General features: G+C 73.0%; 48 protein-coding genes (2 of these 48 only partly in view). 28 read left to right on the plus strand and 20 right to left on the minus strand.

The features are described 5' to 3' along the window. The 3 genes from modA to ACZCAH_RS01670 all read right to left on the minus strand — a co-directional run. Positions 1 to 86: the 5' portion of a molybdate ABC transporter substrate-binding protein gene (modA, locus tag ACZCAH_RS01660; protein ID WP_464339413.1), read on the minus strand. 706 nt of this gene lie to the left of the window's left edge; the window shows 86 of its 792 coding nt (coding positions 1-86); it begins with the start codon at positions 84 to 86; the stop codon falls past the left edge of the window. Then, positions 83 to 520 carry a TOBE domain-containing protein gene (locus ACZCAH_RS01665; protein ID WP_464339414.1) on the minus strand — a complete coding sequence of 146 codons (438 nt, stop codon included), beginning with the start codon at positions 518 to 520 and terminating at the stop codon, positions 83 to 85. The genes modA and ACZCAH_RS01665 overlap by 4 nt, the downstream gene beginning before the upstream one ends. A gap of 117 nt (positions 521 to 637) precedes the next feature. After that, positions 638 to 1,690 carry a YeiH family protein gene (locus ACZCAH_RS01670; protein WP_464339415.1) on the minus strand — a complete coding sequence of 351 codons (1,053 nt, stop codon included), beginning with the start codon at positions 1,688 to 1,690 and terminating at the stop codon, positions 638 to 640. A 71-nt stretch (positions 1,691 to 1,761) separates the two neighbouring features. On the opposite strand from ACZCAH_RS01670, the gene ACZCAH_RS01675 reads away from it, so the two are divergent. Genes ACZCAH_RS01675 through ACZCAH_RS01695 form a run of 5 tightly spaced genes read left to right on the plus strand, consistent with a single transcriptional unit; the run spans position 1,762 to position 5,286 of the window. After that, positions 1,762 to 2,679 carry a LysR family transcriptional regulator gene (locus tag ACZCAH_RS01675; protein ID WP_464339416.1) on the plus strand — a complete coding sequence of 306 codons (918 nt, stop codon included), beginning with the start codon at positions 1,762 to 1,764 and terminating at the stop codon, positions 2,677 to 2,679. A 1-nt stretch (position 2,680) separates the two neighbouring features. Beyond that, positions 2,681 to 3,046 carry a cupin domain-containing protein gene (locus tag ACZCAH_RS01680; RefSeq protein WP_464339417.1) on the plus strand — a complete coding sequence of 122 codons (366 nt, stop codon included), beginning with the start codon at positions 2,681 to 2,683 and terminating at the stop codon, positions 3,044 to 3,046. A gap of 4 nt (positions 3,047 to 3,050) precedes the next feature. After that, positions 3,051 to 3,968, plus strand: coding sequence for an NYN domain-containing protein (locus ACZCAH_RS01685; RefSeq protein ID WP_464339418.1), 918 nt, complete (start codon positions 3,051 to 3,053; stop codon positions 3,966 to 3,968). Between the two features lie 4 nt (positions 3,969 to 3,972). Further along, positions 3,973 to 4,851 (plus strand): uroporphyrinogen-III synthase, encoded by an 879-nt coding sequence (locus tag ACZCAH_RS01690; RefSeq protein ID WP_464339419.1) that lies wholly within the window; start codon positions 3,973 to 3,975, stop codon positions 4,849 to 4,851. A 60-nt stretch (positions 4,852 to 4,911) separates the two neighbouring features. After that, positions 4,912 to 5,286 carry a DoxX family protein gene (locus tag ACZCAH_RS01695; RefSeq protein ID WP_464339420.1) on the plus strand — a complete coding sequence of 125 codons (375 nt, stop codon included), beginning with the start codon at positions 4,912 to 4,914 and terminating at the stop codon, positions 5,284 to 5,286. 22 nt (positions 5,287 to 5,308) lie between these two features. Here the strand turns inward: ACZCAH_RS01695 and ACZCAH_RS01700 are convergent, their stop codons facing one another. Then, complete coding sequence (locus ACZCAH_RS01700; protein WP_464339421.1) at positions 5,309 to 6,466, minus strand: benzoate/H(+) symporter BenE family transporter; 1,158 nt, start codon at positions 6,464 to 6,466, stop codon at positions 5,309 to 5,311. Between the two features lie 83 nt (positions 6,467 to 6,549). Between ACZCAH_RS01700 and ACZCAH_RS01705 the strand changes: the two genes are divergently transcribed. Then, positions 6,550 to 7,536, plus strand: coding sequence for a prenyltransferase/squalene oxidase repeat-containing protein (locus ACZCAH_RS01705; RefSeq protein WP_464339422.1), 987 nt, complete (start codon positions 6,550 to 6,552; stop codon positions 7,534 to 7,536). Here the strand turns inward: ACZCAH_RS01705 and ACZCAH_RS01710 are convergent. Continuing rightward, positions 7,511 to 8,452, minus strand: a complete 942-nt coding sequence (locus ACZCAH_RS01710) for an SMP-30/gluconolactonase/LRE family protein (protein ID WP_464339423.1) — start codon at positions 8,450 to 8,452, stop codon at positions 7,511 to 7,513. The two genes, ACZCAH_RS01705 and ACZCAH_RS01710, sit on opposite strands and share 26 nt — an antisense overlap. Before the next feature lie 124 nt (positions 8,453 to 8,576). Here ACZCAH_RS01710 and ACZCAH_RS01715 point away from each other — a divergent pair, with 124 nt between their 5' ends. Together ACZCAH_RS01715 and ACZCAH_RS01720 are read left to right on the plus strand one after the other, a co-directional pair. Continuing rightward, on the plus strand, positions 8,577 to 8,948 hold the full coding sequence (locus ACZCAH_RS01715) for a YciI family protein (RefSeq protein ID WP_464339424.1): 372 nt from the start codon (positions 8,577 to 8,579) through the stop codon (positions 8,946 to 8,948). Beyond that, positions 8,945 to 10,207 (plus strand): RNA polymerase sigma factor, encoded by a 1,263-nt coding sequence (locus ACZCAH_RS01720; protein WP_464339425.1) that lies wholly within the window; start codon positions 8,945 to 8,947, stop codon positions 10,205 to 10,207. Before ACZCAH_RS01715 ends, ACZCAH_RS01720 begins: the two co-directional genes overlap by 4 nt. A 4-nt stretch (positions 10,208 to 10,211) precedes the next feature. On the opposite strand, the gene recQ is transcribed toward ACZCAH_RS01720, so the two are convergent. Both recQ and ACZCAH_RS01730 read right to left on the minus strand, forming a co-directional pair. Beyond that, complete coding sequence (recQ, locus tag ACZCAH_RS01725; protein WP_464339426.1) at positions 10,212 to 12,044, minus strand: DNA helicase RecQ; 1,833 nt, start codon at positions 12,042 to 12,044, stop codon at positions 10,212 to 10,214. 45 nt (positions 12,045 to 12,089) lie between these two features. Continuing rightward, entirely contained in the window at positions 12,090 to 12,479 is a 390-nt protein-coding gene (locus tag ACZCAH_RS01730; RefSeq protein WP_464339427.1) for a hypothetical protein, read from the minus strand. Positions 12,480 to 12,664: 185 nt separating this feature from the next. On the opposite strand from ACZCAH_RS01730, the gene ACZCAH_RS01735 reads away from it, so the two are divergent. From ACZCAH_RS01735 to nirD, 3 genes are read left to right on the plus strand one after another with little or no spacing between them, the layout of a single operon-like run. Further along, on the plus strand, positions 12,665 to 13,537 hold the full coding sequence (locus ACZCAH_RS01735) for a formate/nitrite transporter family protein (RefSeq protein WP_464339799.1): 873 nt from the start codon (positions 12,665 to 12,667) through the stop codon (positions 13,535 to 13,537). Further along, complete coding sequence (nirB, locus tag ACZCAH_RS01740) at positions 13,534 to 16,092, plus strand: nitrite reductase large subunit NirB (protein ID WP_464339428.1); 2,559 nt, start codon at positions 13,534 to 13,536, stop codon at positions 16,090 to 16,092. The genes ACZCAH_RS01735 and nirB overlap by 4 nt, the downstream gene beginning before the upstream one ends. Then, on the plus strand, positions 16,092 to 16,514 hold the full coding sequence (gene nirD / locus ACZCAH_RS01745) for a nitrite reductase small subunit NirD (RefSeq protein ID WP_464339429.1): 423 nt from the start codon (positions 16,092 to 16,094) through the stop codon (positions 16,512 to 16,514). Before nirB ends, nirD begins: the two co-directional genes overlap by 1 nt. Before the next feature lie 18 nt (positions 16,515 to 16,532). Here nirD and ACZCAH_RS01750 read toward each other — a convergent pair whose 3' ends face one another. Then, positions 16,533 to 18,440, minus strand: a complete 1,908-nt coding sequence (locus tag ACZCAH_RS01750) for a glycoside hydrolase family 127 protein (protein WP_464339430.1) — start codon at positions 18,438 to 18,440, stop codon at positions 16,533 to 16,535. Positions 18,441 to 18,553: 113 nt separating this feature from the next. On the opposite strand from ACZCAH_RS01750, the gene ACZCAH_RS01755 reads away from it, so the two are divergent. Continuing rightward, positions 18,554 to 19,555 (plus strand): LacI family DNA-binding transcriptional regulator, encoded by a 1,002-nt coding sequence (locus ACZCAH_RS01755; protein WP_464339431.1) that lies wholly within the window; start codon positions 18,554 to 18,556, stop codon positions 19,553 to 19,555. A gap of 55 nt (positions 19,556 to 19,610) precedes the next feature. On the opposite strand, the gene ACZCAH_RS01760 is transcribed toward ACZCAH_RS01755, so the two are convergent. After that, positions 19,611 to 20,924: an ROK family transcriptional regulator gene (locus ACZCAH_RS01760; protein ID WP_464339432.1), complete on the minus strand. Its 1,314-nt coding sequence runs from the start codon at positions 20,922 to 20,924 to the stop codon at positions 19,611 to 19,613. Positions 20,925 to 21,099: 175 nt separating this feature from the next. On the opposite strand from ACZCAH_RS01760, the gene ACZCAH_RS01765 reads away from it, so the two are divergent. From ACZCAH_RS01765 to ACZCAH_RS01780, 4 genes are read left to right on the plus strand one after another with little or no spacing between them, the layout of a single operon-like run. Then, a complete protein-coding gene (locus tag ACZCAH_RS01765; RefSeq protein WP_464339433.1) occupies positions 21,100 to 22,059 on the plus strand; it encodes a Gfo/Idh/MocA family protein in 960 nt (319 codons plus the stop codon). A gap of 32 nt (positions 22,060 to 22,091) precedes the next feature. Then, positions 22,092 to 23,099, plus strand: coding sequence for a Gfo/Idh/MocA family protein (locus tag ACZCAH_RS01770; protein ID WP_464339434.1), 1,008 nt, complete (start codon positions 22,092 to 22,094; stop codon positions 23,097 to 23,099). A gap of 32 nt (positions 23,100 to 23,131) precedes the next feature. Continuing rightward, entirely contained in the window at positions 23,132 to 24,034 is a 903-nt protein-coding gene (locus ACZCAH_RS01775; RefSeq protein ID WP_464339435.1) for an endo alpha-1,4 polygalactosaminidase, read from the plus strand. A 28-nt stretch (positions 24,035 to 24,062) separates the two neighbouring features. Continuing rightward, entirely contained in the window at positions 24,063 to 25,238 is a 1,176-nt protein-coding gene (locus tag ACZCAH_RS01780) for an AI-2E family transporter (RefSeq protein WP_464339436.1), read from the plus strand. 4 nt (positions 25,239 to 25,242) lie between these two features. Here the strand turns inward: ACZCAH_RS01780 and ACZCAH_RS01785 are convergent, their stop codons facing one another. Further along, positions 25,243 to 26,895, minus strand: a complete 1,653-nt coding sequence (locus tag ACZCAH_RS01785) for an ATP-binding domain-containing protein (protein WP_464339437.1) — start codon at positions 26,893 to 26,895, stop codon at positions 25,243 to 25,245. A gap of 113 nt (positions 26,896 to 27,008) precedes the next feature. Between ACZCAH_RS01785 and ACZCAH_RS01790 the strand changes: the two genes are divergently transcribed. Further along, positions 27,009 to 27,674, plus strand: coding sequence for a hypothetical protein (locus ACZCAH_RS01790; protein ID WP_464339438.1), 666 nt, complete (start codon positions 27,009 to 27,011; stop codon positions 27,672 to 27,674). 50 nt (positions 27,675 to 27,724) lie between these two features. Here ACZCAH_RS01790 and ACZCAH_RS01795 read toward each other — a convergent pair whose 3' ends face one another. Then, entirely contained in the window at positions 27,725 to 29,269 is a 1,545-nt protein-coding gene (locus ACZCAH_RS01795; RefSeq protein WP_464339439.1) for a UDP-N-acetylglucosamine 1-carboxyvinyltransferase, read from the minus strand. A gap of 100 nt (positions 29,270 to 29,369) precedes the next feature. On the opposite strand from ACZCAH_RS01795, the gene ACZCAH_RS01800 reads away from it, so the two are divergent. Next, the gene (locus tag ACZCAH_RS01800) at positions 29,370 to 29,987 is read left to right on the plus strand and encodes a DUF1345 domain-containing protein (RefSeq protein ID WP_464339440.1); all 618 of its coding nucleotides are present in this window, start codon (positions 29,370 to 29,372) and stop codon (positions 29,985 to 29,987) included. A gap of 43 nt (positions 29,988 to 30,030) precedes the next feature. On the opposite strand, the gene ACZCAH_RS01805 is transcribed toward ACZCAH_RS01800, so the two are convergent. Next, on the minus strand, positions 30,031 to 30,552 hold the full coding sequence (locus ACZCAH_RS01805) for an HNH endonuclease (RefSeq protein WP_464339441.1): 522 nt from the start codon (positions 30,550 to 30,552) through the stop codon (positions 30,031 to 30,033). A 326-nt stretch (positions 30,553 to 30,878) separates the two neighbouring features. On the opposite strand from ACZCAH_RS01805, the gene ACZCAH_RS01810 reads away from it, so the two are divergent. Further along, positions 30,879 to 32,582, plus strand: coding sequence for a cation:proton antiporter (locus ACZCAH_RS01810; RefSeq protein WP_464339442.1), 1,704 nt, complete (start codon positions 30,879 to 30,881; stop codon positions 32,580 to 32,582). 37 nt (positions 32,583 to 32,619) lie between these two features. After that, positions 32,620 to 33,951 (plus strand): hypothetical protein, encoded by a 1,332-nt coding sequence (locus ACZCAH_RS01815; protein WP_464339443.1) that lies wholly within the window; start codon positions 32,620 to 32,622, stop codon positions 33,949 to 33,951. A gap of 210 nt (positions 33,952 to 34,161) precedes the next feature. On the opposite strand, the gene ACZCAH_RS01820 is transcribed toward ACZCAH_RS01815, so the two are convergent. Together ACZCAH_RS01820 and ACZCAH_RS01825 are read right to left on the minus strand one after the other, a co-directional pair. Beyond that, on the minus strand, positions 34,162 to 35,697 hold the full coding sequence (locus ACZCAH_RS01820; protein WP_464339444.1) for a peptide MFS transporter: 1,536 nt from the start codon (positions 35,695 to 35,697) through the stop codon (positions 34,162 to 34,164). A gap of 105 nt (positions 35,698 to 35,802) precedes the next feature. After that, on the minus strand, positions 35,803 to 37,308 hold the full coding sequence (locus ACZCAH_RS01825; protein ID WP_464339445.1) for a phytoene desaturase family protein: 1,506 nt from the start codon (positions 37,306 to 37,308) through the stop codon (positions 35,803 to 35,805). A gap of 69 nt (positions 37,309 to 37,377) precedes the next feature. Here ACZCAH_RS01825 and ACZCAH_RS01830 point away from each other — a divergent pair, with 69 nt between their 5' ends. The 4 genes from ACZCAH_RS01830 (at position 37,378) to ACZCAH_RS01845 (ending at position 41,609) form a co-directional block, all read left to right on the plus strand. Continuing rightward, a complete protein-coding gene (locus ACZCAH_RS01830) occupies positions 37,378 to 38,226 on the plus strand; it encodes a siderophore-interacting protein (protein ID WP_464339446.1) in 849 nt (282 codons plus the stop codon). Positions 38,227 to 38,330: 104 nt separating this feature from the next. Then, positions 38,331 to 39,647, plus strand: coding sequence for an O-acetylhomoserine aminocarboxypropyltransferase/cysteine synthase family protein (locus ACZCAH_RS01835; protein ID WP_464339447.1), 1,317 nt, complete (start codon positions 38,331 to 38,333; stop codon positions 39,645 to 39,647). A gap of 131 nt (positions 39,648 to 39,778) precedes the next feature. Further along, positions 39,779 to 40,849 carry an FAD-dependent oxidoreductase gene (locus ACZCAH_RS01840; protein ID WP_464339448.1) on the plus strand — a complete coding sequence of 357 codons (1,071 nt, stop codon included), beginning with the start codon at positions 39,779 to 39,781 and terminating at the stop codon, positions 40,847 to 40,849. Between the two features lie 10 nt (positions 40,850 to 40,859). Then, positions 40,860 to 41,609, plus strand: a complete 750-nt coding sequence (locus ACZCAH_RS01845) for a PIG-L deacetylase family protein (protein WP_464339449.1) — start codon at positions 40,860 to 40,862, stop codon at positions 41,607 to 41,609. A gap of 389 nt (positions 41,610 to 41,998) precedes the next feature. Here the strand turns inward: ACZCAH_RS01845 and metG are convergent, their stop codons facing one another. Further along, positions 41,999 to 43,798 carry a methionine--tRNA ligase gene (metG, locus tag ACZCAH_RS01850; RefSeq protein ID WP_464339450.1) on the minus strand — a complete coding sequence of 600 codons (1,800 nt, stop codon included), beginning with the start codon at positions 43,796 to 43,798 and terminating at the stop codon, positions 41,999 to 42,001. Positions 43,799 to 43,809: 11 nt separating this feature from the next. Further along, positions 43,810 to 44,490 carry an HAD-IA family hydrolase gene (locus ACZCAH_RS01855; protein WP_464339451.1) on the minus strand — a complete coding sequence of 227 codons (681 nt, stop codon included), beginning with the start codon at positions 44,488 to 44,490 and terminating at the stop codon, positions 43,810 to 43,812. Positions 44,491 to 44,608: 118 nt separating this feature from the next. On the opposite strand from ACZCAH_RS01855, the gene ACZCAH_RS01860 reads away from it, so the two are divergent. Further along, positions 44,609 to 45,490, plus strand: coding sequence for a DUF817 domain-containing protein (locus tag ACZCAH_RS01860; protein WP_464339452.1), 882 nt, complete (start codon positions 44,609 to 44,611; stop codon positions 45,488 to 45,490). On the opposite strand, the gene ACZCAH_RS01865 is transcribed toward ACZCAH_RS01860, so the two are convergent. Next, positions 45,484 to 46,275 carry a DUF899 family protein gene (locus ACZCAH_RS01865; protein WP_464339453.1) on the minus strand — a complete coding sequence of 264 codons (792 nt, stop codon included), beginning with the start codon at positions 46,273 to 46,275 and terminating at the stop codon, positions 45,484 to 45,486. The genes ACZCAH_RS01860 and ACZCAH_RS01865 overlap by 7 nt on opposite strands. Before the next feature lie 192 nt (positions 46,276 to 46,467). Between ACZCAH_RS01865 and ACZCAH_RS01870 the strand changes: the two genes are divergently transcribed. Beyond that, positions 46,468 to 47,850, plus strand: coding sequence for a UTP--glucose-1-phosphate uridylyltransferase (locus ACZCAH_RS01870; protein WP_464339454.1), 1,383 nt, complete (start codon positions 46,468 to 46,470; stop codon positions 47,848 to 47,850). Positions 47,851 to 48,127: 277 nt separating this feature from the next. Further along, the gene (locus ACZCAH_RS01875) at positions 48,128 to 49,168 is read left to right on the plus strand and encodes a hypothetical protein (RefSeq protein WP_464339455.1); all 1,041 of its coding nucleotides are present in this window, start codon (positions 48,128 to 48,130) and stop codon (positions 49,166 to 49,168) included. A gap of 85 nt (positions 49,169 to 49,253) precedes the next feature. Here the strand turns inward: ACZCAH_RS01875 and ACZCAH_RS01880 are convergent, their stop codons facing one another. Next, complete coding sequence (locus ACZCAH_RS01880; protein WP_464339456.1) at positions 49,254 to 50,522, minus strand: glycoside hydrolase family 76 protein; 1,269 nt, start codon at positions 50,520 to 50,522, stop codon at positions 49,254 to 49,256. 151 nt (positions 50,523 to 50,673) lie between these two features. Beyond that, the gene (locus tag ACZCAH_RS01885; protein ID WP_464339457.1) at positions 50,674 to 54,126 is read right to left on the minus strand and encodes a bifunctional proline dehydrogenase/L-glutamate gamma-semialdehyde dehydrogenase; all 3,453 of its coding nucleotides are present in this window, start codon (positions 54,124 to 54,126) and stop codon (positions 50,674 to 50,676) included. A 198-nt stretch (positions 54,127 to 54,324) separates the two neighbouring features. Between ACZCAH_RS01885 and ACZCAH_RS01890 the strand changes: the two genes are divergently transcribed. After that, positions 54,325 to 54,738 (plus strand): hypothetical protein, encoded by a 414-nt coding sequence (locus ACZCAH_RS01890; RefSeq protein ID WP_464339458.1) that lies wholly within the window; start codon positions 54,325 to 54,327, stop codon positions 54,736 to 54,738. 88 nt (positions 54,739 to 54,826) lie between these two features. Here ACZCAH_RS01890 and ACZCAH_RS01895 read toward each other — a convergent pair whose 3' ends face one another. Then, positions 54,827 to 55,234, minus strand: partial view of a thymidine kinase gene (locus ACZCAH_RS01895; RefSeq protein ID WP_464339459.1) — the 3' portion only. Its footprint extends 210 nt past the window's final position; 408 of the gene's 618 nt are visible here — the last part of the coding sequence; its start codon lies off the right edge, out of view; the stop codon is at positions 54,827 to 54,829.

Raw genomic sequence — 55,234 nt, forward strand, 5'->3', positions numbered from 1 at the left:
GAGCTGTCCGTCGCGCCGCTCGTACAGCCGGTCGCGAGCAGGAGCAGGGCGGCAGCGGCCGCGATCAGGCGGACGGGGGATCTCATGCGATCCCTTCCTCGACGGCGGGGGCCGGGCGAACCGGCACGGGGTCGGTCTCGATGACGACCTGGGTGGCCTTGACGACGGCGCTCGCGACCCGGCCGGGCTCGAGTCCCAGCTCCCGGGCGGCCTCGCTGCTCATCAGCGAGACCACCCGGAAGGGTCCGCACTGCAGCTCCACCTGGGCCATCACGGTGTCCAGGACGACGCGGGTGACGAGGCCGGTGAAGCGGTTGCGCGCCGAGGACGCGGTCTGCCCGTGCAGCTCGGGGGTCACGGCCATCTCCCGGGCGAGCCGCGCGACCTCCGTGCCCTCGAGCACCCGGCGCCCGGCGGCGTCGCTGCCCGCCGCGATCGTGCCCTTCTCGATCCAACGGCGCAGCGTGTCCTCGCTGATTCCGAGGAAGGTGGCCGCCTCGCGTACCCGCAATTGCGTCATGAAGGGCAGTATAGGCCCGCAGGTGCGGCGAACCACGGGCCGACGGTCCTCGAGGCGCGGTGGGATTCCCCGCGGCGCGAACGGTGCGGACCGTGAGCGGTGCGGTGATCCGGCGGATCAGCCGGCCAGCAGCACGCCCGCGAGGCCGATACCGGCGACCAGCAGCGTCGAGAGGGCGGCGAGGGCGACGGGCCGGCCGCCCACCTGCAGCAGCCGCCGCCATCGCACCCCGGTCCCAAGGGCGAACATCGCCGCGGCCAGCAGCAGGGTCTGCAGGAACGAGCCGGCCTCGAGTGCGACCGACGGCAGCGGGACGATCGAGCGCAGCGCCACCATCGCCAGGAAGCCGAGCACGAACAGCGGAACCAGCGGAGGCCGCGTCCCGTCGGCCCGCCCCGCACGGCGCTGCTGGAGGCTGAGCACCGCCATCACCGGGGCGAGCATCACCACCCGGGCGAGCTTGACCACGACCGCCACGGCGAGCGCGCCGCCGCCGAGGGCGCCGCCCGCGGCGACCACCTGGGCCACCTCGTGGATCGAGGCCCCGGCCCAGCGACCCGCCGTGCCGGGTGCCAGATGCAGGAGCGCGGCGAGGGCCGGCACCGCCGCGATCATCACCGTCCCGCACAGCACCACGAGCGCGATCGCGGTGATCGTGCGCTCCTCGTGCTCGTCCTCGGGATCGGTCACCCCGGCGGCCGCGGCCACGGCGGCGGCCCCGCAGATCGAGAAGCCGCAGGCGATCAGCAGCGTCAGCCCGCGCTCCACGCCGAGCAGCCGGCCGAGCCCCACCGTGCCGAGGATCCCCACGGTTACGACAGCGAGGACCACCAGCAGCATCGGGGCGCCGAGGGCGAGGAGGTCGCCGAGGGCGACCTGCAGCCCGAGCAGCACGATCCCGACCCGCAGCAGGTGCTTCGCGGCGAAGGAGAGACCGGGCGCGAGGGTCTCCGGGAGGGAGGTGGCGTTGGCCAGCACGATGCCGACGACGATCGCGACCACCAGCGCGCTCACCCCGGGCAGCAGCGGGGCGAGCAGCATCGACCCTCCCGCGACGCCCAGGGCGAGCAGCAGACCGGGGGTGATCCTCCGCAGATCCCCCGCGGCACGGGACGGGCGTTGCTCCCGGGTGTCGGCGGCCGGGGCGGCGGGGGAGAGGGTCTCGGGCATGTGTCCCACTGTGTCGGCGGGAGAACGCCCCCGGTAGAGAGCAGTTCGCGAGCGGGGCATATGATTCTGATATGCCTGAGGTGCCCTCCCGACTTCCGAACCTCGCCTCCCTGCAGCTCTTCCTCGCCGTGGTCGACGAGGGCGGCCTTGGGGCGGGTGCTCGGCGCCTCGGCCTCCACCAGCCCAATGCCAGCCGGGTCATCGCCCAGCTCGAGGCCGAGGCCGGCACCGCGCTCCTCGAGCGCGACCCCCGCGGCTCCCGCCCCACCTCCGCCGGACTGCTCTACGCCGCCCACGCCCGGGAACTGATCGCGGCGGCGGACGAGTTCTCGGCCTGGCTGCGGCACAGCCGCGACGAGGAGTCCCGGGAGCTGCAGGTGGGCGTCAGCATGACCATCGCCGAGCACCTCCTGCCCGCCTGGCTCGCCGAGCTGCGGCGCCGCAGCCCTCGGGTGCGGGTCGACCTCGAGGTGCTGAACTCCACCGGGGTCCTCGCCGGCATCCATGACGGCCACCTGCAGATCGGATTCGTCGAGACCCCGCACGTGCCCCGCACCGTGCACGCGCTCATGCTGCGCGAGGACGAGCTGGTGGTGGTCGTCGCGCCCGATCACCCCTGGGCCGCCCGCGAGGAGCCGCTGGCGCTCGCGGAGCTGGCCGCCACACCGCTGGTGGTGCGCGAGGGCGGCTCCGGCACCCGCGACGCCTTCGAGGAGCTGGTCCCCGCCGCTGCCCGCACCGACCCCGTCCAGGAGCTCGGCAGCAACGCCGCGGTGCGCATCGCCGTCGCCTCCGGCGCCGGACCCGCTGTGCTCTCGATGCTCGCCGTCCGCGACGCCCTCGGCTCCGGGCAGCTCCACCGCGTGCCCGTCGGCGGTGCCCGCCTGCGCCGCCCCCTGACCGCCGTGTGGAAGGGACCGCGCCGCCTCAGCGGCCCGGCCGCCGACCTCCTCGACGTCGCCACCTCGCCGCCTGCCCAGAAGAGCTGACATGCCGATCCTCACCCGCACCTCCCAGCAGCCCGAGCTGCCCCGCCGCGGCGCCGTCTGGTCCCTCGACGGCCACGAGCGGGAGCTCGACGCCAATCTCATCCGCCTGCCCGCCGGGGACGAGATCCCCGTCCACCTCGGCGCGGAGGTCGACACCTTGATCCACGTCGTCCGGGGCTCCGGCGTGCTCGTCACCGAGGACGGCGAGGAGCCGCTCGCCCCCGGCGACCTCGCGCTGCTGTCGCGCCGCACCCGCCGCGGGTTCCGGGCCGGGGCCGACGGCCTTGAGTACCTCACCGTGCACCGCCGCCGGCAGGCGCTGCGCATCGGTCGGCGCGAGGACCTGCCCGCACCTGGGGCAGACTGACCCCATGGCAGAGATCCACGACCCCCGCATCGCCGTCTACCTCGACTTCGACAACATCGTCATGTCCTGGTACGACCGGGTCCACGGACGCAACGCGTACAGCCGCGACCGACAGAGGATCGCCGAGGACCCCACCGCCCCCGAGATCGCCGAGCGGCTCGCCGCCGCGACCGTCGATGTCGGCGCGATCATCGACTTCGCCGCCTCCTACGGCACCGTCATGCTCACCCGCGCCTACGCCGACTGGTCCTCCCCGGTCAACGCCGAGTACCGCGACCAGCTGGTCTCCCGCGCCGTCGACCTGGTCCAGCTCTTCCCCGCCGCCGCCTACGCGAAGAACGGCGCCGACATCCGCCTCGCCGTCGACACCGTCGAGGACATGTTCCGCACCCCCGACCTCACCCACGTGGTCATCGTCGCGGGCGACTCCGACTACGTCCCCCTCGCCCAGCGCTGCCGACGCCTCGGCCGCTACGTGGTCGCCATGGGCGTGGCCGGCTCGACCGCGAAGTCCCTCGCCGCCGCCTGCGACGAGTTCGAGTCCTACGACAACCTGCCCGGGGTCCAGCTCACCGGCACCGAGCGCTCCGGCCCCTCCCGTCGGCGTCGCCGCGCGACGCCCGAGCCCGCCGCGAGCCCCCGGACCAGCGAGGACGCCACGGCCCCGGCGGAGGAGCCGGCCGAGGACGATCCCCATGCCGTCGCCGCCGCCCTCCTCGAGCGCGCCCTCGAGCTCGGCGACCGCGGTGACGGGGAGTGGCTGCACTCCTCCGCCGTGAAGACCCACATGCGCCGCATGGACCCGAGCTTCAGCGAGAAGGCCCTCGGCCACCGCAGCTTCTCCGACTTCCTCAAGGCCAACGCCGACATCGCCGTGCTCGAGGAGACGGGGCACGAGCGCCTCGTCCGCGCGAAGGACTGATCCGATGGCCGACCAGCACACCCACCTCGCCGCCGACGGCCCCGCGCCGCTGCTCTCGACCGCCCTCTCCGGCCGCCGCATCGTCGTGGCCGTGGACCGCAAGGCCGAGGAGCTCTCCACGGCGCTGCGCCGCCACGGCGCCGAGATCGAGCACGCCCCGCCCATGTCGACCATCCCGCACATCGACGATGCGGCGCTGCTCGAGCGCAGCCGTGAGCTGATGGCCGCGCCGCCGCAGATCCTCGTCGCCCTTACCGGGATCGGCTTCCGCGGGTGGATGGAGGCGGCCGACGCGGCCGGCATCGGCGAGGGGCTGCGCACCGCGCTCGCCGGCGCCCGCATCGTCGCCCGCGGCCCGAAGGCGCGCGGCGCCGTGCAGCAGGCGGGCCTGCCCGTCTCCTGGACCGCGGAGGGCGAGGTCGCCGCCGAGGTCGCAGGCCACCTGCTCGCGGACGATCTCGCGGGGGCGCGGATCGCCGTCCAGCACCACGGCTCGGGGTCCGACGGGCTCGACGCCCTGTTCACGGAGGCGGGCGCCGAGGTGGTGAGCCTGACCGTCTATCGCTGGGGGCCGACGAAGGACGCCGCGGCGCTGCGCGCATCGGTCGAGCACGCCGGCTCCGGAACGGCCGACGCGGTCGTCTTCACCTCCGCCCCCGGTGCGCAGGCCTGGCTCGAGGACGCCGAGGCCGCCGGGATGCTGCCCGCGATCCGGGAGCGGGCCCGGGCGGGGGAGCTGCTGCTCGCCGCCGTCGGCCCCGTCACCGCCGCCCCGCTCGAGGAGCGCGAGCTGCCGAGCCTGCAGCCCGAGCGGATGCGCCTGGGGTCCCTGGTGCGCGCCGTCGTCGCGCACTACGGCGGCTCCACCAGCGAGTCCGCGTGACAGAACCTCCCTCGGGGAGGAGAATCGACCACCCGCCCGGGTGACCGAGGAGTGTGCGCCATGAACGTGTTCCTGTGGATCCTGGCCATCGTGCTGGCCGCCGCCTTCCTGGGCAGCGGCCTGATGAAGATCCTCACGCCCCGCGAGCAGCAGATCCGCCGCACCCCCTATGTCGGGGACTTCCCGCAGAGCTGGATCCGCGGGATCGGGGCGCTCGAGGTGCTCGGCGCCGTCGGTCTGATCCTCCCCGCCGTGACCGGGGTGGCGCCGCTGCTGGTCTCCGCCGCGGCGGCCGGTCTCGCGATCACCATGGTCTTCGCCGCCATGGTGCACGTGCGCCGCGGGGACGGCATCGCCGCGGCGCTGCCCGCGATCGTGCTCGCGATCGCCTCCGTGGTGCTCGCCTGGTCGCGCTTCGGGCCGTACCCGCTCTGACCCCGCGCGGCGACGGTGCAGCTCAGCGTCGGTGCAGCAGGGCGCGCAGCAGCAGCCCGGCGAGCAGCGCCCAGAAGGCGGCGCTGATCCCCGCGACCGCCACACCCGAGGCGGCGATCAGCACGGTGACGCCCGCGGGGATCTGCTCGGCGGGCTCGGCCAGCGCCGCCCGCAGCGAGGAGACGAAGGTCGAGATCAGGGCGAGCCCCGCGACCGCGGCGATCACGCCCTCGGGGGCGAGACCGATCAGCTGCGTGAACGCCGCCGCGCCGAGGCCCAGCACCACGAGCACCACCCCGTAGGTCCCGCTCGCCACCCAGCGCCGGGAGCGGTCCTCCCCGGCCTCCGGCCCCGCGGCGAGGGCCGCCGTGATCGCCGCGAGGTTCACGCCGTGCCCGCCGAGCGGCGCGCCGACGAGGGTGCCTGCCCCGGTGACCAGCATCGAGCGCCGCCACGGCACCTCATAGCCCAGCCCCCGCATCACCGCGACCCCCGGCACGTTCTGCGAGGCCATCGTGACCAGGTACAGCGGCAGGGCGATCCCCACGAGCGCCCCGGGGTCGAGCTGCGGCACCGTCAGCTCCACCCGGGGCACGAGCGCCGAGACCGGCACGCCGCCGCCCGTGCGGAGCACGGACACGACGATGACCGTCGCCGCGGCCCCGAAGGCGAGGGGAGAGGCCCAGCGCGCCGCGAGGCGCAGCGCGAGCGCCCACACGACGACCACGGGGCCGACGGCGAGCGGGTTCGCGGCGAGGCCCAGCACTGGTCCGAGGCACAGCTGCAGCAGCACCCCGGCGAGCATCGCCTGCGCGATCGACGTCGGGATCCGGCTCATCAGATGGGAGAGCGCGGGCACCAGGCCCGTCAGCAGCACCAGCACACCCACGACGCAGAAGGCCCCCACCGCGGCGGGCCAGCCGCCGTCGGCCGCCCCCGTCGTCGCGAGCAGCGCCGCGCCCGGGGTCGACCAGGCGATGGTCAGCGGCAGGCGCGACCACACCGACAGCAGGATCGAGCACAGCCCCATCAGCACGCTCACCGCGAGGAGCCCGCTCGCGGCCTGCACGGGGCTCGCGCCCACCGCCTGCAGGCCCGCGAGCACCACCACGAAGGAGCTGGTGAAGGCGACCAGACCGGCGACCACGCCGGCGGAGACGGGGCGGGCGAGGTCGGTCATGGTGCGGAGGGTATGTCCCCGGTCGTGCGGAGTTCTCGGCCGCCCGCCGCTCGGACGCGCCGGATCGGTGGCAGGATCACCCCATGAGCGACGCCGCCCCCGCAGGTCCCGCCCCCGTCCCCGACGTGATCGCCTGGCTGCTGGACTCCGATCCGACCGTGCGCTGGCAGGTCGAGCGCGACCTGCTGGACCGCCCGGCGAGCGAGTGGGAGGCGACCCGGGCCCGTATCGCCACCGAGGGCTTCGGTGCGGAGCTGCTATCCCACCAGGGCGAGGACGGGCAGTGGGCGGGCGGTGCCTTCTTCCCCGCCGGCTTCTTCGACGATCCCGAGACCAAGGACCTGCCCGGGCAGCCGTGGACCGCGACCACCTGGTCGATGACCACGCTGCGCGAGTGGGGGATGGACCCCGCCCCGCTGATCGCCCGCGACACCGTCGGCCTGCTCGCGCGCAACTCGCGCTGGGAGTACGAGGACCTGCCCTACTGGGGCGGGGAGGTCGACTGCTGCATCAACGCCATGACGCTGGCCAACGGGCTCTGGCTCGGCGCAGACGTCGAGCACCTCGCGACCTGGTTCATCGAGCACCGGATGGCCGACGGCGGCTGGAACTGCGAATGGGTCGAGGGCAGCACCCGCTCCTCGGTCCACTCGACCCTCAACGCGCTGCGCGCCCTGCTTTTGCACGAGCAGCGGACGGGCGGCACCGAGGAGACCCGGGCGGCCCGCGCGGCGGGGGAGGAGTACCTGCTCGAGCGCGAGCTGACCCATCGGCTCTCGACGGGCGAGCAGTGGGGGCCGTGGGTGGACCACTTCCTGTACCCGCCGCGGCACGTCTACAGCGCGCTGCGGGCGCTGGACCACTTCCGCCGCGCGGACCGCCGCGACCCGCGGATGGCGACGGCGATCGCGATGGTGGAGCGGGCGCAGCAGGCTGACGGCACCTGGCGGCAGCAGCACGCCCTGCCGGGCCACATCTGGTTCGAGGTCGACAATCCCGTCGGGCAGCCCTCGAAGTGGGTGACGCTCGAGGCGCTGCGCGTGCTCAGATGGTGGCGCGACGCCGGCTGACCGCATCCCGCGTGGTGGTGCGGATCCGGTAGAGGCTCGTCGAGGCCGTCACGTAGAGGGTCCGGCCGTCGTCCCCGCCGAAGCACAGGTTCGCCGTCAGCTCGGGCACCGGGATCTCCGCGAGACGCTCTCCCGAGGGCGAGAAGACCTGCACCCCGGAGCCGGAGGAGCTCCAGATCCGCCCCTCGACGTCGACGCGGATCCCGTCCGGCAGCCCCGGCTCGATCTCCACCAGCACCCGGCCGTTCTTCGCCTGCCGCCCGTCGACCACGTCGTACACGTGGATCGCATGGCCGCGCGGACGGCCTGCGGAGAGCTCCTCGTCGGCGGGGGAGAGGGAGGAGTCGGCGACGTAGAGCAGCGACTCGTCGGGGGAGAGGGCCAGCCCGTTGGGCGCCTCCACGTCGATCACCACGGGGCGCACCTCGCCCGAGGCGGGGTCGACCCGGAACACGTAGCGGTCCCCGTACTCCTCCTCGCCCGCGTGCCCCTCGGCCGGCTTGCGGATCCCGTAGGACGGGTCGGTGAACCAGACCGCCCCGTCGGCGGCGACGATGACGTCATTGGGGGAGTTGAGCCGCACCGCACCGAAACGATCGACCAGGGTCTGCGGGGCGTGCGCGGCACCCGGCGCGACGGCGGTGTCGCGCTGCACCGCGCGGCGGCCGTGGGAGCACTCGATCACGGTACCGTCGAGGTCCAGGGTGCGACCGTTGGTGAACTCGACGTCCTCGGCGAAGACGCTCAGCTCCCCGGTCTCCTCCGCGTACTCGAGGATCCGGTTCCCGGGGATGTCGCTGAAGCGCACCGCCCGCCGCGCCGCGATCCACAGCGGTCCCTCCGCCCAGGCGGCACCGGTGGCGACGCGCTCGAGAACGGCGCCGGGCTCGAGCAGGGACGGGTCGGGGATCGTCATGGAACCGATCCTAGGTGCTGCACGTCACGACGGAGCGGTGACTAGCCTGTCGATTCCCGGCACCTCGCGCGACGACACCCTGAGGACGGCGAGAGGCGCCGCCCCGCATCGAGGAGATGATCCCATGGCCCGCTATACCGTGTTCCTCTACCACCCCGCCGATCAGCGGGAGACCGACCCGGAGGTGCTCGCCGCCCAGATGGCCGAGCACGACACCCACGGCAAGGAGCTGGTCGAGGAGGGCGTGATGATCTTCGGCAGCCCGCTCGCCGATCACGACGCGACCACCTCCCTGCGCGCCGGCTCCGTCGTCGACGGCCCCTTCGTCGAGGTCAACGAGGTGGTGGTCGGCTTCTACGTGATCGAGGTGCCGGATCTCGACGCCGCGCTCGCCGTGGCGCGCCGCAACCCGATCCTGCACCAGGGCGGCGGGGTCGAGGTGCGGCCGATGGCCGCCGAGGACGAGCCCGGCACCCACGGCGACGTGGTGCGGTGAGGGATCCGTCCCTCGCCGCGGCGCTGGCCGCCGCGCACCGGACCCACTGGGGCCCGGTGCTCGCGGCCACCGCCGCCGTCACCCGCGACCTCGATCTCGCCGAGGACGCGGTGCAGGAGGCCTTCGCCCAGGCCGTCACCGCCTGGGCGGAGCAGGGTGTGCCCGATGCGCCGGGCGGCTGGTTGACCGTCGCCGCACGCCGCCGCGCCCAGGACGCGATGCGCCGGGCCGACACCGGGCGGCGCGCTCTCCCGCAGCTGAGCTGGGAGGCGGAGCACCCCGAGGAGGGCACGCCCGAGGCCGACCCGGAGAGCACCGGCCGCCGCGTCGATGGGCAGATCGCCGACGAGGCCGACCCGGTGGTCCGCGACGAGCAGCTGCGCCTGATCTTCCTCGCCGCGCATCCGGCGCTCGCCCCCGAGTCGCGGATCGCGCTGACGCTGCGGCTGGTCGCCGGGCTCCCCACGGGGCGGATCGCGGCCGCCTTCCACGTGCCGACGCCGACGATGGCCGCCCGTCTCACCCGGGCGAAGAAGCGCATCGCCCTCAGCCGCATCCCCTGCCGCGTGCCCGGGGCCGCCGAGCTGCCCGCCCGCACGGTCGACGTGCTCGATACGGCCTCGGTGCTGCTCTCCCGCCCCGACGACGCGGTCCACGACGCCGCCCAGCACCTGCTCGAGGTGCTCGCCGAGCTGCTGCCAGGGAGCACCGAGCCGGCGGGCCTGCTCGCGCAGGCCCTGCTGCTGCGCGCCCGCGACATGACCCGGCACGACGAGCGCGGCCGCCCTGTCGCCCTCGCCGACCAGGACCGCTCCCGCTGGGACCGGGCGTTGATCGCGCGGGCCGATGCCCTGGTCCTGGACGCCCTCGCCGCCGGCGGGCGCGGCCCGTACCTGCTGCAGGGCGCGATCGCCGCGGCCGTCGCCGTCCCCGCGCGGCACGAGGACGTCGACTGGGAGGAGGTCGTCGCGCTCTACGACGCGCTGCTTGCACACTGGCCGACGGCGATCGTGCGCCTCGGCCGGGCCGTCGCCGTCGCCGAGGCGCGCGGCGCCGGGGTGGGGCTCGAGGAGGTGGACCCGCTCGTCGGCGAGCTCGGCGATCACCGCCGCATCCACGTGATCCGCGGGGAGCTGCTGCGCCGGCTGGGGCGTCACGAGGAGGCCGCCGGCGCCTATCGGGAGGCGCTCGCCCTCCCCGGCGAGGCGGCGGAGGAGGATCTGCTGCAGGACCTGATGGCCGGCCTGGCCGACAGCTGAGCGCTCAGCCGGCGAGCGCCTCGAGCACACCCTCGCCGTACTCGGCGAGCTTCTTCGCCCCGACCCCGCTGACCGTGCCGAGCTGGTCGACGCTCGTCGGCGCGGTCTCGATGATCCCCACCAGGGTCGCGTCGGAGAACACCATGTACGGCGGGATCTGCCGCTCCCGCGCCACCTCGGTGCGCCACGTGCGCAGCGACTCGAAGCGCTCCCGCGCGGCGGGCTCGAGCGCGTCGGCCGCCCGGGAGCCGCCCCCGGTGCGGGCGCTCCGGGACCTGCCGGCCTTCGCCGGGGTCCGGTCGACGGCGAGCTCGACCGTCCGCTCGCCGCGCAGCACCGGGCCCGCCTCCGGACCGGGCACGAGAACGCCGTACTCGCCGACGGACTCGACGATCCGCGCGGAGAGGAGCTGGCGCAGGGCCGAGCGCCACTGCCGCTCGCTCAGCTCGGTGCCGATGCCCCAGACGCTCAGCTGGTCGTGCCGCGACTGCCGGGAACGGTCCGACTCGCGGCCCAGCAGCACGTCGATCACCTGTCCCGAGCCGAAGCGCTGATCGCGTTCCCGGTCCAGGCGGATCAAAGCCGAGAGCAGCTTCTGCGCGGCGACCGTGCCGTCCCAGGTCTCCGGCGGGCTGAGGCAGGTGTCGCAGTTCCCGCACCGCTCCTCGGTCTGCTCCTGCCCGAAGTAGCGCAGCAGGCGGGCGCGGCGGCAGGTGACCGTCTCGCACAGCGCGAGCATCGCGTCGAGATGGGCGCGGGCGTTGCGCTTGAACTGCTCGCTGCCCTCGCCGTCGTCGATGAAACGGCGCTGGCTGACCACGTCGCCCAGCCCGTACGCCATCCACGCGGTCGACGGTTGCCCGTCGCGACCGGCCCGGCCCGTCTCCTGGTAGTAGCCCTCGACGGATTTCGGCAGATCCAGATGCGCGACGAAGCGGACGTCGGGCTTGTCGATCCCCATGCCGAAGGCGATGGTCGCGACCATCACCAGTCCCTCCTCGCGCAGGAACCGCTCCTGGTGCTCGTGCCGGACCGCCGCGTCGAGGCCCGCGTGGTAGGGCAGGGCGGGCACGCCCTGGGCGACGAGCCACTCGGCGGTCTGCTCGACGGAGCGCCGCGAGAGGCAGTAGACGATGCCGGCCTCCCCGGGATGCTCGGAGCGGATCAGCCGCAACAGCTGCTCGCGGGCTCGGTCCTTCGGCTCGATCCGGTACTGGATGTTCGGACGGTCGAAGCTCGCCACGAAGTGCCGGGCGTCCTGCATCGCCAGACGCTCGGTGATCTCGCGGTGCGTCGCCTCGGTGGCGGTGGCCGTCAGCGCGATCCGCGGCACACCGGGGAAGGCCTCGGCGAGGACCGACAGCCCCAGGTAGTCGGGGCGGAAGTCATGCCCCCACTGGGACACGCAGTGCGCCTCGTCGATCGCGAACAGGGCCAGGCGCGCCCGGCGCAGCAGTTCCCGGGTGCGGGGGAGCACCAGCCGCTCCGGCGCCATGTACAGCAGGTCCAGCTCTCCGGCCAGCAGCTGCTGCTCGACCGCCTGCGCCTCATGCGGCTCGAGCGTCGAGTTGAGGAAGGCGGCCCGCAGACCGACCGCCTCGAGCGCCGCGACCTGGTCCGCCATCAGCGCGATCAGCGGGGAGATGACGATGCCCGTGCCCTCGCGCAGCAGCGAGGGGATCTGGTAGCACAGCGACTTGCCTCCGCCGGTGGGCATCAGCACCACGGCGTCCCCGCCCGAGGCGACCTGCTCGATGATCGCCGCCTGCTCGCCGCGGAAGGCGTCGTAGCCGAAGACCGTGGAGAGGATCGAGAGCGCGTCGGGGCCGGCAGTCATGCCCGCCAGCCTAAGCGGCGATCGGGGGAGTCCAGTCCGTCGCGGTCAGTCGCAGTCGTCGCAGACGCCGGTCGCGGGCAGGGCGAGGAAGCAGCTGGGGCAGACGGCGAGCGGACGGTCCGCCTCCGCGGCCGCGTCGCCGCGCCGCTGGAAGCAGGAGAGCTCGAGGCCCGTCGTCCACGCGGCCTCGCCGAGCTCCGCGGGAGCGTGGTCCTTGGCGAAGGTGATGTACCCCGGGTACAGGTGCATCACCGAGCTGCCGGCCGCATCCAGCGCGGTGACCGAGCCGTTGGAGGGGGTGCGGTAGAACTGCTCCGCCCCGGTGCGATCGAGATGCTCTCCGATCAGGCGGACGTCGCCGACCGACCAGCGGGAATTCCAGGAGAGGGCTTCGTCACGGGTCATCCTCTGCCGCCCAGCGGCGAGATCGTCCATGAGGTCAGGGTAGGCCAGGACCCCCGGGAGGAGAAGGGCGATCGGCGAGGCGGGGTTGGGTATCGGGACGTTGGGTCACGGGAAGGTCACGGGGCTCCCGGAGGCTTTTCGTCGAGGTGACAGTCGCGCACTCTGTGGTCCCCGACACCCCACTCCCAGGAGCCGCCATGAATGCAGAGCCCATGATGACCGCGGTCACCCCGACACAGCTGGTCGACCGACTCACCGCAGCCGGCGCCGCCAAGGTCGGGTACTCGACCGGCACCACCCTGCTGCGGGCCGTGATGGGCGGGGCGATCCTGGCGCTCGCCGCCGCCTTCGCCGTCACCGTGTCCACCCAGACCGGTCAGCCGCTGCTCGGCGCGCTGCTCTTCCCGGTCGGCTTCATCATGCTCTACCTCATGGGCTTCGACCTGCTCACCGGGGTGTTCACCCTCGTACCCCTGGCGTGGATCGCCCGTCGCCCCGGGGTCACGCTCTCGTCGATGCTGCGCAACTGGGGACTGGTGTTCCTCGGCAACCTGATCGGTGCGGTGGCCGTCGCGGTGCTCATGGCCATCTACTTCACCTACGGCTTCTCGAGCGAGCCCAGCGCCGTCGGCCAGGCGATCGGCGAGATCGGCCACGGCCGCACCGTCGGCTACGCGGACCACGGCGCCGCCGGGATGCTCACCCTGTTCGTCCGCGGGGTGCTGTGCAACTGGATGGTCTCCACCGGCGTCGTCGCCGCCTTCCTGACCGACAACCTGCTGGGCAAGATCGTCGCGATGTGGATGCCCGTCATGCTCTTCTTCTACATGGGCTTCGAGCACTCGATCGTGAACATGTTCCTGTTCCCCTCGGGCCTGCTGCTCGGCGCGGACTTCACCCTCATGGACTACCTGATCTGGAACGAGATCCCGACCGTGGTCGGCAACCTCGTCGGCGGCCTGACCTTCGTGGGACTGCCGCTGTACTTCGCCCACCGCGCCCGCACGAACAGCTCGGCACCCACCCCGGAGGCCCCGCGCGCCGGCGCGATCCCCACCCCGGTGCTCGCCGCGGGGACCGCCCGATGAGCCGCCGCGTCGTCGTCGTGGGCGCCGGCATGGTCGCCCACCGCTTCGCCGAGAGCCTGCTCTCCCGCAGCGCGGAGCCGCTCACCCTCACCCTCCTCGGGGACGAGGGCCGCGCACCCTACGATCGGGTGGGTCTGACCTCCTACTTCCACGGCGCCGACGCGGAGGCCCTCACCCTCGACCGCGCCCCGTTCGAGGACCCCCGCGCCACGGTGGTCCCGGGCGACCGTGCGGTCGCGATCGACCGGGACGCCCGGAGCGTCCGCACCGCCTCCGGCGCGGAGCACCCCTATGACGAGCTCGTCCTCGCCACCGGCTCCACCGCTTCCCGCCCGCCGATCGAGGGCGCCGAGGGACCCGGTCGGTTCGTCTACCGCACCCTCGACGACGTCGAGGCGCTGCGGGCGGAGGTGGAGCAGCTCGCCGGGCGCCTCGACCGGCCCGTGCGGGGCGCCGTGATCGGCGGCGGCCTGCTGGGCCTCGAGGCCGCGGGCGCCCTGCAGCAGCTCGGCGCCGAGGCGACCGTGCTGCAGTCCGGGGACCGCCTGATGTCCGCCCAGCTGGACCTCCCGGCGGGCACCGCCCTGCAGCGGCTGATCGAGAAGCGCGGCCTCGCCGTGCTCACCTCCGCCCGCACCCGCCGCATCCGCGCCGGGGCCGTCGACGGGATGTTCGTCCTCGAGCTCGAGGACGGGCGCGAGGTGGACTGCGACCTCGTCGTCCACACCGTCGGCGTCCGTCCCCGCGACGAGCTCGCCCGCGCGGCGGGACTCGCCGTCGGCCCCCGCGGCGGCGTGGCGATCGACGCGGGCTGCCGCACGAGCGACCCCGCGATTCTCGCGATCGGCGAAGTCGCCGCCTTCGGCGGACAGTGCGTGGGCCTCGTCGCCCCCGGCTACGCGATGGCCGAGGTCGCCGTCGACCGGCTGCTCGGCGGCAGCGCGTGCTTCGAGGGCTTCGACCTCTCCGCGAAGCTCAAGCTGTCCGGGGTCGAGGTGGCGAGCTTCGGCGACGCCTTCGCGACCGCCCCCGGCGCCCTCGACGTGGTCTACGCCGATCCGGTGCGCGGGGTCCACACCAAGCTCGTCCTCTCCGACGACGCCCGCACCCTCCTCGGCGGCATGCTCGTCGGCGACGCCTCGGCCTACGGCGCGCTGCGTCCCCTCGTCGGCGGCCCCCTCGGCGCGGACCCCGCGGCCTACCTGCTGCCCGAGGGGGCCGGGGCGGCGCCGCGCGCCGAGCTGCCCGACGAGGCGGTGGTCTGCTCCTGCGCCGGGGTCACCGCCGGGACGGTCCGCCATGCCGTGCGCGAGGGCGGCTGCACCGACGCGGCGGCGGTCACCGCCTGCACCCGCGCCGGCGCCACCTGCGGTTCGTGCGTGGTGATGGTCAAGGGCCTGGTCTCGGCCGAGCTCACGAAGCTCGGGCACAGCGTCTCCAGCGCGCTCTGCGAGCACTTCGAGATGTCCCGCCGCCAGCTCTTCGACGCGGTGCGCGTCGCCGAGCTCACCACCTTCTCCGGCGTGCTCGAGCGCTTCGGCACCGGCCGCGGCTGCGATGTGTGCAAGCCCGTGGTCGCGAGCATCCTCGCCGTGCTCGTGCGCAACCACGTCCTCGACGGGGAGAACGCCTCCCTGCAGGACACCAACGACCACGTCATGGCGAACATGCAGAAGGACGGCACCTACTCGGTAGTCCCGCGCATGCCCGCCGGCGAGGTCACCCCCGCGGGGCTCGTGGCCGTGGGCCGCATCGCCGAAGACTTCGGGCTGTACACCAAGATCACCGGCGCCCAGCGGATCGACATGTTCGGCGCCCGCCTCGAGCAGCTGCCCGAGATCTGGAGCCGCCTGATCGATGCCGGCTTCGAGTCCGGCCAGGCCTACGGGAAGGCGCTGCGCGCCGTGAAGTCCTGTGTGGGCTCGACCTGGTGCCGCTACGGGGTCCTCGACTCGGTGGGCATGGCGGTCCAGCTGGAGCTGCGCTACCGCGGGCTGCGCTCCCCGCACAAGCTCAAGGTGGGCGTCTCCGGCTGCGCCCGCGAGTGCGCGGAGGCCCGGGGGAAGGACGTCGGCGTGATCGCGACGGCGCAGGGCTGGAACATGTACGTCGGCGGGAACGGCGGGGCGACCCCGCGCCACGCCGACCTGCTCGCCGAGGGGCTGGACGACGAGGCCCTCATCCGCGCCATCGACCGGTTCTTCATGTACTACATCCGCACCGCGGACAAGCTCCAGCGCACCGCCCCCTGGGTGATGGAGCTGGAGGGCGGCATCGACGGGCTGCGGGAGGTGATCCTCGAGGACTCCCTGGGGATCTGCGCGGACCTCGACGCGGCCATGGCGGCGCACGTCGAGGACTATCGCGACGAATGGGCCGCGACCCTCGCCGACCCCGCGAAGCTGCGCCGATTCCGCTCCTTCGTCAATGCCCCGAGCACCCCCGACCCCTCGCTCGCCTATGTTCCCGAGCGCGGGCAACGGCGGCCCGCGAGTCCCGAGGAGCGCCGCGAGCGCCACGTCCTGATCGCCGGAACCACCCTGGAGGTGCGCTGATGACCGCCCCGCAGACCGACACCGCGCCCGCGTCGGCGCCCGACCGCACCGCGAGCACCGCCGAGCCGCTCGCCTCCGCCGCGCGCTGGCTGCGGGTCTGCACGCTCGCGGACCTCGACGTCGAACGCGGCAGCGCGGTGCTCCTCGGCGAGGACCAGTTGGCCCTCTTCCGTCTCGCCGACGGCACGATCGTCGCGACCGACAACCGCGATCCCTACTCGGGGGCGCAGGTCATGTCCCGCGGGATCGTCGGCTCCCGGGGCGAGGTGCCGACTGTCGCCTCGCCGATGTTCAAGCAGGTCTTCGATCTTCGCACCGGCCACTGCCTGGACACCAAGGGCAAGGAGCCCGCCTCGCTGCACCTCTGGCCGCTCCTGGTCCGCGGCCACGAGGTGTACGTGCTGCACGGCGGGACGTGGTGAGGGAGCGGCCGCCCTCACTCACCCCCGCGGCGCGACCGGCAGCCACACCCGCATCGGCCCGATCTCCCGGTTCGCCCACGCGTAGTAGGGGATCGCGCGCCAGGCGTGCTGAGTCGGAGCGGCCGACGGGGCATCCCAGGGCAGATAGGAGACGCCGTCCTCAGGCGCGGCCGCGGCCGCTCCCGGGAGATCGAGGGCGATCACCCCGTCGAGGTCCTCGAGCACCTGCTCGGTGACCGGTGCGGCGGGATCCACGAGCGCGTCGTCGACCCGCTCGGTGCCCTGCTGATCGGCCTGCTCGAGGGCGTAGACCAGGGGCCCGCGCTCGAGGGCCACCGCTCCGCGGGAGGCGTCCGCACGGTGCGGGGCGCGCACGAAGCGTGCGGTCATCGGCATGTCCAGCACGACCTCCTCGCCCGGGACGAAGACCCGCTGCACCGGGAGCGTCCCCGGCCGGGCCTCGCGCTCGCCGTCGGCCGTGGTGACCGTGGCGCCTTCCGCCCACGCGGGCACCCGCAGGGAGAGGGTGCGCGGCTCCTCCGGCGCCGCGAGCACCCGGATCCGCACGCGCCCGCGATGCGGGTACTCGGTCTCGACCGCGATCTCGAGACCGCCGCCGGCCCAGGTGCCGCTCGCGTACTGGTGCAGCTGCAGCCCGGTCTCGTCCGCGGTGGCCAGGTACTGGTCGAGGGACGAGAGCGTGCGCATCACGTTCGGCGGGCAGCAGGCGCAGTCGAACCAGCCGCGGCGGCCGTGGACGATGGACCGGCCCTCGTCGGCGATCGCCCCGTCGCGCAGCTGCAGGGAGTTGACGTAGAAGAACTCGGTGCCGGCGAGCGACACGCCCGGCAGCACGGCATTGAACAGGAAACGCTCGATCGCGTCGGCGTAGACGGGGTCGCCGGTCGCCAGCAGCAGGCGCCAGGCCCACTGCACGGCGGCGATCCCCGCGCAGGTCTCCGCGTAGCCGCGGTCGGTGGACAGCTCGAAGGGATCGCCGAAGGCCTCCCAGTCCCAGCGCGAGCCCATCCCGCCGGTCACGTACGCCTTGGTGTGCAGAGCCGTGGTGAACAGGGACCGCAGGTGCTCGAGCAGGTCGGCGTCGCCGTCCTCGATCGCGAGGTCCGTGGCGCCGGCGGCGAGGTAGAGGGCGCGCACCGCATGCCCTTCGACCGTCTCCGCGTCCCGCACCGGCACCCGGTCCGAGAAGTAGCCCGGGTTCGAGATCGCGTTCGCGTTGCGGCCGCGGGCGTCGGTCAGGTGCCGGGCGAGATCGAGCGCGTCGCGGCGGCCGGTGAGCCGGAACAGCTCCACGAGGGCCATCTCGATCTCCGGGTGTCCGGGCACGCCCTGGTGCGCTCCCGGGGCGAAGACCTCGCCGAGATGGTCGAGGATCCGCAGCGAGACCTCGAGCAGGGAGTCCTCGCCCGCGGAGCGGGACACCGCGACGGCGGCCTGGAACAGATGCCCGTAGCAGTATAGCTCGTGGTTCCAGGCGAGGTTCGTGTAGCGCTCCTCGGGGGAGTGCCGTAGCTGGTGCACGGCGTTCAGATAGCCGTCCTCCTGCTGCGCGGCGGCGACGATCGCCGTCACCTCCTCGAGCAGCCCGCGCAGCTCGGCGTCCTCGCCGCGGCCGAGCTCGTATCCGACGGCCTCGAGCCACTTGTACGCGTCCGAGTCCTGGAAGATCATGCCGCGCGCCTCGCCGGTCGCCGTGCCCGCCGCGATCCGGAAGTTGTCGAGCGTGCCGGACTCCTCGAGCTGACGGTGACCCGCACGGAGCGCGTCCCGCCGGTTGCGCTCCTGGCGCAGCGCCCAGAAGCCGCCCGTGATGCGACCGGCACCCGGGGCGAGGGGCCGCAGGGCGGTCGGTGCGACGGGGGCGACGGGCGGGGCGAGGGCGACGGCGGTGTCCTGCGGGGTCATGGGCTCTCCTTCGAGACGGATGGTCGGCGTCGTAGCAAGAAAACGTTTGCCTAATGATGGTCAGTATTCTCCGCGGGACGCGCCGTCGCAAGGGTCTCGCGTAGAGTCCTCCCATGTCATCGACGCGCCCCACCTCCCCGGCCGTGCGGATCGCCGACGTCGCCCGCGCCGCAGGAGTTTCCGTGGGGACCGTCTCGAAGGCCCTCAACGGCACCGGCAGCCTGCGCGAGGAGACCCGGCGCCACGTGCAGGAGACCGCCCGTCGGCTCGGCTTCGTCGCCGATGCGCGCGCCCGCGGCCTCGTCTCCGGCCGCACCTACACCGTCGGCTTCGTGACCACCGACAGCTTCGGCCGCTTCCTGCTGCCGATCCTGCGCGGGGCGGAGGATGCCCTCGCTGTCGGCCAGATGGCCGTGATCCTGGCCGACACCCGCGACGATCCTGCCCGGGAGCAGCACCTGCTGCGGTCGCTTCGGGCGCGCCATATCGACGGGCTGCTGGTCACCGGGCGCAGCACCGACCCCCGCGAGCCGCTCGACGTGGACGTGCCCGTCGTCCACGCCTTCTCCCCGTCCACGGACCCCGCAGGTCACGTCGTGCTCAGCGACGAGGAGGAGGCTGCCGCACTGGCCGTGCGCCACCTCCTCGCCCTGGGTCGGACGCGGATCCTGCACCTCACCGGCCCCGCCCGCCACCGCTCTGCCCAACTGCGGGCGCGGGCGGTCGAGCAGGCGGCGGGGGAGCAGCTCGCCGGGCCCGTGCAGCACGGTGAGTGGAGCGAGGAGTGGGGCAGGCGCGCGATCGACCTCGCCCTCGCCTCCGGCACCGAGATCGACGCGGTCTGCGCCGGCTCCGATCAGATCGCGCGCGGCGCCGTGGACCGCCTCCGGGAGCTCGGCCGCGCTGTCCCCGGCGAGGTCGCGGTCACCGGGATCGACGACTGGGACGTGATCGCGCTCGCCGCGCGACCCCAGCTGACCACCGTCGACCTCTGCCTGGGCGAGATCGGTCGACGCGCCGGGCAGATGCTGCTCGACCTCATCGAGGGGCGCGAGGTCCTCGAGCCGCGCGTCGTCGTCACCCCGCGCCTGCAGGTGCGGGGCTCGACCATCTGAGCGTTCCGGAGTGCGGGGCCTGCGGAGGGCGGGTGCCCGGCCGGGAGCCGGACGCTCAGCGCGCAGCGGGGGAGAGCTCGTGCTCGAGGTAGAGGGTCGCGGCACCGATCGCGGCGGCGTCGTCGCCGAAGGTCGAGGAGCGCAGCGCGACCCGCTCCGGCACGCCCTCGTCCGGCAGCGCCCGTTCCCGCACCCGCGGCATGGCGAGCGGCTCGAGGATGCGCCAGTAGGGGCCGCCGATCAGCACCTGGCTCGGGTCGTGCACCCAGATCAGGGAGCGCAGGGCCTCGCCGAGCGCCGTCCCGTGCGCCTCGATCTGTTCCCGGGCGAGGGCGTCCGGCGCGGCACCCGCGGAGCCGGTCGCGCGGTGGGCGAGGGCCGCGAGGCGCGCGGAGATCGACGAGGGGTCGACGGGATCGGAGGGCGTTCCGGGGCCGGGGGAGCCGGTGCGGTCGTTCTGTTCGGCCGGCCCGGCGTCGCCCGCTCGGGACAGCATCCCGGCGACGTCCGTGAAGGTGGAGAGGCAGGCCAGGCGACCGCACTGGCACAGTTCCCCGGGCAGACCTGTGGGGAGGTGGCCGATCTCGCCGGCTTGGGTGGTCGATCCGGCGTGCACCCGCCCGCGCGCGGCGACGGCGGATCCGATGCCCGCGCCGACGTAGACGTACAGCGTGGTGCCCTCGCCGGCCGCTCCGTCGGCGGTCGCCGCCTCCTCGGCACGCCGACCGCCCGCCCACAGCTCCGCGGTGAGCGCAGCGGTGGTGTCCTTGTCCAGCACCACGGGCCGACCCGACGCCGCCGAGAGCTCGGCCACGAGGGGCACGTTCCGCCAGCCCGGCAGCCAGGGCGGGTTCAGGACCACGCCGGCGACGGCGTCGAGCGCGCCCGGCGAGGCGACGCCGATGCCCAGCAGGGCCTCGGCGGCGTCCCTCCCGTCGGCCGTGCTCCAGCCGTGACGGCGCAGATCCTCCAGCAGCGACTCGAGACCGGCGGCGATGCGGCGGATGTCGTCGAGCGGATCGTTCCCGGGCGGGGGCAGGGTGCGCTCGGCGACCACCTGCGCCTCCAGGTCCACGATCACGACGGAGATTCCGGCCGGGTCCAGGTGCACCCCCGCGGCGAGCAGGGCGCTCGGGACCACGCGCAGCACGGTGCGGGGCTTGCCGCGACCCATGCCGCGGGTGCCCGCCGTCTCGATCAGGCCGCGCTCGAGCAGGCGCCGGGTGATGAGGGAGACGGCCTGACGGGAGAGTCCCGAGCGCCGCATCACCTCGGACTGCGAGCTGCCTTCCCGGGCGCCGCGGATCGCCTCGAGCACGACCAGCTCGTTGCGCGCGCCGAGGTCCGACATCGATGCGCCCTGCGCCATGTGGAACCTCCTGCTCAGCCCGGTGGATGCCGCGATGCTCCCACACTCCCGGAGAGCGCGGAGGGAGCGTCCGTTGCATTTAGTCCAACAGTGTGAGTAGTCTACGTCACAGCCCGAGGACCGGTGCATCATGCCTGGTCCGACCCTAGATTCCGAGTTCCGGGAGTCCCCCATCATGACCCAGCCCCTGCGCATCGCCGTGCTCAGCGCGTGGCACGTCCACGCCGAGGAGTACGGCCGCGCCGCGCTCGACCACCCCGACACCGAGCTCGTCGCGGTGTGGGACGACGACGCCGAGCGCGGGCAGGCCCTCGCCGACACCCTCGGCGTCGAGTTCACCAGCGACCTCGAGGCCCTCCTGGCCCGCGAGGACCTCGACGGCGTCACCTGCACCACCGCGACCACCGACCACGACGACGTGCTCGGCCGCACCCTCGCCGCCGGCAAGCACGTCTTCACCGAGAAGCTGCTCTCGCCCACCGTCGAGGGCTGCGATCGCCTGCTCGCCGCCGCGACCGAGAACGGCGTGCAGCTGACCGTCTCGCTGCCGCGCCTCTCCCACGGGTACACCGTCGCCCTGCGCGAGGTGCTCGAGGCCGGGACCCTCGGCCGCATCACCTACTCGCGGGTGCGCCTGGCCCACAACGGCTCCACCGCCGACTGGCTGCCCGCCCGCTTCTACGACCCGGCCGAGGCCATCGGCGGCGCCTTCTCCGATCTCGCCGCCCACCCGGTCTACCTCACCCAGCTGATCCTGGGCGAGGAGGTCGCGAGCGTCCGCGCCGCCTACACCGACATGACCGGTCGCGGCGTCGAGGACAACGCCGCCGTCACCGTCACCACCCCCGACGGCGCCATCGGCGTCATCGAGACCGGCTTCGTCACCCCATCCAGCCCCTTCACCATCGAGGTCCACGGCACCGATGGCTCGCTGCTGTACGGCTTCGACGAGGGGCGCATGCGCCTCGGCACCGCCGAGGGCTGGCGGGACGTGGAGGTCCCGGCGGACATCGATCCGCCCTTCGCCCAGTGGGTGACGGCCATCCGCACCGGCAACCCCACCGCCGAGAACCAGCGCCGCGCCCGCGCGCTCACCGCCCTCACGGTCGCCGCCAACGACGCGGCCGACCGCTGACCCCGACCCACCCCGATCCAGGAGGATCCCCCATGACCGTCCAGCTCCCCGTCCGCATCGGCCTCATCGGCGGCGGCGGCATCGCAGGCGCCCACCTCAAGGGCTACGCCACCATCCCCGACCGGGTGAAGGTCACCGCGATCGCCGACGCGGTCCCCGAGACCGTCGAGAAGCGCGTCTCCGAGACCGGTGCGACCGGCTACGCCGACTTCCGCGAGCTGGTGCAGGACCCGAACGTCGACGCCGTCGACATCTGCCTCCCGCACCACCTGCACAAGGATGCGATCGTCGCCGCCGCCGAGGCCGGCAAGCACATCCTCTGCGAGAAGCCGCTGTGCCTCACCCCGGAGGAGGCCGCCGCCGTCCGCGAGGCCGTGCAGAAGGCGGGCGTCACCCTCATGTGCGCCCACAACCAGCTGTTCATGCCCGCCGTCGCAAAGGCGAAGGAGGTCATCGACTCCGGTGCCCTCGGCGACGTCTACGAGGTGCGCACCACCGACTCGTTCTACAACGACTTCGACCCCGAGTCGATGGGCTGGCGCGGACACTCGAAGACCTCCGGCGGCGGCGAGTACATCGACACCGGTTACCACCCCACCTACCTGCTGATGCATCTCTCCGGAGGCCGCCCCTCGCAGGTGTTCGCGATGATGTCCACCCACCGCCTGGACTTCATGGAGGGCGAGGACTCGGCCCAGGTGCTGGTCCGCTTCGACAACGGCTCGGTCGGCCAGCTCGTCACCTCCTGGGCCTACGACGCCGCCCCCGGCACCGACCGCTTCTCCGTGGTCGGCAACAAGGGCTCGCTCAGCTCCGACGGCTCGACCCTCCGCGTCAAGCTGCGCGGCGAGGACGAGCAGGTCTACGCGCATGAGCCGGTCGACACCTTCGCCGCCGAGATCGACGACTTCGTGACCTGCCTCGAAACCGGTCGCCGTCCGCTGAATACCGAGGAGGAGGGCATCGCCGTGCTGGGCATCATCCTGGCCGCCTACGAGTCCGCCCGCACCGGCAAGGCGGCGGACGTCCTCAGCGTGTGAGGGAACCCGCGGGGCGGGCCTACCCTCGGGGCATGAGCCTCGCAGCGGAGCCCGCCCCGCGCATCGTCCCGACGCCCCCGCGACGCCCTGCGTCGACGGGGGCGTCGGCGTGTGTGCTCCTGCTCGCGGTCGCGCTGCTCACGGGGTGCGGGAGCGGGGACGACGGGGGCACGAGCGGAGCCGGGACGGGTGTCGATCGGCCCGCGTCGAGCGGGCTCCCCCGCAGCGGAGCCTTCGACTACCAGCTCGGCGGGGTCTCCGACGGGGAGTTCGCCGTCGTGGTGCGCGATCCGGTCGACGGGCCGCTGCCGGGCGCCTACTCGATCTGCTACGTGAACGGCTTCCAGACCCAGCCCGACGAGGCCGAGGTCTGGACGGCCCATCCCGAGCTGCTGCTGCACGCTGCGGACGGCGCGGCGGTCGTCGATCCCGACTGGCCCGACGAGCTCGTGCTCGATCCGTCGACGGCCGGTCGGCGCGAGGGGATCCTCGCCCTGATCGGCCCCGAGATCGACGCCTGCGCAGAAGCCGGCTTCGACGCCGTCGAGCTCGACAACCTCGACGTGGCCGAGCGCTTCGACCAGCTCGATCCCGCCGGGGTGCTCGCCCTCGCGGGGGACTACGTGGACCGGGCCCACGCCGCCGGCCTCGAGGTCGCGCAGAAGAACGCGGCGGAGCTCGCCCCTGCCGCGCGCACGGAGTTGGGCTTCGACCTGGCGGTGGTCGAGGAGTGCGGCGCCTACGACGAGTGCGCCGCCTACCGGGAGGTGTACGGGGACGCATTCGTGCAGATCGAGTACCCGGACTCCCTCGCCGCGCAGGGGCTCACCTTCGCCGCGGTCTGCGCCGACGCCGACCGCGCTCCGCTGACGGTGCTGCGCGACCGGGACCTGGTGCCCGCCGGGGAGCCCGGTCATCTCCGCGAGCAGTGCTGAGCGGGACCGCTCGCCCTACGATGCCCGCATGAGCTCTCCCGTCCCCGCGCGCGACCCCGTTCTCTCTCGCGGGTTCCCGCGCGGTCTCGTGCTGCTGCTCTCCCTCGCCGCGATCTGGCTGGTGCTCGCGGGGATGCGGGAGCTCGCCGGACTGGTGGTCCCGGTTTTCCTCGCCCTGAACCTGATGATCGCGGCGCAGCCGCTGAGCGATCTGATCCAGCGGGCGGGAGCGCCGCGGCTCCTGGGGTCCCTCGCCGCCATGGTCGCGGTGCTGCTCGCCCTCGGAGTGTTCTTCCTCGCGATCGGCTGGTCGATCCGCACCCTGGTCCTCGAGCTGCCCGAGTACTCCGCCTCGTTCAACGAGCTGCTGCAGCGCAGCCTCGAGGCCCTCGCCGAGGTCGGGGTGAGCCAGGAACAGATCAGCGCCTGGCTCTCGCAGTTCAGCTTCGCGAGCCTGTTCGGCCTGCTGAACCAGGCGCTGAGCTCGGTCAGCGCGGTGGGTGGCCTCGTCGCCGCCGCGGTCGCGACGATCATCTTCTTCGGCCTCGACGCGACGGGCCTGCCCGAGCGCATGGCGGTCATCGAGCGGCTGCAGCCGCGGATCGCCCACGCCCTGGCCGACTTCGCGCTCTCGGTGCGCACCTACTGGCTGGTGACGACCGTCTTCGGTGCGGTGGTCGCCGTGATCGACGGGCTCGCGCTGTGGGCGCTGGGGGTGCCGCTCCCGGCCGTCTGGGCGGTGCTGCTGTTCGTCTGCAACTACATCCCCAACATCGGCTTCGTGATCGCCATGGTGCCGCCCACGCTGATGGCGCTGCTCGACCAGGGGCCGTGGACGGCGGTCGCCGTGGTCGCCGTGTGCGTCGTGGTGGCAATGGTGCTCCAGGGACTCGTGCAGCCGCGCGTCACCGGCCGCGCCGTGGGGCTCGCCCCGAGCATCTCCTTCCTCTCGGTGCTCTTCTGGTCCTGGGTCCTCGGGGCGGCCGGTGCGCTGCTCTCGGTGCCGATGACCCTGCTCGTCAAGGAGCTCCTGGTGGACGCCGACGACGAGGCGCGCTGGCTGAACGCCTTCGTCGCCGACTCCCCGCGCGCCGCGCTCGAGTCGCCGCAGGAGCGCATCGAGGGCGCTGCGCGCGCAGGGGGCGGGTCGGCCGCCGGGGACCCGCCGTCCGCGGCGACTGGGGCACCCGCGGTAGGGAAGTGACCGCTCAGGAGGTTCCGCCGAGCTGTTCCCAGACCTCCGGCCCGCCCGCGTCCCAGATGTCCCCGGGATCGGCGACGACCACCAGCAGCGAGCGGGCGCGGGAGAGCCCCACGTAGAGCAGCTGCGCGGCCCGCTCGTCGGTGCGGAAGCCGTTGACGGCGAGGATCACGACCCGCCGCTCGAGGCCCTTGATGTTCAGCACGTGGCCGTAGAAGACGTCATCGCCCGCGAAGAACTCGTCCCAGTAGACGTCGTAGCCGCCCGCCTCGATCCGCGCGACCTGCTCGGGATGGCGATGCAGCGTGGTGATCAGGGCGATGTCCCCGGGCGCCCAGCCCTCGTCGAGGAGTTCCTCGACGAGGTCGTCGGCCGCCGAGACCGCCTCCTCGGCGGTCGAGGGGATGAAGCGCACCGGCAGGCCCTCGTCGAGGCGGGGGCGCTGCTCGAGGGCGGTGAGCGGGGCGAAGGACCGCGCGATCGCCCGGGTGTTGCGGAGGTTCTCGTCGAGCGGGAAGGGGTTCAGGGTGATCGGCGCGCGGCCCTCGCGGTCGAAGACCGTCTGGTGCTCGTCGGTGAAGACGAAGAGCACGCCCGTCTCGGGATCCCGTAGGCAGGGCAGCAGACCGTCCCACCAGGTGTCGGAGAAGTCCTGCGCCTCGTCGACGACGATCGCGTCGAACAGCTCGTCCTCGGGCTGCGCGCCGGCGACCTCGGCGAGGCGGGCCGGGAGATGTTCCTCGTAGTACACGGTCGGGGGCCCGTCGAAGGCCTCGAAGTCCTCGGCACCCCAGCGCACCGGCAGGTCGTGGAAGAGCCCCACATAGGCCGGTCGCTCCGCGGCGGGCCAGGTCGAGGCCTGCAGCTCGAAGTGCCGGGCGAGGCCCCGCGAATAGCACAGCAGGGCGGTGCGGAAGCCCTCCCGGGCGAGGGTCCGGGCTTTGATCATCGCGAGGTGGGTCTTGCCCGAGCCTGCTCCGCCGACGATCTGGGCGCGGTGCTGGAAGCGGAGCAGCGAGATCGCACGCTCCTGCTCGCGGGTGAGCTCGTTGGACTCGTCCTCGAGGGCGTCCGCCAGCAGCTGCTGGTTGCGGATCGCGTGCTGGGTGGTGCGCAGCCGCTTCACGAGCACGTCGCGCTGGAGCTCGTCGAGAGGACCGGGGCCCTGACGGGCCTCCGTGTTCAGCGCGGCGACGATCCGCTCGGCGATCCGTGGCAGATCGGTGCCGTCGATGATCAGGGCCCGCGGCGCCTCCGGGACCCTCCACCCCGTCGGCAACTCCGTGTAGGGCAGCACGGCCAGGTGCACCGCTCGGCCGACGGGCCGCGAGGTGGCGCCCTGGAGATAGTGCAGGATCGCGTGCTTCGCCCGCTGGGCCTGGTCCAGCGGGGCGCGGGGCAGAAGATGGCTGCCATTGCGGTCCGCCTGGCGCCACTCGCCGTCGACGACCGAGACCGTTCCGCCCTTGACCTCGATCACGGCGAGGCCCACGCCCGGCCACAGCACCACCAGATCGGCCTCGACCTCGACGCCGCCGTCCGTGATGCGCTGCCCGGCGAGGATCGCGGCGCTCGGCGGGAGCTGATCGACAAGCTCCCTCCACACGGCGCGCTCGGCGGCGGAGGCGAACTCGGGATTCTCGGGCAGCAGGATCGGCATGGCGCTCCCTGGGGTCGGCGGGGTGGGGTGGACGCCCAGCTCAGGCTAACCGCTGCGTGTGCCCCGCGGCGGGGCATCGCTCATCCGTCGGACCCGCACGGTAGACAGGGGACATGAGCACCGACGCCTCGCCGTCCTCCGCCCTCGAGACCCTGGCGCATGAGTACGCCCGCTTCTGGGTCCACGGCGGGGACGCGCGGTGGCTCGTCCACGCCTGGCGCACCCTCGCGGTGGTCGGCGCGGTGCCCGAGGAACTCCCCGCCCGGGGCGTGGCCGCCGCGGACGCGCGGATCCGGCTCGCGGCGCTCGCGAGCTTCTCCGCCCTCTTCCAGCAGGTCGTCGACGGGGATCCCGACGGGCCCGAGCCGCCCGAGCTCGTCGGCGGCCCGCACGGGCTGGTCGAGTCCGAAGTGACGGCGTGGATGGGCGAGCACGGACTGCAGACCATGGCGCAGCTGCTCGAGCAGGCCACCGACCACGACGACTCCGCCCCGGACACCGTGCCCTGGGGCCTGGACCCGAGCGACGTCGAGAGCTGCCTCGATGCCGTCGCGGGCGAGATGCTGCGCGCCTACGCGGCGCTGCGGCCCCATGCCGAGCTGTTCGCGGAGCTGTGGGCGCAGCGCTGGCCGCTCGAACCCACCGAGCAGGACCCGGGGGAGTGCTCCCGCTATCCGCTCACCAGGGCCCAGCTCGAGGCGGCCCTGGACCCGTTCAGCGTCGACGCGGCCACCGCCCATGACTGGCTCGAGCAGCACCTCGCGGCGCTGGGCACCTGAGCGGGGTCGCGGCTGAGGCCGCGATCCCCGTCCCTCGGGCGTCCCGTCCCTCAGATGTCCCGGAACACCTCGATGCGGGCGCCGAGGGCGTTGAGGCGCTCGGCGAGATCCTCGTAGCCGCGGTTGATGACGTACACGTTGCGCAGCACCGAGGTGCCCTTCGCGGCGAGCATCGCCAGGAGTATCACCACGGCGGGGCGCAGGGCGGGCGGGCACACCAGCTCGGTCCCGCTCCATCGGGTGGGGCCCTCGATGAGCACGCGGTGCGGGTCCATCAGCTTCACGGTCCCGCCCAGCTTGGTGAGCTCGGTGAGGTAGATGGCGCGGTTCTCGTACACCCAGTCGTGGAGCAGGGTCTGCCCCTCGGCGGTCGCGGCGATGACCGCGAAGAAGGGCAGGTTGTCGATGTTCAGCCCGGGGAAGGGCATGGGGTGGATCTTGTCGATCGGGGCCCGCAGCTGCGAGGGATGGGTGGTGATGTCGACCAGGCGGGTCTCGCCGTTGCGGGCGAGGTACTCCTCGTCGCGGTCGTAGCGGAAGCCCATCTCCTCGAGGATCGCCAGCTCGATCTCGAGGAACTCGATCGGCACGCGGCGCACCGTGATCGAGGACTTCGTGACGATCGCGGCGGTGATCAGGCTCATCGCCTCGATCGGGTCCTCACTCGGGGCGTAGTCCACGTTCCGGGAGATCCGCGAGCGGCCGCGGACGCGCAGCGTGGTGGTGCCGATGCCCTCGATCTCCACCCCCAGGCGGACCAGGAAGAAGCACAGGTCCTGGACCATGTAGTTGGGGCTCGCATTGCGGATCACGGTCTCGCCCTCGGAGCGCGCGGCGGCCAGCAGCGCGTTCTCGGTGACGGTGTCCCCGCGCTCGGTGAGCACGATCGGACGGGAGGGTCCGGGGGCGTCGGCCGACGCGGTCGCCTGGTAGTGGCCGTCGGTCGCGACGACCTCGAGGCCGAAGGGGCGCAGCGCGGTCATGTGTGGCTCGACGGTGCGGGTGCCGAGGTCGCAGCCTCCCGCGTAGGGCAGCTGGAAGGACTCTGCGCGATGCATCAGGGGGCCGAGGAACATGATGATGCTGCGGGTGCGACGAGCGGCGTCGGCGTCGATCGCGGAGAGGTCGAGGCGCTCCGGGACCTGCAGTTCGAGGTCGCCGTCGTCGTTCAGCCAGCGGGTGCGCACGCCGATCGAGGTGAGCACCTCGAGCAGGCGGTTCACCTCCTCGATGCGGGCGACCCGGCGCAGGGTGGTGGTGCCGACGTTCAGCAGCGAGGCGCACAGCAGGGCGACTCCCGCGTTCTTCGAGGTCTTGACGTCGATCGCGCCGGAGAGGGTGGTCCCGCCGTGGACACGCAGGTGGCTGGGGCCCGAGGTGCCGAGGCTGACGAACTCGGAGCGCAGCGCCCGGCCCAGCTTCGAGAGGGTCTCCAGGGTGAGGTTCTGCTGGCCCTTCTCGATGCGGTTGATCGCGCTCTGGCTGGTGCTGAGCTGCTCGGCGAGCTGGGCCTGGGTGAGGCCCGTGCGCAGGCGGGCGTCGCGGATGATGCCGCCGATCCGCTCCAGGTAGGTGGTGTCCTCGGTGATCGTCATGAGCGCGACCGTATCTCATCTATGAGATAACGCCTCCCAGGCGGGGTGCGGTGCTCGTCACTGTCCGTGATCCGGCCTCCGTGGTCCTACGATCGACGCCATGCGTCGGCGGATCCTCCTCGCGACCGGGCTCGGCCTCGTGGCCGGCGCCCTGCTGCTGCTCGTCGTCGACGTGCCGCTTGCCGTGATCAGCGGGATCACCGTCGCCGAACTGAGCTTCCTGCTGCGATCGTGGTGGGTGCTGTGGCCCAAGGACGCCGAAGCCACGCGGGAGCACGCCGGCGACGAGGACCTCGATCCCGCCGTCGACACGACGCTCGTCGCCGTGCTCTCCGCCCTCGCGGTGATCTCGATCGTGGTCCTCCACCTCGGCTCCGCCGGGCACGAGCCGCTGCGCAGCATCGGCGCGGCCGTGACCCTGCTCGGCGTCTTCGGCGCCTGGGCCAGCGTCCACCTGACCTACGCCGTCCGCTACGCCCATCGCTTCTATGCGGCGGGCGGAGGACTGGACTTCAGCAGCGATCTCCCGCCGCGCTATTCCGACTTCCTCTACGTCAGCTACGCGGTGGGCATGACCTACGGCATCACCGACACCGACACCACCGATCCCGTCATGCGCGGCATGGTGCTGCGCCACGCCCTGCTGAGCTTCGCCTTCGGGATGATCGTCCTCGGCGCCGCCGTCAACCTCGTCGCGGGAGCCCTGGGCCTCGCCTGAGCCGACTCGGAGGGACGGCCCCGTCGCCACCCGTCGGCGGTGCTCAGGCGGGGACCGGCAGCGGTTCGACGTGCCCGCCCACGCGGTAGGAGAGCGAGGGGTCGTAGGGCTCGACACGCAGATCCATCCCTGCCTCCTGCGGCGTGCGATCCGCCTTGCGGTTGTTGCACTCCTTGCAGGCGGAGACCAGGTTCAGCCAGGACGACGGGCCGCCGCGGGAGACGGGCAGGATGTGGTCGACCGTCGCGAGCAGCGCCTCGCTCGGCGGCGTCTTCGACACGCTGCGCCCGCAGTAGGCGCAGGTCCAGTGGTCCCGCTCGTGGACCGCCCGGTAGGAGAAGCCGATCGACCGCTGCCCGATGCCCTCCACCCAGGCGCCCGAGAGCTCGTGGGTCAGCTCGAGGGCGAGGGGCACGATCCGATCCTCGACGAGCGTCAGCTCGACCGGGTTCGCGACCTCCCGGCGGATCATCCCGAAGGCGTGCCGCACCGTGGTGGTGTGCAGCAGCTCTCCGATCCCGGTCCCGGGGTCGTACCCCAGGTTGAACACTTTCACCTGCGACATGCTCATCACCTCGTCCGTCGTCCGCCGATGTGCGCCATGACTCGACCCGGCCGCGGGAGGGGAGAGCTCGCGACCGGCACGAGCAGTGTGACCCGGATCCCTGCCCGGTCACCATCGAATTGTCCGGCACGGGCCCTCCCGGCAGATGGCGTCCGCGTGTCGTGTCGCCGAACACGAGGTGCCGAACGCGAGGTGCCGATCCCGCGGAGCGCCGCGCGGGAGGTCCGGCGGACTCCCGGGCCCGAGTGGGATGCTGTGCCCGCGAGCGTCGAGAGCGACGCACGACGCCCGAACGGCGACCCGACGCGATCCGCACAGGAGGACCCGTGTACCTCGAGCAGCTGGAGATCGTCGGCGTGATCGCCGTGCTCGTGATCGTCGCCGCCTCGCTGGCCTCGCGCCGGCTGGGGCTGGCCACGCCGATCCTCCTGGTCCTCATCGGGCTGGGGGTGAGCCTCGTGCCCGGTATGCCGCGGATCGATGTGCCGCCCGAGCTGATCCTCACCGCCGTGCTCCCGCCGCTGCTCTACTCGGCCGCCGTCAACATGCCCGTGGTCGACTTCCGCCGCGACCTGCGCACCATCACCGCGCTCTCCGTCGTCCTGGTGCTCCTCTCCAGCCTCGGCGTCGGACTGTTGCTGTGGTGGATCTTCCCCGACCTGTCGCTCGCCGCCGCGATCGCGGTCGGCGCCGTGGTCAGCCCGCCCGACGCGGTGGCCGCGACCTCCATCGGCAAGCGGCTCGGCCTGCCGCCGCGGCTGCTGACCATCCTCGAGGGGGAGGGGCTCGTCAACGACGCGACCGCCCTCGTGCTCCTGCGCACCGCCGTCGCCGCCACCGCGGGCGCCTTCTCCTTCTGGCAGGCCGCCGCGGATTTCGCCTACGCCGTCGCGATCGCCCTCGTGATCGGCGCCGTGGTGGGCATGCTCGCGGTCCGCATCCGCTCCCGCATCGACCAGCCTGCGCTCACCACCGCGATCTCCTTCGTCGTGCCCTTCGTCGCCTTCCTCCCCGCCGAACTGCTGCACGCCTCAGGGGTGCTGTCCGTGGTGGTCGCCGGCCTCGTCACCGGAGCCGCCGGTGTGCGTCGGCTCAGCGTCCAGGACCGCTCCGCGGAGCGCACGAACTGGACCACCGTGCAGCTCCTGCTGGAGAACGGGGTGTTCCTGCTCATGGGCCTGCAGCTGGTGACCCTCGTCGACGACGTCGCCGACGTCGGCCTGTCCGTCCTCACCGCCGTCTGGGTGGGACTGTTCGTCGTGCTCGCGCTCGCCGTGGTCCGGCTCGCCGTGGTCGTGCCCGTGGTGCACTCGGCACGTCGTCGCCAGGACGAGCACCGCCGCACCGAGGCGAAGATCGGCAGGATCCTCGAGCAGGTCTCGGCCGACGAGCGCCTGCAGCAGCACCCCGCGCTGCCGAAGGCGGAGCGCTGGCTGCGCCGCCGCCGGGCCGACGCCCGCTTCTATGCGGAGAACGGTTTGGGCTGGCGCGGCGGGGCGGTGATCGCCTGGTCCGGGATGCGCGGGGTGGTCACGCTCGCCGCGGCCCAGTCGCTGCCCACCGACTTCCCCTATCGCACCCAGCTGGTGCTCGTCGCCTTCGTGGTCGCGCTCGTCACCCTCGTCGGTCAGGGCGGCACGCTGCCGCTGCTGATCCGCCTGCTCGGCATCCGTGGCAGCGACGCCGAGCGCGAGAGGCGCGAGCTCCAGCTCCTGCTCTCGGAAGTGGGCGAGGCCGCCGTCGCGCAGGTTCTCGACAACCCCTCGCTGCGTCGCCGCGACGGGGGCGAGTTCGCCCCAGAGGTGCTGGACGCCGCCCGGGCCTGGCAGGAGCGCATGCGCCAGGATCCTCCCCGCGAGGAGGACGGCGATCCGGTGCGCGCGCAGATGCCCGAGCTCCTGGCCCTCGTCCAGGAAGCACAGCGGGACGCCCTCGACGAGGCCCGTTCGACCGCCGCCTACGACTCCCATGTGATCGCCCGGGCGCAGAAGCTGCTGGATCAGCGGGCGCTGCGCGGGGACGTGCCGTGACCTGGCCGTCCCGCCCGCGGAGCGGCATGCTGGAGGCATGACGGCATCGCAGGGCCCCCGGCAGCCGCCGCGCGACGGCGGCGAGGAGCGTCGCGCCTCCCTGCTCGAGGACTACCTCGCGTGGCGGCGGCGTGACCTGCCGAACTTCACCGACGAGGAGGCGCGGCTGATCGACACGCTCCTGCGCCTCAAGGACGAACAGCTCGACAGCCCGGATCCGGCGGAGTGGACCGAGGACCTCACCGCGGAGCTGCTCACCCGCGTGGTGCCGCGGCACGTCGTGCAGACGCGAGAGGACTCGATGGATCTGGTCCCTGCTCTCCGGCAGCTCTTCGCGTTCCTGCAGGAGACCGGGGACTGGGGAGACGACTCCCTCAGCCCCGGCGCCGCCTCGCTGCTGCTGGAGAGTCTCGAGTTCGCGACCCTCGAGGCGGCCGATGACCCGACCCGACGCTCCTTCTCCACCAACGTCCTCGGGTACGGGCTCGAGCGCGGGGTGGACCTGGAGGACTCCGAGGAGCTCGCCGCCTACCTGCGCTGGTACGCGACGCGCTCCGACGCCGACCGTGTCGCGCTCGCCGAGCTCGGCTCCCTCGCCCCGATCTCCGCCCCCTACGACCGGGAGGCGGCTCTCGAGGTGCTGCATGCCGAACCGCCCAGCCGTGCCGAGCAGGCGAGCTGGCCCTGGTTCCTCCCGGAGATCGGCGAGGGCCGCTCGAGCGAAGATCCCCTGCTCGAGGAGGACCCCGACCCGGAGCTCTACCGTCGCAACGGTCTGCTGCGCGCGGCGGAGGCGATCCTCGACGTGGTGGGTCCGGGATGCCGGGTCACGGACTCGGGGGCGCTGGGCCGCGCGGAGACGGCTCGCGTGGCCGAGCTGCTCGGTCTCCCCGTCGGCGCCCGCAGCATGTGGCACCGACCGGAGATCGCCGGGGCGTGGGTGGCGCTGCTCGACGGCGGCTGGCTCGCGCTCGGCGCACGCCGGGTCACCGCCCGGGCGGGGCCCGTCCCGTTCCGTCCCTTCGCCGACGAGCCGACGGCCTTCGCCGAGTGGGGGCATGCCGTGCTCACGACGGCACTGCTGGGCCGCCATGCCCGCGCGGGCGGGGAGGGTGGCTTCCGAGGCCTTCCGGAGACCCTCGCCGCGCTGGTCAGCGCGTGCGTCGACGGTGGGGTGGATCTGCCGGTCGCGCAGGTGATCCACGAGGCGGACCGGGAGAGCCTGGGGGACCTGGTGCTCGTGCGCCGGGACCTCGATGATCTGGTGCGCTGCGGCCTGCTCGAGGGGGACGGCTCCCACGTCGAGGGCTCGGCCGCCGTGCTCACGGCGGTGCTGACCCTCCTGGCCGAGCTGCGCGGTCAGATCTGAGGCGGGGCGGGTGCGGTCGCCTGCGCGTTCGTCGCGTCCCTGATCGGCGCGAGCTTCGCCGTGGTGGGAGGGAGGCGATGATCCCGGCGCTGACGGTCGTCGGCGCCCTCGCGATCCTCTCGGCCCCTGAACGTCACGAGCCGACCCGCACGACGGGGCAGGACGGCTCGTGCGGACGGTCGTCGCGGGAGCGGCAGGGCCGGGGAGGCGTCAGCGCACGCCGCGCATGCCCTTCCCGACGGGGCGGGCGATCGCCAGCATGATCAGGCCGATCCCGATCGTCACCGCGCCGAGCACGCCGAAGTAGGCGACCTCGGCATCGGCCGAATAGAAGCCCGCGAGGGAACCGGACAGGGCGGTGCCCAGGGCGACCGCCAGGTTGTACAGCGCCATCATCATCACCGGGTAGGCGCGCGGGGCGAGCTTGGTCGCGAGCGAGAGGCCCACGGGGGAGATCCACAGCTCGCCGAGGGTGGCGACCAGCATGATCATCGCGATCCACAGCACCGGCACCGAGACCACCGAGGACATCGGCAGGAACAGCACGAAGGCGGCGCCCATGAGGGCGATGCCCACGCCGAACTTGGTGGGGGTGGTGGGATTGCGACGGCCGAGCTTCGTCCACAGCGCGGCGAACAGCGGCGCCAGCACGATGATGAAGAACGGGTTGAAGGACTGCACCCACGAGATCGGCATCTCCCAGCCCAGGATCTCCCGGTTCAGCCGCGTGTCCGAGTACAGGGTGATGACGGTGAACTGCTGCTGGAACAGGGCGAAGAAGGCCGCGGTGCCGATGAACAGCGGGATGAACGAGACCACGCGTGAGCGCTCGTCGCCATCGAGCTTCTTCGAGGTGAGCAGCAGGGCGAAGATCGCCACGGCGCCCACCACGGCCAGCACGGAGACGATCGTGGCGAGGTTGCCGGGGTTCACGATCCCCGTCGTCGCCAGGACCACGGCGAGCACGACCGCGACCACGGCGATGCCGGCCCAGAGCGGGTACTGCGAGCGCGGCAGCGGATCGGGGACGCGGTGCACGGAGGCGGGCAGGCCCTTGCGGGTCAGCGCGTACTGGATCAGGCCGATCGCCATGCCCACGGCCGCGGCGCCGAAGCCGAGGTGGAAGCCGAAGGACAGCTGGAGGTAGCCGGTCAGCAGCGGTCCCAGCAGGCCGCCGATGTTGATGCCCATGTAGTAGATCGAGAAGCCCGCGTCGCGGCGCGGGTCATCGACCGCGTACAGCGAGCCGACGAGGGTGGCCGCGGTCGACTTCAGACCGCCCGAGCCGACCGCCACGAGCAGCAGGCCGACCACGAGACCGGGGACCCCCGGGATCACGGCAAGGGAGATGTGGCCCAGCATGATCATCACGGCGGAGCCGAAGAGGGTCTTCTCCGGGCCGAGCAGCCGGTCCGAGACCAGCGCGCCGAGGATCGAGAAGATGTAGACCGAGCCGCCGTAGGCGCCGACGATGCCGAGCGCCGTGGTCTCGTCGATGCCCAGGCCGCCCTGGGTCGCCGAGAAGTACATGTAGATGGCGAGGATGCCCTGCATGCCGTAGAAGCTGAAGCGCTCCCACATCTCGACGCTGAACAGGTTCGCGAGCGGAGCCGGTTGTCCGAGGAAGAGGCGGCCCGAGGGGTTGTGCTCCGTGTCGTCGGAGGGCTCGACGGCGAGGTCGGCGGCTCCGGCGACAGGCGCCGTGGGCTCCGGACGGCCGGGGGATCGGGGGTCTGGTGAATTCACGGGAAGACATCCTGCGCCTTCCTCCGACGCATTGCCAGCGTCGACGCGTCCGTGTGACCGGTCGTTCATCGCTGCAGATGTCAGAAAACTCTGCCGCTCTCCGGCTCAGGACCGGACGGAGAGGGCCGGCGAGAGGTCCGGGGACTCCTGGATCCCGAACTCGCGGCGCAGGGTCCGACGCGCCGCGTGCCAGCCGTTCATCCCGTGCACGCCGGGGCCCGGCGGGGTCGCCGCCGAGCAGAGGTACCAGCCGGAGTCGGCGAGGCGGTACGGGTCCGCGGACGGGGTGGGCCGGGCGATCATGCCCCACATCGTGACCCGTCCCATGGTGATGTCGCCGCCCACGAGGGAGGCGTTGTGGCGGGGCATGTCCGCGGCGCAGATCCCGCGGGAGGCGACGACGACGTCCCGGAACCCGGGGGCGAAGCGCTCGATCTGCGCGGTCACCGCCTCGGTCGGGTCGGTGCGGTCCCCGGCGGGCACGTGGGCGTAGGCCCAGAGCGGCCGCAGCCCGCCGACGATCCGGCTCGGATCCGCGACGGCGGGATCGCTCACCAGGGTCATCGGCCGACGGGGGAGCCGTCCCGCCGCGACCTCGGACTCCGCCGCGGCCATCTCCTCCCGGGACCCGGCGAGATGCTGGGTGCCGGCGCGGCCCACCTCCGGATCGCGCCAGGGGACCGGCCCGGAGAGCACGAAGTCGACCTTCGCCGCGGCGTCCCCGTGGGGGAAGCGGCGCAGCGCCGTCTCGAGCCGACGGGGCAGCCGGTTGGCGAGGATCTCGGCGGCGGCGCCGGCGGTGGTGTCGAGCAGCACCGCGCGCGCCGGCGGGACGTCACGCCAGGTCCGCACGTGGTGGCCGGTGATGATCTCCCCGCCGTGCGCCTCGAGGTCGTCCACGAGCGCGTCGACGATCCGGCCCGAGCCGCCGACGGGGATCGGCCAGCCGACCCCGTGCGCGATCGTGCCCAGCAGCGCCGCGGTGGCGCTGAGCGCGAGGGATGGCATGCGGCCGATCGCGTGCGCGGCGACGCCGCCCAGCAGGGCGCGGGCGCGCTCGGTGCGGAAGGGCAGGTCCCAGGCGGGGCTTCCCTGCAGTCCGAGGAGCGCCCCGAAGAGGGGTGCGGCGCGCAGTCCGCGCGGGGTGAGCAGCTCCGGCGGCAGGGAGCGCTTGTCGCCGAGCGCGAGGGCGACCACCTCGTCCTGATGGGCGGCGAGGGTGCCCATCACGGCACGCCAGGCGGGCCCGTCAGCTCCGAGCCCGGCCGCGGTGCGCTCGACGTCGTGCCAGGCGATCGCCGCCGGGGCATCGTCGAGGGGCTGGGCGTAGGACGCCTCGGGGGAGATGAGCCGCACCCCGCGTGCGGTCACGTCGAAGTCGCGGAAGAAGGGGCTCGCGAGGGCGAGGGGCTGCACCGCGGAGCAGATGTCGTGCACGATCCCGGGCGCGAGGCCCAGGTCGAGGGTGCGCGCTCCGCCGCCGACGGTGTCCTGCGCCTCGAGGACCAGCACCCGCAGCCCGGCCCGGGCCAGGGTCACGGCGGCCGCGAGACCGTTGGGGCCCGATCCGACGACGACGGCATCGACCTCGTGGGTCGCAGAGGGGGTCATGCCCTCACCCTAGAGGTCGACGACTGGACAGGCATTTTCGAAAGCGGGATGTCGCGTAATGTGGGGGATATGGAGACCACCACCGCCCCCGATGCCCCTGCCCGTCGGCCCCAGAAGCGCCAACAGGCCGTGCTCGAGGTGAGGAGCAAGACCCGCCTCTCCCCGCGCCTGCTCCGCATCACCCTCGGCGGTGAGCTGTTCTCCGCCCTGAACCGCAACGAGCAGGCCGACGCCTATGTGAAGCTCCTGCTCCCCGATCCCTCCACCGGCCTGCAGCCCCCCTTCGACCTCGAGCGCCTGCGCGAGGAGAGCCCCGAGCTGTTGCCCTCCCGCCGCACCTACACGGTGCGCCGCTGGCTCGACGACGAGCAGGCCATCGAGCTCGACGTGGTGCTGCACAGCGCCGCGGACGGCCAGGCGGAGGGCGTCGCCTCTTGCTGGGCCGACGCCGCGCAGCCCGGCGACCGCGTGGCCCTGATGGGCGCCGGCGGCGGATACAGCCCGGAGCAGACCACCGCCCGTCACCTCCTGATCGGGGATCATTCCGCCCTCCCGGCCATCGCGGCCTCGCTCGAGGCGATGGACCCCGCCGCCGAGGGCCTCGCCCTCATCCACCTCGACCATGAGGAGGACCGGCTGCGCCTCGAGGCGCCGGCGGGCGTCGAGGTGCGCTGGGTGATCGGGGACCGCGAGCAGCTGCTCGAAGCCGTCACCGCCCTCGACCTCGCCGAGACCGCGGGCCTGCAGGTGTTCTGCCACGCCGAGCGCGGTCTCACCAAGCGCCTACGGCGCGTCCTCGTCGCCGAGCGCGGCGTTCCCCGCGAGCAGATCTCGATCTCCGCGTACTGGGCGCTGGGCCGGGTCGAGGACCAGTTCCAGGCCGAGAAGCGCGAGCCGATCGGCGCCATCGACGACTGAGCCGGTGCGGCGGGTGACCTGAAGGGCCACAGTCCGTCACACGGCTCGCGGCGGCGCCGCCCCCTCCTCGATGCTGGCTGGACCGCATCGACAGGAGGGGGAGCATGAGCACCGCAGCGATCCACGCCGGCTGGCGCGCCGACGACGCCCACGGCGCCGTCGTCCCGCCCGTGTACGCGACCAGCGCGTATGCGCACGAGTCCCACGCCTCACTGCGGGATCTCTTCGCCCGGCGCTGCGACGGCTTCGCCTACTCCCGCTCGGGGAACCCCACCACCGCCGTGCTCGAGCGCCGGATCACCGCGCTCGAGGGCGGGATCGGCGCGATCGCGGTGGCGAGCGGCCAGGCGGCGACCACCATCGCGCTGCTCGCCCTGCTGGAGCCGGGCAGTCACCTCGTCGCGTCCTCGCTCCTCTACGGCGGGACGACGGAGTTCCTCGACGACACCCTCGCGGACCTCGGCGTGACCACCACCGTCGTCGACCCCGCGGATCTCACTGCCCTCGCTGCCGCGATCACCGAGGACACCCGGGCCGTGCTCGTCGAGTCGATCGCGAACCCCGGGGCCCAGCTCGTGGACCTGCCGGCGATCGCCGAGGTCGCCCACGCCCGGGACGTGCCCGTCGTCGTCGACTCGACCTTGGCGAGCCCCGCGCTGTACCGACCCGGCGAGCACGGGGCAGACCTGGTGGTGCACTCGGCCACCAAGTACCTCTCGGGCCACGGCACCACCATCGCGGGCCTGATCGTGGACACCGGTCGCTTCGATCCCCGACGATGTCCCGCCCGCTGGACGCGCCTGACCACGCGCAACCGCCGCTTCGGCGTCACCTTCGCCGACGACTACGAGCGTGGCTGCTCGGGACTGCTCGCCTACGCCCGGGCCAAGTACGTCACCGACCTCGGCGCGACCCTCCCCGCCGCGAGCGCCCAGCAGATCCTCGTCGGCATCGAGACCCTCGGCCTGCGCATGCGCGCGCACAGCACGACGGCCGCGGACCTCGCCGCGCGGCTGCACGGAGAGGACGGCGTCGAGCGCGTCTCGCATCCGACGATCCCCGGTCGTCCGGACGCCCCGCTCGCCCGGCGGGACTTCCCCCGGGGGACCTCGGGGGTGTTCTCCCTCGAGCTGGCCGGCGGGGAGGCCGCCGCGGCCGCCTTCTGCGATGCGCTGGAGCTGTGGACCCTCGCCGTCAACGTCGGCGACGCCCGCTCGCTGGTGTGCCATCCGGGCACCACCACGCACTCCCACCTCACCGAGGCCCAGCGCCTCGCCTGCGGCGTGACGCCCGGAACGGTGCGGCTCAGCGTCGGTCTCGAGGACGTCGAGGACCTCTGGGACGACCTCCGCCGCGGACTTGCCGCCGTCGCGGCCCTGCCCGCCGCCGACGGGGCGACGCCGGTGCCGCAGCCTGCGTGATACCGCTCGCTCCCGGGAACACCCCCGCCACGGCGAGGGTTCTGGGAACCATGGAGGTCAGAGCGGTCGGAGAGGCCAGAGGGGTCGGAGAGGCCAGAGAGGTCGGAGCGGCCAGAGACGTCCAGGTGGTGGTGATCGGCGCCGGGCAGGCCGGTCTCTCCGCGGCTCACCATCTGCGCCGGCGCGGCATCGCCCCGGTCGCGGTGCTGGATGCGGAGGACGGCCCCGGCGGCGCCTGGCGGCATCGCTGGGACAGCCTCACGATGGCGACCGTCAACGGGATCCGCGAGCTGCCGGACATGCCCGTACCCGCCGCGGATCCCGAGGTCCCCGCGAACCGGGCCGTCCCCGAGTACTTCGCCGCCTTCGAGCGGCAGCAGGGGATCGAGGTCGAGCGCCCCGTGCGGGTCACCCGCGTCGAGGACGACCCGTCGGCCGCCCCGGGACCGCAGCGGCCTCTGCTGGTCCACTCCGTCGACCCGGACGGCCGCGCCCGGCCCCTGCTCCGCACCCGCGCCGTACTGAACGCGACCGGCACCTGGACCCGGCCCTTCGTCCCCGCCGTCCCCGGGGCGCGCGACTTCCGGGGCCATCAGCTGCATACCGCGGAGTACGTCGCGGCCGAGCAGTTCGCCGGGCTGCGGGTCGCGGTGGTGGGCGGCGGGATCAGCGCGCTGGGCCATCTGCAGGAGATCTCCGAGGTGGGGGAGACGTTCTGGTACACGCGGCGGGAGCCCGAGTTCCGCGACCGCGAGTTCACCGAGGAGGCCGGTCGCGAGGCCGTCGCCGGGGTCTGGGACGCCGTCCGGGAGGGGCGGCCCGTCGGCAGCGTCGTCTCCCACACCGGGCTGATCTGGACGCCCGCACTGCGCCGCGCTGCCGAGCGCGGGATCCTCGCGCGGCGGCCGATGTTCGCGCGGATCCTGCCGGACGGGGTGCTCGAGGCCGACGGTCGCCGTACCGCGCTGGACGTGATCCTCTGGGCGACCGGGTTCCGGCACGAGCTGCGCCACCTGCGACCGCTGCACCTGACCGGCCCGCTCGGCGGCATCGCCATGGACGGCACGGCTGTCGCCGCGGATCCGCGCATCCACCTCGTCGGCCACGGGCCCGGCGCGTCGACGATCGGCGCCAACCGCGCCGGTCGTGCCGCAGTGAATCGTCTGGTGAGGGACCTCGACCGGGAGCTCGTCCGCGTCTAGGGTGTGCGCCATGGACGCTGCCGCCCCGTTGCCCCCGTTGCCCGAGGACGGGGTGCGCCGCGTGCTCTGCGTGGTCGCGCATCCCGACGACATGGAGTACGGCGCCTCCGCCGCCGTCGCCGCCTGGACCCGGGCCGGGATCGAGGTGAGCTACCTGCTGCTGACCCGCGGCGAGGCCGGAATGGCCGAGCCACCGGAGATCGTCGGCCCGCTGCGCGAGCGCGAGCAGCGCAGCGCCTGCGGGCGCGTCGGCGTCACGGACCTGCGGTATCTCGATCACCCCGACGGGATGCTCGAGGGCACGCTCGCACTGCGCCGGGACATCGCCCGGGTGATCCGCCAGGTGCGACCCGACCTCGTGCTCACCGCGAACTTCGAGGTCGAGGCCTACGGCGGGCTGAACCAGGCCGACCACCGCATCGCGGGGCTCGCCGCCGTCGACGCCTGCCGCGACGCCGCGAACCCGTGGGTGTTCCGCGAGCTCGCCGAGCAGGAGCAGCTCGCCCCGTGGACGGCGCGGGCGATCCTCGTCGTCGGGCACCCCGAGCCCACCCACGCCCGGCCCGTCGGCCCCGACCACGTCGATGCCGCGGTCGCCTCTCTGCAGGCGCATGCGGCCTATCTCGCCCACGTCACCGGTCATCCGGCGCCCGAGGTGTTCCTCCCCGAGAACCTCGCCCAGGGCGGGGTCGCCGCGGGCACCGGGCACGCCGTCGTGCTGCGGGTCTTCGACCTGGGGGGCCTCGGCGGCGAGGAGTGAGCGGGGACCCGGGACCGGTGCGGCGGTCCCGGCGGGGCGAGCACCTGCCGTGATCACCCGGCCCGGCGGATCCGCTCTGCATAGTCGTCGAGCACGGCGAGGATCCCGCGGTGCTGCCAGACGCGGTTGCGGGACCGACCTGTCGTCTCCTGCAGCACCCGGAGGCGGTGAGCTGGTCGAGGGCCCGCTGCACGGACATCGCGGGAGCGTCCAGCTCGCGGCGCAGATGCGCCGCGTTCACGATCAGTTGCCCGACGAGAAGCGGCAGGACCCTCCAGGCCAGCGCCGAGCGGACTCGCGCCGCCGCGTCCGATCCGGACCAGCTGCTCGCCGAGTCAGCCCGCCTCGGGGGAGGGGCGAGCCGTTCGTCGGCGCCGCGCCCGACCGGATCAGTCCTGCGCCGCGGTCTCGAGCCGCTCGAGCTCCTGCGCCGCGATCTCCGGATCGAGCTTCACGAAGATCGGCGTCGGCTTCACGACCGTCTGCCCGACGACCACGGGACGATGCTCCCAGGCGGGGGCGCCGGTGTAGTCGCCGGTGATGATCGGGTACCCGGGGCCGCCGTCGAGATCCTCGACCTCGTCGATCCGCGGCATCGGGGCGATCACCCGGTCGCCGCCCAGCGCCCTCTCCACGGCGTTCGCCGAGGAGGGGAGGAACGGGGAGATCATCGTGTTGAGGTCGGTGACCGCCTGGGCCAGCACGTGCAGGACCGTGAGCAGGCGCGGACGCTGCTCCTCGGCCTTGAGCTTGAACGGCTCGGTCTCGGAGACGTAGCGGTTGGCCTCGCCGACCAGCCGCATGACCTCCGCGATCGCGGCCCGCTGACGGTGGGCCTCGATGAGCCCGCCGACGGTGGTGAAGCCCTCGCGGATCGCCCCGAGCAGCGTCTCGTCGATCTCCTCGAGCTCACCCGCGGCGGGGATCTCGCCGACGTTCTTGGCGATCATCGCCGCGGTGCGGTTGACCAGGTTGCCCCAGCCGGCCACGAGCTCGTTGTTGGTGCGCGCGACGAACTCCGTCCAGGTGAAGTCCGCATCCTGGTTCTCCGGGCCCGCGGCCGAGATGAAGTAGCGCAGCGCGTCGGCCTGGTAGCGGTCCAGGACGTCGCGCACGTAGATGACCACGTTCTTGGAGGAGGAGAACTTGCGCCCCTCCATGGTGAGGAACTCGGAGGAGACGACCTCGGTGGGGAGGTTCAGCACGCCGAAGCCGCCGGGCTCGCCCCCCTTGTCCCCCTGGCCGTTCTGCGCCAGCATCTCCGCCGGCCAGATCTGCGAGTGGAAGACGATGTTGTCCTTGCCCATGAAGTAGTAGCTGAGCGCCTCGGGATCGTTCCACCACTTCCGCCACGCCTCGGCATCGCCGTTGCGCCGCGCCCACTCGACCGAGGCCGAGAGGTAGCCGATCACCGCGTCGAACCAGACGTAGAGGCGCTTGGTGGGCTGGTCCTCCCAGCCGGGCACCGGGATGCCCCAGTCGATGTCGCGGGTCATCGCGCGGGGCTTGATGTCCTCGAGGATGTTCTGGCTGAAGCGGATCACGTTCGGGCGCCACAGCCCGGTCGCCTCGCGCTCGTCGAGCCAGCGACCCAGCTCCGCGGCGAGCGCGGGAAGGTCGAGGTACCAGTGGGTGGTCTCGACGAACTCCGGCGTCTCGCCGTTGATGCGGGAGACCGGATCGATCAGATCGGTGGGGTCGAGCTGGTTGCCGCAGGCGTCGCACTGGTCGCCGCGCGCCCCGGGGGTCTTGCAGATCGGGCAGGTGCCCTCGATGTAGCGGTCCGGGAGGGTGCGGCCGGTCGACGGGGAGATCGCGCCGTGGCCGGTCCTCTCGATCATGTAGCCGTTGTCGCGCACGGTCACGAACATGTCCTGCACCACCTGGTAGTGGTTGCGGGTCGTGGTGCGGGTGAAGAGGTCGTAGCTGAGCCCGAGCGCGACGAGGTCCTCGACGATGAGGCGGTTGTTGCGATCGGCGAGCTCCCGGGCGGTGAGGCCCTCCTCGTCGGCCTTCACGAGGATCGGCGTGCCGTGCTCGTCGGTGCCGGAGACCATGAGCACGTCGTGGCCGGCCATGCGCATGTACCGCGAGAAGACGTCGGAGGGGACGCCGAAGCCGGCGACATGGCCGATGTGGCGGGGACCGTTGGCGTACGGCCAGGCGACCGCGGACAGGACTGTGCTCATGGGGATCGATTCTAGGGGAGGCGGGGCCCGGTGCGGCTCGCGTCCTCCGGGCGGTGCAGCACCGCGTGCCATCCGCACGCCCTCGCGCCCTCGATGTGACGCGGCGAGTCGTCCAGGAGGGCGATCCGCTTCGGCGGCACCTGCTCCCCGAGCACCTCCTCGATCCGCCGACGGGCCCGGGCGAACGCCTCGGGGTCCGGCTTGGCCGCGCCGAGGTCCGCCGTGTTGAGCAGGAGCCTCCGGTCGTCCCCGACGACGTCCCCGAGCCCGAGCTCGGCGAGCTCCTCGGGGACGCGGTCGGTGCCGTTGGTGAGGACGAGGACCGCGGTGCCGGACGCCCGCAGCGCGAGCAGCGCGGAGCGGACGCGCTCGTCGACGACCGCGGTGGTCGCGGCCCATCGGTCCACGGCGGCGCGGGCGAGGTCGGGACGGCTCCCCGCCGCCACCAGCCGCTCCGCCGCGAGCTCGCGCCAGCGGGCGTGGGTGCCGCGGCCCCGCACCACCTCGTCGAGGTAGGGGTGCCCGAGGATCGCGGAGTAGCTCGATCCGCCGGCAGTGCCCGTCAACGCGTCGAGCTCGGCCCACAGCGTGGGGTCGAAGACGCGCAGCACGCCGTCCAGGTCCGAGACCACGACGCGGATCCGCGCGGTGGTCACGAGCTCGCGGAGGACGTCGACGGAGTCGTGGGGCACGGCACCATCGTAGGGAGCGGCCCCCGGGCGCGGGCCTCCTCGGGAGCTCCCCGCCATCTCCTCGGAATCCTCCCGACTCCCCGCGGGAACCTGCGCACCGCCTGCGGAGACTGGTGACATGAGCCCGCAGCGCCCGCCCTTCACGCCGCTCGAGGAGCACCTCGACCGGTGGGCGCAGCGTCGCGCCGCCGCACTCACCGGTGCCGCCGGGGCGGGACGCCGAGCCCTCGTGGAGGCGCTCGTGTTCGGGCTCAAGCAGTCCTGGGCGTGCGTGTTCGGCGCCGCGATGCTGCTGCTCCTGGTCGCCGCGCGCACGCTGTATCCCGAGGACGCTGCGATCCCGCGAGCCGACGTCCTCGTCGTCGCAGCTCTCTCGCTGCAGGTCGCCATGCTGGCGCTGCGCCTCGAGAGTCTCCGCGAGATGGGGGTGATCGCTGTCTTCCACGTCGTGGGCACCGTGATGGAGCTGTTCAAGACCTCCGTCGGATCGTGGCAGTACGAGGCCGACGGGATCCTCCGGATCGGCGAGGTGCCGCTCTACACCGGGTTCATGTACGCCGCCGTCGGCTCCTACATGGTGCGCGTGATGCGCCTGTTCGACCTGCGCTTCACCCGCTATCCGCCGCTCTGGGCGACCGTCCTGCTCGGCGCGGCGATCTACGGGAACTTCTTCACCCACCACTACCTGCCCGACGCCCGCTGGATGCTCCTCGGGGGCGTGGTCGTCCTGTACGGCAGCTGCCTGATGACCTTCCGGGTGCACCAGCGGGCGCCCTGGCGGCGCCTGCCCGTCCTCGGCGCCTTCCTCGGCGTGGCGTCGCTGCTGTGGATCGCCGAGAACGTCGGCACCGCGGCCGGTGCCTGGATCTACCCGCATCAGCAGGAGGGCTGGCACCTGGTGCCGCTCTCGAAGCTGGTCTCCTGGCTGCTGCTGATGATGGTGTCGGTGGTCCTGGTGACGCTCGTCCACCGACCGCGGGGACCCGAGGGGACTCAGTGATGCATGCCGGTGCGGCCGAGCGTCGTCTCGGCCGTCGCACCGGGACGCGTCCACTGCGCGGCGGGCCGACCCGTCGGCCCCCAGGTGGAGGCGCCGTCGGCGTCGAGGCGCCAGAACCACCCGGGGTCGTTCTCCACGACGCGTCCCGGCGGCATGTCCTGCCAGGCCTCGCGGCGACCGAAGGCGGTCAGGTCGAGCAGGCCGAGGGCCGGATCGGCGACCTCCGTGCCGCGCCCGGTGATGGCATAGGTGAGGAACACCCGCTCACCGTCGCGCAGGTAGCACTGCAGGTTGCCCATGTCCCCGCCGATCGGCTCCGGAGCGTCCCGCACCGAGAACCACGGCTCGGTGTAGCCCATGAAGGCGACGAAGGGCTCCACCTCCTCCCACGTGCCCGTGGTGAGGACCGCGAAGGAGACCCCGGCGGCGCGCAGATAGGCGGAATCCTGCAGGTGCCAGGCCGTAAGGGTGCAGCCCTCGCACTGCCCCTGGTGCGGGGCGCCGTCCCACCACATGTGCTGGTAGACCAGGAGTTCTTCGCGGCCGTCGAACAGGGAGCGGAAGGGCACCGGGCCGTTCGGGCCGACGACGGTCGCGTCGCCGTCGACCTCGAGCATCGGCATGCGGCGGCGCTTCGCCGCGAGCGCATCCCCCGCCCGGGTGTGCGCCTTCTCCTCAACCAGGAGCTGGGCGCGCGCCGCCTCCCAGGTCTCGCGGTCCACCACCTCGGGGAGGCCCGGCGCGGAAGGACGCGACGGGGCGGGAACAGGATCGGACGAGGACATGTCGCCTCCCAGGGCTCGTGCGTCGGACGACGGTGCCCGGCGCTCGTGCCGAGTCAAGCACCGCTCGGCGGCCGAGGGAAGGCTCTCGCCCGGTTCGCCGCGGAGGACGGACCGGGCATGCCCTCCCCGAGCCCCGTTCCGGAGCGGACCTTGCGGCGCGGACGGACGGGCGGGAGTCGATACGCTGTCGGCATGAGCACCGATGGACTCGCCGCCGCGCAGCAGAAGATGCAGGACGCCGGGGTCGCGCAGACCGCGATCGACGTCTTCACCCACTACTACGGACAGCTCGAGGAGGGGGTCACCGGCTCGATCCCCGAGGGCACGATCGATCCCTATCTCGACCCGCCCCGCCTCGAGGACGTCTCGATCGACCCGGCGCATGCCAAGTCCGTCTTCGACCAGCTGGTGGTCATCAACCTCAACGGCGGTCTCGGCACGTCGATGGGCATGGACCGGGCGAAGTCCCTCCTGCCCGTCCGCGACGGGAAGAGCTTCCTCGAGCTGATCGTCGAGCAGGTCCTCGCCGCCCGCCGTGCGACCGGCTCGCGTCTGCCGCTGGTCTTCATGAACTCCTTCCGCACTCGCGAGGACACCCTCGAGGTGCTCGCGAAGTACCCCGATCTGCCCGTCGGCGACCTGCCGCTGGACTTCCTGCAGAACAAGGAGCCCAAGCTCCGCGTCGACGACCTCCACCCCGTCACCTGGGACGCCGACCCGGACCTCGAGTGGTGCCCGCCCGGCCACGGCGACATCTACACCGCCCTGCAGACCTCCGGCCTGCTGCAGCAGCTGCTCGACGCCGGGTTCAAGTACGCCTCCGTCTCCAACTCCGACAACCTCGGCACGGTCCCCAGCCCGGTGCTTGCCTCGTGGTTTGCTTCCACCGGCGCGCCCTACGCCGCCGAGCTGTGCCGCCGCACCCCCGCGGACCGCAAGGGCGGCCACCTCGCGGTGCGGAAGTCCGACGGCCGGCTCATACTGCGCGACACGGCGCAGACCCCGGCCGAGGAGATGGACTACTTCACCGACGAGCACCGCCACCCGTTCTTCCACACCAACAACCTGTGGTGGGACCTCGAGCAGCTTCAGGCGATCCTCGCGGAGCGCGACGGCGTCATGGGCCTGCCCCTGATCCGCAACGAGAAGACGGTCGACCCGGCCGACAAGGCCTCGACCCCCGTCTTTCAGATCGAGTCCGCGATGGGTGCCGCGATCGAGGTATTCGACGGGGCGACCGCGATCGTGGTGGGTCGTGACCGCTTCCTTCCGGTGAAAGCCACGAGCGACCTGCTGCTGGTCCGCTCCGACCTCTACGACCTCGACGAGCGCGGCGCCCTGGTGCAGCGGGTCGAGTCGGTGCCGACGGTGTCGCTCGATGCCGGCTCGTACAAGCTGATCGGCGACTTCGAGGCCCGCTTCCCCCAAGGTGTGCCCTCGCTGCGCGAGGCTCGCAGCGTGGAGGTGAAGGGTGACTGGACCTTCGGCGCCGACGTCTCGCTGATCGGGGACGCCGTGCTCGGCGAGGAGGGCGGCGCGGTGCCCGAGGGCGCCCGCGTCGGCACCGCCGGCTGAGGGCTGCGTTTGGACCGCTCTTCTCGCCGGTGAGTGTTGCCTTTGGACCGCTTCTGCCCGTCGAGTGTTGCGTTCAGACCGCTTCGAGGGGCCGGTGACGGTCCGAATGCAGCACTCGGCGCAGCGACGAGGGACGCCTCTGCGGTCTCGTCGGCGACGTCGGAGCCTGACCCTGACGTCTGTCACCGGAATGGGGAGGACCCATGCGTTCCCGCGGTGACCTGGGCGATGCGCAGGGACACGGGGGACCACGCTGCGGTCGGCCGATGCTGTGGGCATGCCGCACGCCCCGAGCCCGCTCCCCGAAGGCCTGACTCATGCCGTCTTCACCACCCGGGAGTCGCTCGAGGCAGGGGCCAGCCGGTCGCGGCTCCGGCGCGATGATCTGGTCTCCGTCGCGCCCGGACTGTGGGCGCTGAGAGATCGCGTGGTCACCGAGAGGGAAATCGTCGGCGCCCTGTGCCGGCGGGACCCCGAGGCCTTCGCCGCCGGTCTGACCGCCGCCCGGCTCTGGGGACTGCCCCTGCCCGGGGTCCTCGCGGACTCGGTGACGGAGACTCCACGGCAGTCCCGGGTCGGGGACGGAGGGAGCATCCATCGCCCCGCGCGGAACACCATCGACGGTCGGATCCACATGGCCCGCGGGGAGTCTCGTCCCGGGGAGACGGCGCTGGTGCGGTGGAGCCTGCTGGACGCTCCCGTCGTCCGGCTCGTCGATCGCCGAGATCGGGCACCCGGCGTCCGGCTCACCACCAGGCTCGGGACGTTCCTCGACCTCGGTCCGCGGATCAGTCTCGAGGCCCTCGTCGCGGTCGGGGACCATCTCGTTCTGAGACCGCGACCTCGATTCGAGGGACGGGCCGAACCCTATGCGACCCTCGAGGAGCTGCACGCGGCCGTCGCGGAGTACCGGGGTCGGGGAGCGCGCCAGATTCGTCAGGCCGTCGCGCTGGTCAGGATGAGCAGCGACTCCGCGCCGGAGACCGCGCTGCGGCTGGCCATGGTCGCCGCAGGCCTGCCGGAGCCGCTGGCGAACGCGCCGGCCACCGAGGAGGACCACAGCGGTCGGGTCCTCGATCTCGGCGAGCCCGATCTGCACTGGCCGGAGAGGAAGGTGGCGCTGGAGCACGACGGGCCGACGCACCTCGATCGGGCGCAGCAGAGCCGTGACATCGCGCGGGGTGACCGACGAATGCAGGCCGGCTGGGTCGAGCTGCGCACCTCCGCGGAGGACCTCCTCCACGGGTGCCGACGGGCGGTCGACCGGGTGCGGCGGGAGCTGATGCGCCGCGGGTGGCGACCCGGACAGGACGGCTGACGCCCGGACCGGCCCCTAGGGGAGTCAGGAGTCACGAGCACCTTCGCGCCCATGCACCGCCACCGGACGGGCGGGGCGAGGACCCTCAGCTCAGGTGCCGCCAGAGCGGCCGGCCGAGCGCGGCGAGGGCGAGAGTGCGGGCGAATCCCGCCTGATCCAGGAGGTGCGTCCCGGACTCCGTCTCCCGCGAGCCGGTGACGAGATCGGTCTCGGGGTCGCGGCGATCCTCCCAGAGACGCGCCGCGTAGGCCTCGACGATCGTGCGCCCCTGGACCTGCGCGCCCAGCACCGACTCAGCGAGCAGGAGATTGGAGGCGAGGATGGCGTTGAACTGGATCGGCTGGGTGTCCAGCCCCGCCCCGCAGGTGAACGGCTCGTAGAAGCCGATGATCGCCTCGACCAGGGAGAGCGCGCGCTCCCGGTACTCCTTCTCGCCGGTGATCTCGTAGGCGAGGACCTCGCAGCCGAGCGGCACGCCCTGGTTGTACGTCCACTGGGTGCGGTCGATCGCGCCGTCGGGCTTGATGTTGTCCCAGTACAGGCCGTTCGGCGCGAGCAGGGTGTCCCGGCCCCAGGCCATCCAGCGCAGCGCGTCCTCGAGCGCCTTCTCCTCGCCCGTGAGCTGGTACCAGCGCAGCGCGACCTTCGCCGAGGGGAAGGTGGACACGGTGTTGCGGTCGTGGTTCCAGTCGCCCTGGGTCCAGTCGATCCCGCCGGGAGAGGCGAGAGTGGGATCGGTGGACTCACCCGAGCGGAACAGCTCGAGCAGCTGGCCGACCCGGTCCAGATCACCGCGGGCACCGCCCGTGAACAGGTGCTGCTCGATCTCGAGCAGGGCGATCCAGTCGTTGTCGTCGTAGAAGAAGTCGCCGTTGGCGCCATCGGTGGAGTTGGTGGCGGCGGTGTAGCCGGGCAGGCCGGTGGTGCCTCCGGCCGGGTACCAGTAGTGCTCCTGGGCGCGGATCAGGGCGGCGTCGGCCGCTGCGGTGTCGAGATTCCCCGTGTCCGCGCCGGGTCCGGGGCCGTCGAGGGCGGCGATCAGCTCGGTCAGCGCGGCGCGGGCCTGGGACAGCGGCCACACGTAGGTGAACTCCGGATCGTGCTCCTGGCGGGGGTACTGCTCGATCAGCATGTCCGCGTCGGTCTCGGCCCGGAAATGCGTGAGCAGGGAGGAGGTCGCGGCGACGGCCCGGGAGGCCGCCTCCCGCGGGGTGACGGCGGCGGGATCGCGCACGACGGGGGAGGTCCTTCCGGAGGGGGCGGCGAGGGCGGCGGGGGAGAACGCTGCGACGGACGCCACCCCGGTCAGGGCGGTGGCGGCGGTCAGGGCGGTCCGACGGGTGGGTGTGGACACGGTGCACCTCGATGTGCGGTGGGGGACAGCGGTCCCGCGACACGCTAGTGCGATTCCCACGTCGGCACACCCGCTTCGCGCAGATCGGCCTCTCCGTGGCCGGCGGCAGCGTGGCCGCAGGTCCGGTCGCCCGCGGCCGACGGCCTGCCGCTCAGGCCGGGCCGCGCTCCCAGCCCGCGCCGCCGGTGAGGTCCAGGGGATGCGGCAGGGGGTTCCCGTAGCGATGATCCGTCGCGCTGATCGCCTGCTCCCGGAGGAAGGCGAGCAGCTCGACGCGTCCGCTCGCGACCGGGTCCCCGGTGAACAGGGCGATGTCGATCCGGGCCGCGGCCGCCGCGCGCAGCTCCTCGCCGATCCGTCCCAGCACCCGCACGCGGGGCACGGCGAGTTCCCCGTAGCGACCGGCGAATGTCGCGGCGTCCTCGACGGTCACCTCCGCGAAGCCCTCGTCGGCCGCGGCCTGCACGAGCTCGGAGGCGGCGACGGACACCTCGACCTCGGCACCCGCCGTCTGGGCGGCGTGGACCACACGGCGCAGTTGCGCGGCGGTGGTGCCCTGCTCGGCGCGCACGAGCACCGGCAGCGGCAGGTATCGCAGGACGTTGATCTCTCCGTGCAGGTCCTGCTCGTCCCGCGGGGCGAAGAGACCGGCGCGGTGCTCGCGGTCCGAGCGGCGGGCCGCCTCGAGCCAGGCCGGATCGGAGGGCTTGGGCAGCGTCTCCGCCTCGGCGTGGTCCATCAGGTGCACGAGGTAGTTGGGGCCGCCGGCCTTCGCGGTCTGCCCGATCGCGGACCGCTTCCAGCCGCCGAAGGGCTGGCGCTGCACGATCGCGCCCGTGATGCCGCGGTTCACGTACAGGTTCCCGGCCTCGACGTGCTCGGTCCACCAGGCGATCTCGGCCGGGTCCAGGGAGTGCAGACCCGCGGTGAGCCCGAAGTCGGTGCCGTTCTGCATCCGCACCGCGTCCGCGAGCGTCGGGGCCTCCATGATGCCGAGCACCGGCCCGAAGTACTCGGTGCGGTGGAAGGCGGATCCCTCCCGGACCCCGGTGCGCACGCCGGGGGAGAACAGACGTCCCTCGTCGTCGAGGGGCTTCGGCTCGGCGAGCCAGCTCTCGCCGGGACCGAGCTCGGTGAGCCCGGCGCGGAGCTTCTCCCCGGGCGCCTCGATGACGGGGCCCATCTGGGCGGTGGGCTCGATCGGGTGGTCGACGTCGAGGCTCAGGACCGCGTCGGCGAGCTGGGCGTAGAAACGCCGCGAGCGGGCCACGGACCCGACCACGATCGCGAGCGAGGCGGCCGAGCACTTCTGCCCGGCGTGGCCGAAGGCGCTCGCGGCCAGGTCCCGGGCGGCGAGATCCAGATCCGCCTGCGGAGTCACCACGATCGCGTTCTTCCCGCTGGTCTCGGCGAGGATCCGCAGCTCGGGCCGCCACGAGGCGAACAGTGCCGCGGTCTCCGAGGCGCCCGTGAGGATCAGCTGGTCGATGCGAGGATCGGAGATCAGCGCCCGGCCGGTCTCGTCCTCGGGGACGTCCAGGACCGTCAGCACCCCGTCCGGGAAGCCCGCCTCCTGGAGCAGCCGTCCCAGCAGGGCGCCGCAGCGCAGCGCCTGCGGGGCGGGCTTCATGAGCACCGCGCTGCCGGTCACGAGCGCCGCGAGCACGCCGCCGGTCGGGATCGCGATCGGGAAGTTCCACGGCGGGGTGACCAAGGTGAGCGGCCGGGGGGTCGAGACCAGCTCGGGGTGCGCGGCGAGCCGCTCAGCCTGCTCGGCGTAATAGAGGGCGAAGTCGATCGCCTCGGACACCTCCGGGTCGCCCTGCTCGAGGGTCTTGCCGGTCTCGTCGGCCATCACCTCGAGCAGCTCCGCACGGTGCGCGGCCAGCACCCCGGCGGCGCGGCGCAGGAGCATCGCGCGCTTCTCGACGGGGAGCGCCGCCCAGCGCGGTTGGGCCGCGAGCGCGCGGGTGATCGCGGCGTCGACCTCCTCGGCGGACTCGACGCGAGCCGCCCGCGCCTCCCGCTCGCCGAGGGTCGAGCAGCGGATGCGCCGCGTGATCCTCTCGGCCCAGGCCTGGTTCGCGGGGGTCGACAGGTCGGTGTCGGGGGTGTTGCGGAAGGCTCCGGGGACGGACGGGATCGTCTCGGTGTTCAGCTCGACGCGCCCGCCGCTCGCCTCGTGGCTGCGGTCCTGGACGCGATGCGTGGGGACGGAGGTCTCGCCGAGGGCCCGCTCGAGGGCGCGCGCGAACCGCCCCTCCTCCCGGGCGAAGAGCTCGTCGCTGTCCTCGAGCCGGAAAGCGGCGGACAGGAAGTTCTCGGAGGAGGCGTTCTCCTCGAGCCGGCGCACCAGGTAGGACACCGCCACGTCGAAGTGCCGGGGGTGCACGACGGGGACGTACAGGCGCATGGTGCCGACGGTCTCCCGCACCACCGCCTGCTGGGCGGGCGCCATGCCGGCGAGCATCTCGAACTCGACGCCGCTGTCCGGCCCGGCGGGGATGCCCCGTTCGCGCATCAGCAGGTGCGCGAAGGCGAGGTCGAAGAGATTGTGGCCGGCGACGCCGAGATCCACCGACGCGAGCCGTTCCGGGTGCAGGGCCTCCAGGAGCATCCGCTTGTACTGGGCATCGGTCTCCTCCTTGCTGCCGAGCGGAGCCGCGGGCCAGCCGTGCACGGAGGCGTCGACCCGTTCCATGGCCAGGTTCGCGCCCTTGACCAGGCGCACCTTGATCGGGGCGCCGCCCGCGGCGACCCGCTTCTCGGCGAAGGCGCGCAGGCGGGCCATCGCCCGCGGGGCGTCGGGGAGATACGCCTGCAGCACGATCCCGGCATGCAGGTGCTCGAGCTCGGGCCGGTCCAGCAGCTTCTCGAAGACCCTCAAGGTCAGCTCGAGATCGCGGTACTCCTCCATGTCCATGTTGAGGAAGGTGGGCTGCTCGGCGCGAGCGGAGACCAGGTAGAGGGGGAGCAGGGTCTCGACGATGTGGTCGACGGTGCGGTCCGCGGCCCACAGGGGCAGGTGGTCCACGACGGAGGAGACCTTGATCGACACGTAGTCGACGTCGGGGCGCCGCACCAGCTCGTGGACGCCCTCGAGGCGGCGCGCGGCCTCCTGCGCCCCGAGCACGGCCTCGCCGAGCAGGTTGATGTTCAAGGTGGTGCCGTCGGCGGTGAGGCGGGTGATGGCGGAGGAGAGCGGTCGGGGCCGGGCGTCGACGATCAGGTGCGAGACCATGCGCCGCATCGCGGCCTGCGCGGCGGGCACCACGGCCGACGGGGCGAGGCGGGAGGCGGTGCCGCCGAGGGAGACCGCGCGGCGCAGGGCGCCGGGGAGGAAGGCCGGCGGGTCCTGGGCGAGGCGGCGCAGCTCGACGGCCGCCGCCCGCGGGTCCTCGGGGCGGATCACCCGGTCCACGAAGGCGAGCGTGAAGTCGAGTCCCTTCGGATCCTGCAGCAGGTCGGAGAGCAGGCGGGCGGGGGCCGGGGTGGGCCGGGTGGCCGCGGCGGCCAACCAGGTGCGCACCTGCGCGGACACGTCCTCGACGGTGAGGCCGGTGGGGGCGGGAGCGGGGGATGCGGTCTCGGACTGCGTGGACAACTCGGTGACTCCTCGGACGCCGGGATCGCCGGCGGGTGATGCGGTGCGGGCGTCGTCGCCCACGGCGATCGTAGTTCCTCCGCGCGGTTCCGCGGCGCCGATCCCTGGCCGTTCCCGGACCGTGATCGCTAGTCTCGGGATGTCAATGCGTGCGGACCGCGGTCCGGCGCAGCAGTCCCGAGTGCAAGGGAGAGCACCATGAAGAAGTTCATCTTTCTAGCCGGCGTGGCGATCGGCGTCGTGATCGGATCCTCGATGGGACGGGGCCCGTACGAGTCCCTCGAGCGCACCGCCCGCCAGGTCGCCGACGACCCCGAGGTCAAGCGTCGCGCCGCGCAGGCGAAGGACGCCGCCGAGAAGGCCGCGCACGAGGCGGCGGACACCGTGAAGGCGAAGGCCCCCGAGGTCGCGGCCACCGTGCAGGAGGCCGTGGGATCCGCGGCGGCCGGGGCGAAGCAGCGCCTGGCGGGTAGGGACACCGAGGGTGCCGACGGGGCCCAGGGCGTCGACAAGTCCGAGGATCTCACCGCCGCGGCCGACGGGGTCGCCGCGAGCGAGTCCGCCGCGGGCGGCGACGCCGAGGTCTCCGAGGGCGGTCCGCTCAGCTCCTGAGCACGGAGGCCGACGGGCCCGCCGCCTGACGGGAGGGCCCTGATCGTCTGCGTCCCAGCCGCAGAACCCGACGGCCGGGGTGCCGTGCTCAGCCGAGCACGCGCACCCCGGCCGTCGTCTGCTCGTCGAGGAAGCACGGTCCGCACAGCGACATGTAGGTGACGGCCCCGGAGTCCTCGCCGTCGATCGCGACCTGCTCGCCCTCGAAGACGAACCGCTCCCCGACCCGGCGACAGTTAAACTCGGCCTGCGAGCCGCAGCGGCACATGGTGGGCAGCTTCTCGACGTTGTCGGCGAGCTCGAAGAGGCGCTGGGCTCCGGGGAAGGTCGCCGTGCGGAAGTCGGTGCGCAGTCCGTAGCAGATCACCGAGATCCCGTCCCGCTTCGCGATCAGGAAGAGCTGGTCGATCTGGTCGGGCTCGAGGAACTGCGCCTCGTCGACGAGGACGCAGTGCAGCGGCAGCAGCTCCCGCTCCCGTGCGAAGCTGAGCACGTG

This window comes from Brachybacterium sp. B718/18 (assembly GCF_055454375.1).

What these genes read in the sequence shown, in the direction of transcription:
- ACZCAH_RS01865 (WP_464339453.1), bottom strand. Translation starts at nt 46,275, where the DNA reads ATGTCCTCGTCCGATCCTGTTCCCGCCCCGTCGCGTCCTTCCGCGCCG.
- ACZCAH_RS01670 (WP_464339415.1), bottom strand. Translation starts at nt 1,690, where the DNA reads ATGCCCGAGACCCTCTCCCCCGCCGCCCCGGCCGCCGACACCCGGGAG.
- ACZCAH_RS01750 (WP_464339430.1), bottom strand. Translation starts at nt 18,440, where the DNA reads ATGACCCCGCAGGACACCGCCGTCGCCCTCGCCCCGCCCGTCGCCCCC.
- ACZCAH_RS01790 (WP_464339438.1), top strand. Translation starts at nt 27,009, where the DNA reads ATGAGCACCGACGCCTCGCCGTCCTCCGCCCTCGAGACCCTGGCGCAT.
- ACZCAH_RS01785 (WP_464339437.1), bottom strand. Translation starts at nt 26,895, where the DNA reads ATGCCGATCCTGCTGCCCGAGAATCCCGAGTTCGCCTCCGCCGCCGAG.
- ACZCAH_RS01685 (WP_464339418.1), top strand. Translation starts at nt 3,051, where the DNA reads ATGGCAGAGATCCACGACCCCCGCATCGCCGTCTACCTCGACTTCGAC.
- ACZCAH_RS01875 (WP_464339455.1), top strand. Translation starts at nt 48,128, where the DNA reads ATGCCGCACGCCCCGAGCCCGCTCCCCGAAGGCCTGACTCATGCCGTC.
- ACZCAH_RS01775 (WP_464339435.1), top strand. Translation starts at nt 23,132, where the DNA reads ATGAGCCTCGCAGCGGAGCCCGCCCCGCGCATCGTCCCGACGCCCCCG.
- ACZCAH_RS01795 (WP_464339439.1), bottom strand. Translation starts at nt 29,269, where the DNA reads ATGACGATCACCGAGGACACCACCTACCTGGAGCGGATCGGCGGCATC.
- ACZCAH_RS01715 (WP_464339424.1), top strand. Translation starts at nt 8,577, where the DNA reads ATGGCCCGCTATACCGTGTTCCTCTACCACCCCGCCGATCAGCGGGAG.
- ACZCAH_RS01695 (WP_464339420.1), top strand. Translation starts at nt 4,912, where the DNA reads ATGAACGTGTTCCTGTGGATCCTGGCCATCGTGCTGGCCGCCGCCTTC.
- ACZCAH_RS01735 (WP_464339799.1), top strand. Translation starts at nt 12,665, where the DNA reads ATGACCGCGGTCACCCCGACACAGCTGGTCGACCGACTCACCGCAGCC.
- nirB (WP_464339428.1), top strand. Translation starts at nt 13,534, where the DNA reads ATGAGCCGCCGCGTCGTCGTCGTGGGCGCCGGCATGGTCGCCCACCGC.
- ACZCAH_RS01815 (WP_464339443.1), top strand. Translation starts at nt 32,620, where the DNA reads ATGACGGCATCGCAGGGCCCCCGGCAGCCGCCGCGCGACGGCGGCGAG.
- ACZCAH_RS01830 (WP_464339446.1), top strand. Translation starts at nt 37,378, where the DNA reads ATGGAGACCACCACCGCCCCCGATGCCCCTGCCCGTCGGCCCCAGAAG.
- ACZCAH_RS01675 (WP_464339416.1), top strand. Translation starts at nt 1,762, where the DNA reads ATGCCTGAGGTGCCCTCCCGACTTCCGAACCTCGCCTCCCTGCAGCTC.
- ACZCAH_RS01845 (WP_464339449.1), top strand. Translation starts at nt 40,860, where the DNA reads ATGGACGCTGCCGCCCCGTTGCCCCCGTTGCCCGAGGACGGGGTGCGC.
- ACZCAH_RS01700 (WP_464339421.1), bottom strand. Translation starts at nt 6,466, where the DNA reads ATGACCGACCTCGCCCGCCCCGTCTCCGCCGGCGTGGTCGCCGGTCTG.
- ACZCAH_RS01665 (WP_464339414.1), bottom strand. Translation starts at nt 520, where the DNA reads ATGACGCAATTGCGGGTACGCGAGGCGGCCACCTTCCTCGGAATCAGC.
- ACZCAH_RS01705 (WP_464339422.1), top strand. Translation starts at nt 6,550, where the DNA reads ATGAGCGACGCCGCCCCCGCAGGTCCCGCCCCCGTCCCCGACGTGATC.
- ACZCAH_RS01860 (WP_464339452.1), top strand. Translation starts at nt 44,609, where the DNA reads ATGAGCCCGCAGCGCCCGCCCTTCACGCCGCTCGAGGAGCACCTCGAC.
- ACZCAH_RS01835 (WP_464339447.1), top strand. Translation starts at nt 38,331, where the DNA reads ATGAGCACCGCAGCGATCCACGCCGGCTGGCGCGCCGACGACGCCCAC.
- ACZCAH_RS01770 (WP_464339434.1), top strand. Translation starts at nt 22,092, where the DNA reads ATGACCGTCCAGCTCCCCGTCCGCATCGGCCTCATCGGCGGCGGCGGC.
- ACZCAH_RS01760 (WP_464339432.1), bottom strand. Translation starts at nt 20,924, where the DNA reads ATGGCGCAGGGCGCATCGATGTCGGACCTCGGCGCGCGCAACGAGCTG.
- ACZCAH_RS01825 (WP_464339445.1), bottom strand. Translation starts at nt 37,308, where the DNA reads ATGACCCCCTCTGCGACCCACGAGGTCGATGCCGTCGTCGTCGGATCG.
- metG (WP_464339450.1), bottom strand. Translation starts at nt 43,798, where the DNA reads ATGAGCACAGTCCTGTCCGCGGTCGCCTGGCCGTACGCCAACGGTCCC.
- nirD (WP_464339429.1), top strand. Translation starts at nt 16,092, where the DNA reads ATGACCGCCCCGCAGACCGACACCGCGCCCGCGTCGGCGCCCGACCGC.
- ACZCAH_RS01755 (WP_464339431.1), top strand. Translation starts at nt 18,554, where the DNA reads ATGTCATCGACGCGCCCCACCTCCCCGGCCGTGCGGATCGCCGACGTC.
- ACZCAH_RS01890 (WP_464339458.1), top strand. Translation starts at nt 54,325, where the DNA reads ATGAAGAAGTTCATCTTTCTAGCCGGCGTGGCGATCGGCGTCGTGATC.
- ACZCAH_RS01710 (WP_464339423.1), bottom strand. Translation starts at nt 8,452, where the DNA reads ATGACGATCCCCGACCCGTCCCTGCTCGAGCCCGGCGCCGTTCTCGAG.
- ACZCAH_RS01780 (WP_464339436.1), top strand. Translation starts at nt 24,063, where the DNA reads ATGAGCTCTCCCGTCCCCGCGCGCGACCCCGTTCTCTCTCGCGGGTTC.
- ACZCAH_RS01800 (WP_464339440.1), top strand. Translation starts at nt 29,370, where the DNA reads ATGCGTCGGCGGATCCTCCTCGCGACCGGGCTCGGCCTCGTGGCCGGC.
- ACZCAH_RS01680 (WP_464339417.1), top strand. Translation starts at nt 2,681, where the DNA reads ATGCCGATCCTCACCCGCACCTCCCAGCAGCCCGAGCTGCCCCGCCGC.
- recQ (WP_464339426.1), bottom strand. Translation starts at nt 12,044, where the DNA reads ATGACTGCCGGCCCCGACGCGCTCTCGATCCTCTCCACGGTCTTCGGC.
- ACZCAH_RS01730 (WP_464339427.1), bottom strand. Translation starts at nt 12,479, where the DNA reads ATGGACGATCTCGCCGCTGGGCGGCAGAGGATGACCCGTGACGAAGCC.
- ACZCAH_RS01765 (WP_464339433.1), top strand. Translation starts at nt 21,100, where the DNA reads ATGACCCAGCCCCTGCGCATCGCCGTGCTCAGCGCGTGGCACGTCCAC.
- ACZCAH_RS01690 (WP_464339419.1), top strand. Translation starts at nt 3,973, where the DNA reads ATGGCCGACCAGCACACCCACCTCGCCGCCGACGGCCCCGCGCCGCTG.
- ACZCAH_RS01805 (WP_464339441.1), bottom strand. Translation starts at nt 30,552, where the DNA reads ATGTCGCAGGTGAAAGTGTTCAACCTGGGGTACGACCCCGGGACCGGG.
- ACZCAH_RS01870 (WP_464339454.1), top strand. Translation starts at nt 46,468, where the DNA reads ATGAGCACCGATGGACTCGCCGCCGCGCAGCAGAAGATGCAGGACGCC.